Source organism: Rhizobium sp. C104, from assembly GCF_022354505.1.
In the GTDB taxonomy this organism is placed as follows: Bacteria; Pseudomonadota; Alphaproteobacteria; order Rhizobiales; family Rhizobiaceae; genus Rhizobium; species Rhizobium redzepovicii.
The window spans coordinates 57,672-115,342 of the sequence record NZ_CP092350.1 but is presented as its reverse complement, the minus strand read 5'-3'; the positions used below and the strand labels follow the sequence as shown (position 1 = coordinate 115,342).

The 57,671-nt window shown below is 60.7% G+C and carries 52 protein-coding genes and 2 pseudogenes (2 of these 54 cut by a window edge); 28 read left to right on the top strand and 26 right to left on the bottom strand.

The window, feature by feature from the left end; translation table 11 throughout:
• Together MF410_RS24995 and MF410_RS24990 are read right to left on the bottom strand one after the other, a co-directional pair.
• Window positions 1–480: the 5' end (the start) of a PLP-dependent transferase gene (locus tag MF410_RS24995; protein ID WP_097625487.1), read on the bottom strand. It extends 693 nt beyond the left edge of the window; the window shows 480 of its 1,173 coding nt (coding positions 1–480); the start codon lies at window positions 478–480; its stop codon lies beyond the left edge, outside the window.
• Window positions 477–1,199 carry a FadR/GntR family transcriptional regulator gene (locus MF410_RS24990; protein WP_049732927.1) on the bottom strand — a complete coding sequence of 241 codons (723 nt, stop codon included), beginning with the start codon at window positions 1,197–1,199 and terminating at the stop codon, window positions 477–479. The genes MF410_RS24995 and MF410_RS24990 overlap by 4 nt, the downstream gene beginning before the upstream one ends.
• Before the next feature lie 610 nt (window positions 1,200–1,809).
• Here MF410_RS24990 and MF410_RS24985 point away from each other — a divergent pair.
• A complete protein-coding gene (locus tag MF410_RS24985) occupies window positions 1,810–2,148 on the top strand; it encodes a hypothetical protein (RefSeq protein ID WP_239620596.1) in 339 nt (112 codons plus the stop codon).
• Between the two features lie 33 nt (window positions 2,149–2,181).
• Here MF410_RS24985 and MF410_RS24980 read toward each other — a convergent pair whose 3' ends face one another.
• Window positions 2,182–2,997: an endonuclease/exonuclease/phosphatase family protein gene (locus MF410_RS24980; protein WP_097625489.1), complete on the bottom strand. Its 816-nt coding sequence runs from the start codon at window positions 2,995–2,997 to the stop codon at window positions 2,182–2,184.
• 179 nt (window positions 2,998–3,176) lie between these two features.
• The gene (locus MF410_RS24975) at window positions 3,177–4,640 is read right to left on the bottom strand and encodes a phospholipase D-like domain-containing protein (protein WP_097625575.1); all 1,464 of its coding nucleotides are present in this window, start codon (window positions 4,638–4,640) and stop codon (window positions 3,177–3,179) included.
• 161 nt (window positions 4,641–4,801) lie between these two features.
• On the opposite strand from MF410_RS24975, the gene MF410_RS24970 reads away from it, so the two are divergent.
• The 4 genes from MF410_RS24970 (at window position 4,802) to MF410_RS24955 (ending at window position 6,348) form a co-directional block, all read left to right on the top strand.
• Window positions 4,802–5,443, top strand: a complete 642-nt coding sequence (locus MF410_RS24970; protein ID WP_239620595.1) for a UdgX family uracil-DNA binding protein — start codon at window positions 4,802–4,804, stop codon at window positions 5,441–5,443.
• Window positions 5,444–5,586: 143 nt separating this feature from the next.
• Window positions 5,587–5,841, top strand: coding sequence for a DUF2934 domain-containing protein (locus MF410_RS24965; protein ID WP_003574663.1), 255 nt, complete (start codon window positions 5,587–5,589; stop codon window positions 5,839–5,841).
• 139 nt (window positions 5,842–5,980) lie between these two features.
• Entirely contained in the window at window positions 5,981–6,163 is a 183-nt protein-coding gene (locus MF410_RS24960; protein WP_097625491.1) for a hypothetical protein, read from the top strand.
• Between the two features lie 11 nt (window positions 6,164–6,174).
• Window positions 6,175–6,348 carry a hypothetical protein gene (locus tag MF410_RS24955; RefSeq protein WP_165503953.1) on the top strand — a complete coding sequence of 58 codons (174 nt, stop codon included), beginning with the start codon at window positions 6,175–6,177 and terminating at the stop codon, window positions 6,346–6,348.
• Between the two features lie 37 nt (window positions 6,349–6,385).
• Here the strand turns inward: MF410_RS24955 and MF410_RS24950 are convergent, their stop codons facing one another.
• On the bottom strand, window positions 6,386–6,778 hold the full coding sequence (locus MF410_RS24950) for a hypothetical protein (RefSeq protein WP_239620594.1): 393 nt from the start codon (window positions 6,776–6,778) through the stop codon (window positions 6,386–6,388).
• Window positions 6,779–6,934: 156 nt separating this feature from the next.
• On the opposite strand from MF410_RS24950, the gene MF410_RS24945 reads away from it, so the two are divergent.
• From MF410_RS24945 to MF410_RS24935, 3 genes are read left to right on the top strand one after another with little or no spacing between them, the layout of a single operon-like run.
• Window positions 6,935–7,249 carry a plasmid stabilization protein gene (locus MF410_RS24945; protein WP_131711522.1) on the top strand — a complete coding sequence of 105 codons (315 nt, stop codon included), beginning with the start codon at window positions 6,935–6,937 and terminating at the stop codon, window positions 7,247–7,249.
• A gap of 55 nt (window positions 7,250–7,304) precedes the next feature.
• Window positions 7,305–7,595 carry a DUF3175 domain-containing protein gene (locus MF410_RS24940; RefSeq protein WP_097625495.1) on the top strand — a complete coding sequence of 97 codons (291 nt, stop codon included), beginning with the start codon at window positions 7,305–7,307 and terminating at the stop codon, window positions 7,593–7,595.
• A 6-nt stretch (window positions 7,596–7,601) separates the two neighbouring features.
• Entirely contained in the window at window positions 7,602–8,327 is a 726-nt protein-coding gene (locus MF410_RS24935) for a glutathione S-transferase (RefSeq protein WP_131711523.1), read from the top strand.
• 12 nt (window positions 8,328–8,339) lie between these two features.
• Here MF410_RS24935 and ligD read toward each other — a convergent pair whose 3' ends face one another.
• The 9 genes from ligD to MF410_RS24890 form a co-directional block, all read right to left on the bottom strand.
• The gene (ligD, locus tag MF410_RS24930) at window positions 8,340–9,218 is read right to left on the bottom strand and encodes a non-homologous end-joining DNA ligase (RefSeq protein ID WP_222135140.1); all 879 of its coding nucleotides are present in this window, start codon (window positions 9,216–9,218) and stop codon (window positions 8,340–8,342) included.
• Entirely contained in the window at window positions 9,215–10,219 is a 1,005-nt protein-coding gene (locus MF410_RS24925; RefSeq protein ID WP_097625498.1) for a DNA topoisomerase IB, read from the bottom strand. Before MF410_RS24925 ends, ligD begins: the two co-directional genes overlap by 4 nt.
• Window positions 10,220–10,234: 15 nt before the next feature.
• Complete coding sequence (gene glgX, locus MF410_RS24920; protein WP_097625499.1) at window positions 10,235–12,391, bottom strand: glycogen debranching protein GlgX; 2,157 nt, start codon at window positions 12,389–12,391, stop codon at window positions 10,235–10,237.
• A gap of 103 nt (window positions 12,392–12,494) precedes the next feature.
• On the bottom strand, window positions 12,495–13,289 hold the full coding sequence (locus MF410_RS24915; RefSeq protein WP_097625500.1) for an SDR family NAD(P)-dependent oxidoreductase: 795 nt from the start codon (window positions 13,287–13,289) through the stop codon (window positions 12,495–12,497).
• A 181-nt stretch (window positions 13,290–13,470) separates the two neighbouring features.
• Window positions 13,471–14,685, bottom strand: coding sequence for an MFS transporter (locus tag MF410_RS24910; protein WP_097625501.1), 1,215 nt, complete (start codon window positions 14,683–14,685; stop codon window positions 13,471–13,473).
• A 128-nt stretch (window positions 14,686–14,813) separates the two neighbouring features.
• Window positions 14,814–15,296: an N-acetyltransferase gene (locus tag MF410_RS24905; RefSeq protein ID WP_097625502.1), complete on the bottom strand. Its 483-nt coding sequence runs from the start codon at window positions 15,294–15,296 to the stop codon at window positions 14,814–14,816.
• A 40-nt stretch (window positions 15,297–15,336) separates the two neighbouring features.
• A complete protein-coding gene (gene pcaF / locus MF410_RS24900; RefSeq protein ID WP_097625503.1) occupies window positions 15,337–16,542 on the bottom strand; it encodes a 3-oxoadipyl-CoA thiolase in 1,206 nt (401 codons plus the stop codon).
• A 10-nt stretch (window positions 16,543–16,552) separates the two neighbouring features.
• Entirely contained in the window at window positions 16,553–17,242 is a 690-nt protein-coding gene (locus MF410_RS24895) for a CoA transferase subunit B (RefSeq protein WP_239620593.1), read from the bottom strand.
• The gene (locus tag MF410_RS24890; RefSeq protein WP_097625505.1) at window positions 17,239–17,946 is read right to left on the bottom strand and encodes a 3-oxoacid CoA-transferase subunit A; all 708 of its coding nucleotides are present in this window, start codon (window positions 17,944–17,946) and stop codon (window positions 17,239–17,241) included. Before MF410_RS24890 ends, MF410_RS24895 begins: the two co-directional genes overlap by 4 nt.
• A gap of 153 nt (window positions 17,947–18,099) precedes the next feature.
• Between MF410_RS24890 and MF410_RS24885 the strand changes: the two genes are divergently transcribed.
• A complete protein-coding gene (locus tag MF410_RS24885; RefSeq protein WP_131711528.1) occupies window positions 18,100–18,858 on the top strand; it encodes an IclR family transcriptional regulator in 759 nt (252 codons plus the stop codon).
• A 55-nt stretch (window positions 18,859–18,913) separates the two neighbouring features.
• Here the strand turns inward: MF410_RS24885 and MF410_RS24880 are convergent.
• Window positions 18,914–19,256 (bottom strand): annotated as a pseudogene (locus MF410_RS24880) (alkaline phosphatase family protein); the annotation flags it as partial.
• Window positions 19,257–19,395: 139 nt separating this feature from the next.
• Between MF410_RS24880 and MF410_RS24875 the strand changes: the two are divergent.
• From MF410_RS24875 to MF410_RS24845, 7 genes are all read left to right on the top strand, one after another.
• Window positions 19,396–20,319 carry an ArsR family transcriptional regulator gene (locus MF410_RS24875; protein ID WP_097625507.1) on the top strand — a complete coding sequence of 308 codons (924 nt, stop codon included), beginning with the start codon at window positions 19,396–19,398 and terminating at the stop codon, window positions 20,317–20,319.
• Between the two features lie 209 nt (window positions 20,320–20,528).
• Complete coding sequence (locus MF410_RS24870; RefSeq protein WP_131711529.1) at window positions 20,529–22,037, top strand: alpha-N-arabinofuranosidase; 1,509 nt, start codon at window positions 20,529–20,531, stop codon at window positions 22,035–22,037.
• Between the two features lie 194 nt (window positions 22,038–22,231).
• Entirely contained in the window at window positions 22,232–24,136 is a 1,905-nt protein-coding gene (locus MF410_RS24865) for an ABC transporter substrate-binding protein (RefSeq protein ID WP_097625509.1), read from the top strand.
• Window positions 24,137–24,256: 120 nt separating this feature from the next.
• Window positions 24,257–25,261, top strand: a complete 1,005-nt coding sequence (locus MF410_RS24860; RefSeq protein ID WP_097625510.1) for an ABC transporter permease — start codon at window positions 24,257–24,259, stop codon at window positions 25,259–25,261.
• Between the two features lie 3 nt (window positions 25,262–25,264).
• Window positions 25,265–26,122 carry an ABC transporter permease gene (locus MF410_RS24855; protein ID WP_097625511.1) on the top strand — a complete coding sequence of 286 codons (858 nt, stop codon included), beginning with the start codon at window positions 25,265–25,267 and terminating at the stop codon, window positions 26,120–26,122.
• A gap of 1 nt (window position 26,123) precedes the next feature.
• The gene (locus tag MF410_RS24850; RefSeq protein ID WP_239620591.1) at window positions 26,124–27,113 is read left to right on the top strand and encodes an ABC transporter ATP-binding protein; all 990 of its coding nucleotides are present in this window, start codon (window positions 26,124–26,126) and stop codon (window positions 27,111–27,113) included.
• On the top strand, window positions 27,110–27,922 hold the full coding sequence (locus MF410_RS24845; RefSeq protein WP_097625513.1) for an ABC transporter ATP-binding protein: 813 nt from the start codon (window positions 27,110–27,112) through the stop codon (window positions 27,920–27,922). The genes MF410_RS24850 and MF410_RS24845 overlap by 4 nt, the downstream gene beginning before the upstream one ends.
• Before the next feature lie 317 nt (window positions 27,923–28,239).
• On the opposite strand, the gene MF410_RS24840 is transcribed toward MF410_RS24845, so the two are convergent.
• From MF410_RS24840 to MF410_RS24830, 3 genes are all read right to left on the bottom strand, one after another.
• A complete protein-coding gene (locus MF410_RS24840) occupies window positions 28,240–28,737 on the bottom strand; it encodes a hypothetical protein (protein WP_239620589.1) in 498 nt (165 codons plus the stop codon).
• Between the two features lie 152 nt (window positions 28,738–28,889).
• Window positions 28,890–29,117 (bottom strand): DUF1778 domain-containing protein, encoded by a 228-nt coding sequence (locus tag MF410_RS24835; protein WP_239620586.1) that lies wholly within the window; start codon window positions 29,115–29,117, stop codon window positions 28,890–28,892.
• A 68-nt stretch (window positions 29,118–29,185) separates the two neighbouring features.
• Complete coding sequence (locus MF410_RS24830) at window positions 29,186–31,303, bottom strand: carboxy terminal-processing peptidase (protein WP_239620584.1); 2,118 nt, start codon at window positions 31,301–31,303, stop codon at window positions 29,186–29,188.
• Window positions 31,304–32,085: 782 nt separating this feature from the next.
• On the opposite strand from MF410_RS24830, the gene MF410_RS24825 reads away from it, so the two are divergent.
• The 3 genes from MF410_RS24825 to MF410_RS24815 all read left to right on the top strand — a co-directional run bounded on the left by MF410_RS24825 (window position 32,086) and on the right by MF410_RS24815 (window position 33,592).
• On the top strand, window positions 32,086–32,313 hold the full coding sequence (locus MF410_RS24825) for a hypothetical protein (RefSeq protein WP_097625518.1): 228 nt from the start codon (window positions 32,086–32,088) through the stop codon (window positions 32,311–32,313).
• A gap of 308 nt (window positions 32,314–32,621) precedes the next feature.
• Window positions 32,622–32,939 carry a hypothetical protein gene (locus tag MF410_RS24820; protein WP_097625519.1) on the top strand — a complete coding sequence of 106 codons (318 nt, stop codon included), beginning with the start codon at window positions 32,622–32,624 and terminating at the stop codon, window positions 32,937–32,939.
• Window positions 32,940–32,977: 38 nt separating this feature from the next.
• Window positions 32,978–33,592, top strand: coding sequence for a general stress protein (locus MF410_RS24815; RefSeq protein WP_131711534.1), 615 nt, complete (start codon window positions 32,978–32,980; stop codon window positions 33,590–33,592).
• A gap of 259 nt (window positions 33,593–33,851) precedes the next feature.
• On the opposite strand, the gene MF410_RS24810 is transcribed toward MF410_RS24815, so the two are convergent.
• From MF410_RS24810 to MF410_RS24800, 3 genes are all read right to left on the bottom strand, one after another.
• Window positions 33,852–34,205: a hypothetical protein gene (locus MF410_RS24810; protein WP_343298446.1), complete on the bottom strand. Its 354-nt coding sequence runs from the start codon at window positions 34,203–34,205 to the stop codon at window positions 33,852–33,854.
• Window positions 34,206–34,320: 115 nt separating this feature from the next.
• Window positions 34,321–36,282 (bottom strand): elongation factor G, encoded by a 1,962-nt coding sequence (locus MF410_RS24805; RefSeq protein ID WP_097625520.1) that lies wholly within the window; start codon window positions 36,280–36,282, stop codon window positions 34,321–34,323.
• Window positions 36,283–36,727: 445 nt separating this feature from the next.
• Window positions 36,728–37,756 (bottom strand): LacI family DNA-binding transcriptional regulator, encoded by a 1,029-nt coding sequence (locus MF410_RS24800; protein ID WP_239620580.1) that lies wholly within the window; start codon window positions 37,754–37,756, stop codon window positions 36,728–36,730.
• A 181-nt stretch (window positions 37,757–37,937) separates the two neighbouring features.
• Here MF410_RS24800 and MF410_RS24795 point away from each other — a divergent pair, with 181 nt between their 5' ends.
• The 9 genes and pseudogenes from MF410_RS24795 to MF410_RS24755 all read left to right on the top strand — a co-directional run bounded on the left by MF410_RS24795 (window position 37,938) and on the right by MF410_RS24755 (window position 50,485).
• Entirely contained in the window at window positions 37,938–39,863 is a 1,926-nt protein-coding gene (locus tag MF410_RS24795) for an ABC transporter substrate-binding protein (protein WP_097625522.1), read from the top strand.
• A gap of 84 nt (window positions 39,864–39,947) precedes the next feature.
• A complete protein-coding gene (locus MF410_RS24790) occupies window positions 39,948–42,056 on the top strand; it encodes an alpha-amylase family protein (protein WP_222135160.1) in 2,109 nt (702 codons plus the stop codon).
• Window positions 42,057–42,162: 106 nt separating this feature from the next.
• The gene (locus tag MF410_RS24785; protein WP_097625523.1) at window positions 42,163–43,149 is read left to right on the top strand and encodes an ABC transporter permease; all 987 of its coding nucleotides are present in this window, start codon (window positions 42,163–42,165) and stop codon (window positions 43,147–43,149) included.
• A gap of 10 nt (window positions 43,150–43,159) precedes the next feature.
• Window positions 43,160–44,347 (top strand): ABC transporter permease, encoded by a 1,188-nt coding sequence (locus MF410_RS24780; RefSeq protein WP_239620579.1) that lies wholly within the window; start codon window positions 43,160–43,162, stop codon window positions 44,345–44,347.
• Between the two features lie 10 nt (window positions 44,348–44,357).
• Window positions 44,358–46,067, top strand: coding sequence for an ABC transporter ATP-binding protein (locus MF410_RS24775; protein WP_097625525.1), 1,710 nt, complete (start codon window positions 44,358–44,360; stop codon window positions 46,065–46,067).
• 10 nt (window positions 46,068–46,077) lie between these two features.
• Window positions 46,078–46,857: a 2-oxo-tetronate isomerase gene (gene otnI / locus MF410_RS24770; RefSeq protein ID WP_097625526.1), complete on the top strand. Its 780-nt coding sequence runs from the start codon at window positions 46,078–46,080 to the stop codon at window positions 46,855–46,857.
• Window positions 46,858–46,864: 7 nt separating this feature from the next.
• Window positions 46,865–47,740, top strand: a complete 876-nt coding sequence (locus MF410_RS24765) for a 2-hydroxy-3-oxopropionate reductase (RefSeq protein WP_097625527.1) — start codon at window positions 46,865–46,867, stop codon at window positions 47,738–47,740.
• A gap of 108 nt (window positions 47,741–47,848) precedes the next feature.
• Window positions 47,849–49,950 (top strand): annotated as a pseudogene (locus MF410_RS24760) (beta-galactosidase).
• Window positions 49,951–50,281: 331 nt separating this feature from the next.
• On the top strand, window positions 50,282–50,485 hold the full coding sequence (locus tag MF410_RS24755; protein ID WP_097625529.1) for a cold-shock protein: 204 nt from the start codon (window positions 50,282–50,284) through the stop codon (window positions 50,483–50,485).
• A gap of 784 nt (window positions 50,486–51,269) precedes the next feature.
• On the opposite strand, the gene MF410_RS24750 is transcribed toward MF410_RS24755, so the two are convergent.
• From MF410_RS24750 to MF410_RS24730, 5 genes are all read right to left on the bottom strand, one after another.
• Window positions 51,270–52,259, bottom strand: a complete 990-nt coding sequence (locus MF410_RS24750) for an ABC transporter permease (protein WP_097625530.1) — start codon at window positions 52,257–52,259, stop codon at window positions 51,270–51,272.
• The gene (locus MF410_RS24745; protein WP_097625531.1) at window positions 52,256–53,236 is read right to left on the bottom strand and encodes an ABC transporter permease; all 981 of its coding nucleotides are present in this window, start codon (window positions 53,234–53,236) and stop codon (window positions 52,256–52,258) included. The genes MF410_RS24750 and MF410_RS24745 overlap by 4 nt, the downstream gene beginning before the upstream one ends.
• Window positions 53,233–54,786 carry a sugar ABC transporter ATP-binding protein gene (locus MF410_RS24740; protein WP_097625532.1) on the bottom strand — a complete coding sequence of 518 codons (1,554 nt, stop codon included), beginning with the start codon at window positions 54,784–54,786 and terminating at the stop codon, window positions 53,233–53,235. The genes MF410_RS24745 and MF410_RS24740 overlap by 4 nt, the downstream gene beginning before the upstream one ends.
• 82 nt (window positions 54,787–54,868) lie before the next feature.
• Window positions 54,869–55,993, bottom strand: coding sequence for a sugar ABC transporter substrate-binding protein (locus MF410_RS24735; protein ID WP_239620578.1), 1,125 nt, complete (start codon window positions 55,991–55,993; stop codon window positions 54,869–54,871).
• Window positions 55,994–57,434: 1,441 nt separating this feature from the next.
• Window positions 57,435–57,671, bottom strand: the end of a protein-coding gene (locus MF410_RS24730) for an alpha-glucosidase/alpha-galactosidase (protein WP_097625534.1). 1,134 nt of this gene lie beyond the right edge of the window; the window shows 237 of its 1,371 coding nt (coding positions 1,135–1,371); its start codon lies beyond the right edge, outside the window; the stop codon is at window positions 57,435–57,437.

Genomic DNA, 57,671 nt, shown 5'->3' with positions numbered 1-57,671 from the left:
CACCCAGCTCGTCGGGCTTTCCAGGTAGAGGAGCTTGGCGCCGGGCAGCGCTCTGGCGACCGCCTCCTCGTCGCGCCCGTCGACATAGGTCACTTCGATCTTCATCCGTTTCAGGATGGTGCCGAACAGGCGGAAGGCATCGGGATAGAGGTGTTTAACGGCAACGATGCGGTCGCCCGGCTCGACGAAGCTGAGCACGGAAGACGAAATCGCCGCCATGCCGCTGGCAAAACCCAGCGCATCCTCGGCACCTTCGAGCTTGGCCAGCATCTCCTCGAAGGCGCGCACCGTCGGGTTCAGCCCGCGCGTATAGGTCGGCCGTACCTTCTCGCCACGATAGACGGTGATCATCTCGTCATAATCGGAAAAGGTGAAAAGCGAGGTCTGGAAGATCGGCGGCACGACGGCGTCGGCGAAATTGCCGTCGTCGTGGGCGGTGATGATGGAGGCAAGATCGAACGGGTCTTCGCCGCTGCTCATTTGGACATTTCCTTGATGTCTTCCTCGACGATGTCGAGGATCTTCAATGTTTCCGCGCGCGCCGCCTCGGCATCCCCGGCCGCGATCGCGTTGAAAAGGGTGCGGTGGAAGGGAAAGGACCGGCGGGCGAAATCCTGCCGGTCGAACGGATGTTCCCAGAAGCGCTCGAATGTCTCGCGCATCTGCTCGAGAAGCTGGCGAAACAGCGGATTGTGGGTGGCGTCGTAAACGGCGAGATGGAAAGCCAGATCCTCCGGCCCCGAGGTGCCCTTCTCCAGATGCACCCGCTCCATCTCGTTGAGCTTTTCCTCGATGACGACAAGATCCTTCGCAGTCCGCCGCCTAGCTGCGACCATGCCCGCCTCGCACTCGATGCCGCGGCGAACCTCCAGCGTCTGCAGCAGCGCATCGCGAAGATGCACAGCATCAAAGGACAGCGGCATATGGATCGTCGCCCGGGACACCGGCTTCAACAGATAGGTGCCGCTGCCCTTGCGCGTCTCGATCACCCCGAGCGCCTGGAAATGGCGGATTGCCTCGCGAATGGTCGAACGCCCGACGGCAAGGGCCGCCATCAGCTCGCGCTCCGCCGGCAGCCGATCACCGGCCTGCAGCCGTGCATCCTCGACATAATCCGCCAGCGCATCCGTCACCTGACGCGCGCGGTCCATGGCGGGAAGCGGCCGGATCACCGGCCTGTCGCTAAGCTTTGCCTTCATGGTTCCCCATTTTTCTTGTCAGGCAGTCAGTTCGCCAAATTGGTCTGACATCTTAGCATTTATCAAAGAGCGAAATCCGTCAAGCGATGTTTGGGATAAAGTGGTGGTGGCTTGTCAAGTGACGTAACGGCAGGGCTAGCGCCCTTAGCTAATCAGGCGAACATTCCCCACGGTATCTGCGAAGGTGCCCCTTATTTTCGCTCTGCCGCCTACAACGTCATCCGCCTTGCCGAGTTGATGGGACAGACGGGTGAAGTGTATGTTGAGGGAAGAAAAAAGCGCTGATGACGCGGGTAGCATTACGCTAGGGATTGTGCCCCCAAGCTTGCCATGGCCCGCTCCGAAGGGTTGTGGCCAAAGTATAGGCTGTGAAGCATGCGCGACTATGTGAAAAGTGCAGGTTTTCATCGACATATGCGCTTACTCCTGGCTTCCAGATTTCAGGAGCTCGGCTGGGAATTCGCAAACGGGCAAATGCAGCTTTGCCCGCGGAAAAAGGGTTTTCTGGCTTCAGATATCCCAATCTTCGAACAGCCTTACAGGCGGCAAATTTACACTCAATCTTTCCGAAGGTTCCGGCGCCGCTGGCGACACAAGGATATTACGCCACTTGAACGACACTGATCGAGCCATTGGCAAGGCTTTGGAAGAGCACATTATCGCCCGCCGTCCCCGGCCTGATCCCGATCCGGACATCGAGGTTGTCGGAGACGATGGCGGACGTATCCTGATAAAACTCGGTGATCTGGCGAAGGCAAATCCAAGACAGTGGGTTGGTCCCTCCGACGTCTGGCTGCCGTATTTCAGCAAAAACGATCTCGACGACTGGGCGGCATTTCTCCTGCCGCGCCTTGACCGACTGGTCGGGCCTTCACCGCCTGAAACCATCGATCCATCACCGTGGGCCCAGCGGCTTCTTCATTTCGCGGGTTTGTTCCGCTCAAAATGAGCGATGCTCGACAAACTCGCCGCTACGCCGGCCCTACGCAGCCACCGGTCCCAGGTCGACAAGCGCCTTGATCGGCAGATGATCCGAGGCGATGCGGGCAAGCGGCGTATCGTGCGCCTCCACCTCCGAGATGATCCCCTTGCGGTTGGCGATGATGCGGTCGAGGGCGAGGAGCGGCAGGCCGGCGGGGAAGCTGGGGACGGCGGGGGGCAGCGGGCCGAAGGCGGATTGGAAGGTGTTGAGCGAGGAGCGGTCGCCGAGCCGCCATTCGTTGAGATCGCCGAGCAGGATGGTCGGCATCTCCCGTCTGTCGTTGATAAGTTCGACCAGCATGCGGGCCTGCTGGGCTCTGTTGTGGCGCAGCAGGCCGAAATGCGCGGCGATGATGCGCAGCACCCCGCCCTGCTCCAGCTCGATCTCGGCCACCAGCGCGCCGCGCGGCTCCAGCCCCGGCAGCTTGACCTGGTGCACGTCGTGCACCATCCCCTTCTTGAAGAGCACGACATTGCCGTGCCAGCCATGCGCCTTGGCCATGCCGGCGACCGGCACCGGGATCAGCCCCGTCTCGCGCTCCAGCCGGCCGAGATCGAGAATGCCGGTGCGTTCGCCGAAACGCGTATCGGCCTCCTGCAGCGCGATCACATCGGCGCCGATTTCATGGATCACCCGGCTGGTGCGCTCCGGATCGAAGCGGCGATCGGTGCCGACGCATTTGTGCACATTGTAGGAGGCGATCAGCGTTCCCACGCTGCGCGGCCGTGTTTCCGTATAGGCCGGGTCGAGCCGCTTCTTCCTGCTCCGGATCGAGGCGAGAATGCTGGAGGGAAGATTGTCTTTCTTGGCGTGCATCGGAAGGCGCGATCGGTCCGTTGATCAAAAGGCTTCTCTCGGCAGTATAGGAGGGCAAGCGGAACTTGCCATGTCAAACGCCAAAAAAACGCGCGTCGCATCGACATGCAATGCGCCGGATTTTTTGTTTTATGCATGTCGTCCTCCCAAAACCGCTGCACACTTTTGGGCGATATGCATTAGAGATAGGGCGAACCCAGCCACAACACCTTTTCGAGCAGCCGCACCGGGAAGGGCCGCGCCCGCAAACCGTCGAGCGTCACCGGCGTCGCTGATTTCAGGGTTTCCTCGATATGCTCGTCGATCTCGCCGGCAAAACCTTCGTTCAGCACTTCGAGATCGACCTCGAAATTCAGCCTGAGCGAGCGCGGGTCGAGATTGGAAGAGCCGACATAGGCCCATGTGCCGTCAATCGTCAAAAGCTTCGAATGGCTGAAGCTGCCGGTCGAGCGCCAGATGCGACAGTAACCCTTGAGGATCTGGTCGAATTGCGCCGTCATCGCCCGGTCGACCAGCACGAGATTATTGACCGCGGGCACGACGATATCGACTTCGACGCCGCGGCGGGCCGCCGTCACCAGGGCGCTGATCAATTCGCGGTCCGGCAGGAAATAAGGCGACATGATGCGGATCGATTGGCGCGCCACGGAAAAGGCGCCCATCAGCATCTTGTGATTGGTCTCGACGCTGCGGTCCGGCCCGGAGGCGACGATGCGCATCAGGATGGGATCACCGGGGCTGCGCTGCGGCGGTTCGATGCGCCAGGCCTCCCCATTCAACAGCTCCTGCGTTGAGAAGCGCCAATCCTCGGCAGCAAGGTCGAAAAGATCGGCGACGACAGGGCCGGTGACGCTGAAATGCGTGTCGTGAGCAAAGCTCTCGCCGGTCGCCTCCTCGCTGAAACCGGCGCGGATGTTCATGCCACCCGTCAGCGCAATCTTCCCGTCGACGATCAAAATCTTGCGGTGGGTGCGCAGATTGGCATAGGGGAGCCGCAAGCCCATGATGACATTGCCGTTGAAGACGGCGACGGTAACGCCGCCATCCCGGAGATGGCCGAGAATGCTCGGCACCGAATAACGCGCGCCGACCGCGTCGATCAGCACCCGCACAGCCACGCCGCGCTTGGCCGCCGCAATCAGCGCATCGGCGATGCGAAGGCCGATCGCGTCGCGATCGAAAATATAGGTTTCGAGCAGGATGCTGCGCGCCGCTTCGTCGATGCTCGATTTCATCGCCGCATAGGCCTCGTCGCCGGTCTCCAGCACGTCGATCGTATTGCCCGAGGTCAGCGGATTGCGCGTCACCCGGTCGCCGAGCGTCTGCAGCGCCGCAAAGCGGCGGCCGAACTGGCTGATCACCGTCTCGGCCTCGGCGTCAAACGTTTCCAGCTCGTCGATCTCGGCCGCCGGCAGCAGCGCGTCGCGGCGGATGCTCAGCGATTTGCGTCGGATGCGGTTGATGCCGGCAATCGCATAGAGCACCGCACCAATGATCGGAGACAGGATGATGACGCCGACCCAGCCGATCGCCGCACGCACCTCCTCCTTGGTCATGGCGGCATGAATCGCCGCCACGGCCCCCATGGCGATCGATACGACAAAGAGGATATGCGGCCAGTAGGTCGACAGGAGATAGAACATCGCTGGCCAATATAGCCGCGAAACGGCAGCGTTCAATCGCGTCTGCTCTCTCCCATGGCGCGAAATTTCTCGCCGTGATCATTTTGCCGGCTCGCCACCCGTTTCGCCGCGGGAACAATCTCGGCGCCCGACGATTGATCCGCAAAGATGAGGATCGCATCATGAACATCGTTGCAACCCTTGGCCCGGCCCTGGCGCTGGACATCGCGGAGGCGGAAAGCATCGCCGAACTGCGGCATCAGGCCGAAGGCTGCACCCGCTGTGATCTCTATAGGAATGCCACGCAGATCGTCTTTGGCGAAGGCCCCGGGAAAGCCGAGATTGTCCTTGTCGGCGAGCAACCGGGCGATCAGGAAGATGTGGCCGGCCAGCCGTTTGTCGGTCCCGCCGGCCGATTGCTCGATCGCTGCCTTGTGGAGGCCGGCCTCGACCGACGGCGCTGTTATGTCACCAATGCCGTCAAGCACTTCAAGTTCACGCAACGCGGCAAACGGCGGCTGCACGCCAAACCCAATGCCGGCGAGATCAAGCGTTGCGCCTGGTGGCTCGGCGCCGAGATCGACATCCTCAAGCCGAAACTCGTCGTCACCCTCGGCGCAAGCGCGCTTTATGCGGTGCTCGGACCAAAGGCGAAGCTGACGCCGGAGCGCGGTCATATCCTGCAGCCGGCAAACCATCCGCCTGTCCTCGTCACCATCCACCCCTCTTATCTCCTGCGCATCCGCGACGAGGTGGAGCGGCAGCGGCTGCGCCTGGATTTCGTATCAGATCTGCACAAGGCGACCGAGTTTCGGCCCGGATGAATGGCCGATTCTCAACCCTGATATGCTGCATTGCGAAATATTTGCGGTTGCAGCACGATTTCTCTTGAAAGAGGTCCCCTCCTCTGGAACCATCCAAGCAGTATCGCGTTCGAACGACGGCATCATGTGACTGGAGATCAGCGATGGCAGAAACTCGGGACGAGTGGATCAAAAAACGTGCATACGCTCTCTGGGAAGAAGAGGGCTATCCGACAGGGCGAGAATCCATCCATTGGGAACAGGCACGGCACGAGCGCGAAGCGCTCGAGGGCTCCGCTGCCTCTTCCGACGGTAAGGAAGTCAAGCCCAAGGCGAAGCGCAGCGTCGCCGGCAGCAAGACGAACGGCGTCGTCACACCGGCGCCGAAACGGACGGCGAGCCGCAAGACGGCGCTCTGATTACCGAAATACCGAGCAACCGAATTAAAAAAGGGCGTCGTCGCGGCGCCCTTTGATGCTGTTTGTCATAAGCTTGAATTAGTTGTGCGTTATCGATTTCCGGAGGACGGGCTTCCATGCGGGGGTGAACAGAGGCCGGATGACGCTGCAAGCTTTGAGCCTTCCTGAAAAAGTTGAGCCCTCGCCCGACAACCGGGAACAAGAATATACGCTGGGTGTTTATGGCAAAACCGGGGAAGTTGCCATGAACGACGGCCGTTCCACTATCCTTTCCGTCCCGCTTGTCGCAGCCGGCAGCCGCGCTTCGATCGCGATCGTCTAGGGGTGATGGAAATGTCGCTCCTCGTCATCGCCGCACTACTCTATCTCGGGCTCGCGCTGGGTTTCATCCTTGTCGTCGATAATCTCGTCGGGCTGGTTTTCCGCGATCCGCGCGCGTCGGTGCAGCCGCCCTTCTTCAATATCGGCCGCGCCTTCGCCGCATCGCAAAAGCTACATCGGAAATAGCAGCGAGGCACCCTCGAGCGCCGCCTGTCGCCTAACCTTAACCAATACCGGCGCCGTCCAATTCGGGATATTTGCGCATCAGATCGTCTTCGCTGATGCAGCTGTCGTCACGCGCCGTCAGTTCGATCGAAATTGCGGCGGCGGGATCGAGGCGACTTTTGTCGTGATGGTTGACACCATCGTGATGGTTGACACCATCGTGATGGTTGACACCATCGTGATAGACGGGGATGCGCGCGCCGCTCTGGCTGACCAGCACGGCATCTCGTTCGAAACCTCTTTGCAGCAGCCAGTCCCGCGGCGCAATCAGGCGGATATCGACTTCGTAGGACTGCCCTTGCCTGAGGCTCACCGTATAGGTGACCGGCGACACTTGGCCATTGACGTCGATCGCGCCGTTTCCATCAGCTTTGACGCTGTAGTTTTCCATTGCTCTCGGCTCCTTCCGACGTGGCTCATGCAAGGCTGTCTGATCGACAACCGGGCGGAAGCGCTTTTTGTTCCGAAATCCGGGTCGGTGATCCCAAGGCCGGAACTTTCGGCCGCGGCACCAGTTTGACCCCTTTGCACATCAAAGGAGGCGACGATGCCGAAAGGTGACAAATCCGACTATACCGACAAGCAGAAGCGCAAGGCCGAGCATATCGAGGAGGGCTACGAGGATCGCGGCGTTTCCGAGAAGGAGGCGGAACGGCGTGCCTGGGCGACGGTCAACAAGGAAAGCGGCGGCGGCAATAAGTCAGGTTCCGGCCGCGGCAAGAAGGATACGCATGTCTCCTCTGAAAAGGGCGGCCGCATAGGCGGCGCTGCATCCGCCGCACGCTCGAAGGAGGAACGGTCCGCTTCGGCGAAGAAGGCGGCCGCGACGCGCAAGCGCCATGAGCACCACAGCCACCACTAAAAATATGCGACGGCGGCGATCCGCCGGCGGCCGCATCCGGCAAAGGATTTCAGAGATGGCCAAATCGAAGAAGAAATGGTCGCAGGATGTCACCGAACACAGCGACGCGATGGACCTGAAGGAAGGCGTGTTCAAATCGGACGATCCAAAAAAGATCGCCCGCTCGGTTAAGCACTCGGCCGAGGAGAGCCATCGCCGCAAGTCGAGCCCGTTCCGCACCGCCATGTCCATGCTGACCTTCTACATCAACCGTGCCGGCGACCAGCTGACGAAAAAGCGGCGCGGCACTCTTGAAAAGGCCAAGGACGAATTGCGAAAAGACTTCGGTCGTCAACCGAAGGGATGATCAGCCATGGCATACGAGCTTTATTATTGGGACGGCCTTCAAGGCCGCGGAGAATTCGTGCGGTTGGCGCTTGAAGAGGCCGGCGCCGATTATGTCGATATCACTCGCGAGCCCGGTCGCGGTACGGATGCCATGTTCGCCCTGATGAAGAGCGACAGCGAACCGCATATTCCCTTCGCCCCGCCTTTCCTGAAGGACGGCGACCTCATTATCCCGCATGTCGCCAACATCCTGTTTTATCTCGGCCCGAAGCTCGGCCTTGCGCCTGAAGATGAAGGCCTTCGCCATGTCGCCAACGGCCTGCAGCTGACCGTCACCGATTTCGTCGCCGAAGTGCATGATACGCATCACCCGATCGACACATCGCTTTATTACGAGGACCAGAAGCCGGAAGCGAAAGCCCGCTCCGCCGCCTTCATCCGTGATCGCATTCCGAAATTCCTTGGTTATTTCGAGCGTGTGCTGCGGCAGAATCCTGCAGGTCCCAATCATATCGTCGGAAATGCGCTAACCTATGTCGATCTATCGCTTTTTCAGGTGATCGAAGGCCTCACCTACGCTTTTCCGAAAGCCATGGCGAAGCGCAAGGCGGAATATCCGGCGCTGCTTGCGCTGCATGATCGGGTGGCGAAGCGCTCGAACATTGCCCGGTATCTTGCTTCTCCACGCCGCCTCGCCTTCAACGAGGACGGGATTTTCCGGCATTATCCCGAACTCGACAGCGCCGGATGAGCGGAGAGACATTCATTCGAGCGGTGCGGCCGCATCGAAGAAATCGCGCCACGGGTCGCTCGGACGGGTCGCCAACCGCTGCGGTACATTGGCAAGGGTAAAGGCGGCCGGGCCGCTGACCTCGTTCAATTCGGTCCAATCGATCGGCATCGAAACCGGAGCCCCCGGCCGCGCCCGGGTCGAATAGGCGGCGACTGCCGTATTGCCGCGGCCGTTGCGGAGATAATCGATATAGATATGGCCGCCGCGTTTGGCCTTCGTCGCGGTTGAGAGGTATTTTTCCGGGGCGTCGGCCGACATGCTTTCGGCAAGAGAATGGGCGAAATCCTTCACCGCGGCCCAGCCGGCCTTCCGCGCAAGCGGCGCCACCACATGCAGCCCCTTGCCGCCCGAGGTCTTGACGAAAGCGGCAAGGTCGCGGGCTTCCAGCCGCGCCTTGACGTCAAGCGCGGCCGAAATCACCGCGCTCCAGGCCACGTCCTCGCCGGGATCGAGGTCCATGGTGATCATATCCGGTCTTTCCCAATTTTCGGTCGTCGTGCCCCAGGGATGAATTTCGAGCACAGCCGATTGCACCAGCGCTGTCAGACCGTCGAAATCGACAATCCGCAGCAGCTTTTCGCTGTCTATTTCCTCAGGATCGGCGACCTCCTCGATATGAGGATTCATGCCCTTCCACGCATGTTTCTGGAAAAACCGCTGGTGACCCTTGATCCCATCCGGCAACCGCAGCAGCGCCAGAGGCCGATTGACGAGATAAGGCGCCATGAACGGCCAAACCGCCGCGTAATAATCCGCGAGCGCCTGCTTGCTCACGCCCTCGTCCGGCCAGTAGAGCCGGTCGGGATGGGTCAGGACGACGTCCGATGCGGGCGGATTTTTCAGGCTCATTCCTCGGTCTCGCGTGTGAGGAAATCAAGTAGCCTGTTTTCCTCGGCCCGCAAGCCCCGCAGTGGTTCGGCGCTCTCGATCAGCGGATGATCGTTGCCGGCAAGCGCAATGATTGCCGGATGGATATAGCTTGAGCGCGAAATTGCGGGTGTGTTGTGCAGCGCCTCGGCAGCAGCCTCAGACATCTGCTTCACCGTCGGCCGGCCGCCGCCGACAATCGTCTCGCGCGCCGCGCCGAAGGCGGCCAGCGACCCGGCCCAGGTGCGGAAGGTCTTCGCCGAGATGGGAATACCCGATATCTCGGCCAGATAGGCGTTCAACCGGCCGGAATCGATCGGCTTCAGCGCGCCGCTTTCATCCTTCCAGACGAAAAGTTGGCGGCCGGGCAGGTCGGCGATCTCCTCCAGGATTTTCTGCAGCCTCGGATGTTTGAGGCTGCGCTGGACGCGCTTGCCGCCCTTGGCGCGGAATTTCAGCTCGATCTGCCCGTCGACGATCTTCAGATGGCGCTTCAGCAGCGTCGTTGCACCATAGGTGCCGTTCTCCCGGACATAGGCCTGGTTGCCGACGCGCAGGTGGGCCTCGTCGAGCAGCGTCGTCAGCGCCGCAAGCACGCCGTCGATATCCTCCGCGCCGGTGTCGAGATGGCGCAGCACGGTGCGGCGTATCCTCGGCAGCGCCCGGCCGAACTCGATCAGCTGATGGAATTTTCCCGCGCTTCGGAAGGACTGCCAGTCCTTGTGATAACGGTATTGCTTGCGCCCACGCGCATCGATGCCGGTCGCCTGCAGATGGCCGTTGTCGTAGAGGCAGATCCAAACATTCTCGTAGGCCGGCGGCAACCCGAGCGCGCCGATGCGCGCCCGCTGCAATTCATCGGCAAGCGTCGTGCCGTCGGGCATGACGTAGCTGAAGCCCTTGCCCTTCCTTCGCCTGCGGATGCCTGGTTCGGCGTCGCTGACATAAACGAGACCAAGTTCGGTGATGGCTTCGGCATTCATCTTTTCAGCGACCCGCTACTTGCTCCTGCGCCCGAACTGGAACCATCGGCGGCGCTGGGCCTTGGTCGCCCCCTCCGGCGGCTGGGTCTGGCCTGTCGGCGCAAAGACCGCGACGCTCTGGGCATAGACGATGACCGGGTTATCCTGCTCATGCACCGCAAAGGCATCGGTCTCCGCCCCCGTATCGAGAATCCGCGACCAATGCTGCAGCCCGTTCACCTCGGGCAGGTGGATCTGACAGTCGCCACCGGCGTTGAAGACGAGGAAAAGGTCGTCCATCGTCTCGGTATCGGGAGCATGCACGCTTCTTGAGAGATAGACGCCGAGCACCTGCAATCCATCGTCGTTCCAAGCCCCGTCATCCATGAAGCTGCCGTCCGGCTTGTACCAGGCGATCTCGATACGGCCGTCCTCACTTGTCTCCCCGGTCAGGAACCGCTCCTGGCGCAGCACCGGATGCGCCTTCCGGAAGGCGACAGCCTGGCGGCAGAAATCGAGGAAGGGATCGTCGAGCCCATCCCAGCCCGTCCAGCCGATTTCATTGTCCTGGCAATAGGCGTTGTTGTTGCCGCCCTGGCTGTTGCCGAGTTCGTCGCCGGCCAGGATCATCGGCACGCCCTGGGAGAGCATCAGAGTCGCGATCATGTTGCGCCGGCGCCGCGCCCGGGCGGCATTGATGTCGGCATTATCGGTCGCGCCCTCGGCGCCCATATTGTCGGAATGATTGTCCGAATGGCCGTCGCGGTTGTCCTCGCCGTTCGCCTCATTGTGCTTGCCGTCGAAGGAAACCGTATCCATCAGGGTGAAGCCGTCATGGGCCGACAGAAGGTTGACCGAGGAGGTGGCGCCCCGGTCCGAATGGTTGAACTGCGGCGCCGAGCCGGTGACGCGGGCCGCCACCTCCGACACCATGCCGCCATCGCCCTTCCAGAAACGGCGCACATCGTCGCGGAACTTGTCGTTCCATTCGCGGAAGGGATGCGGGAAACCGCCCACCTGATAACCGCCCTCGCCGATATCCCAGGGTTCGGCGATCAGCTTGACGCCGGAGAGGATCGGATCCTGCCGAATGGCGCCGAAGAAGCCGCCCTGGCGGTCGAATTCCAGATCCTGTCGTCCGAGCGTGCTGGCGAGATCGAAGCGGAAGCCGTCGATATGCATGACTCCAACCCAGTAGCGCAGGCTGTCGAGCACCATGCGCATCACCATCGGATGGGCGACATTCAGCGTATTGCCGGTGCCCGTTGTATCGAAGGTGTGGCGGGGATCGTCGGGCGAGAGGATGTAATAGCTGGCATTGTCGAGGCCGCGGAAGGAGAGCGTCGGCCCTTTCTCGCTGCCCTCGGCGGTGTGGTTGTAGACCACATCCATGATCACCTCGATGCCGGCGGCATGGAACTTCCGCACCATGGTCTTAATCTCGGTGATCTTGTCGCCGGACATGTAGCGCGATTGCGGCGCGAAGAAGCCGAGCGTCTGGTAGCCCCAATAATTGCTGAGGTTCTGTTCCAGGAGATAACGATCGTCGAGGAAATACTGGATCGGCAAAAGCTCGATCGCCGAGATGCCGAGCTTGACGAGGTGATCGATGATCGGATCGCTGCACATGCCGAGAAAGGTGCCGCGCAACCGGTCCGGCACCTTCGGATGGGTCATCGTCAGGCCGCGCACATGCGCCTCGTAGATGATGGTGTCGGGCCAGGGGCGGCGGATCGCCTCTTCACCCGCCCAGTCGAAATCCGGATCCTGCACCACGCCCTTGACCATGAAGGGCGCGCTGTCGCGCTCGTCGAAGGACAGGTCGTCTTCGCCGATCTGATAGCCGAACAGGGCGTCGTCCCATTTCAGGTCGCCCGTCACCTGTTTTGCATAGGGGTCCAGCAGAAGCTTGTTCGGATTGAAACGGTGGCCGGCGCCCGGGTCGTAAGGACCATGGGCGCGATAGCCGTAGACGGTGCCCGGCCCGACGCCGGCAATATAGCCAGACCAGATGTCGCCCTCGCGTTTCGGCAGCGGCATCCGCGCGATCTCGTTTTTTCCGTCGGGTGAAAAGAGGCAGAGCTCTATCTGTTCCGCATGCGCCGAGAAGATGGCAAAGTGAGTGCCGGAACCCGTATACTCCGCGCCGAGTTCCGGCTTGAGGAAGTCGAGTTCCGAAAATGAAAAGCTCATGATGCCCCGCTCAATGAAAAGACCAAGCGGGAAACGTCACGGTGGTTCGAAAGTTCCCTCGTCCGAGGGAAAAGGGCAGATGCTGTGCGCCGGAGGAAGCGCCTTACGGCATCAGCTGGCCGCCATTGACCTCGATGATCTGGCCGGTGATGTAGCCGGACAGTGTCGGCGAGGCGAGGAAGAGATAGGCGCCGACGCAATCCTCCGATGTGCCGACGAAACCCATCGGGATCGACTTGCGCTGCAGCTCCATCTGCTCCTCATTGGTATAACGCTCGTGGAAGGGCGTGGCGATGACGCCTGGCGCCACGGCGTTGACACGGATCCTGTCGGCGACGAATTCCTTGGCATGGCCGCGGGTGATCGTCGAGACGAAGCCCTTCGATGCCGCATAAAGGATCGCCCCATTGCCGCCGCCGTTGCGGGCGGCGATCGAAGTGGTGTTGATGATGAAGCCGCCCTGCTTCTTCAGCCAGGGATGGGCCGCACGCGTTGCCGCCAGCACTGAGCGGGCATTGAGATCCATGACCGCGGCATAATGCGCATCGGTATATTCCGACGTCGGCTTGCGCCCCAGCATGCCGCCGGCATTGTTGATGAGCCCGTCGAGGTGGCCGAAGGTCTTCGCCGTCTCCTCGACGACGCGCTCGGTTTCGCCTTCGCGCGACACGTCGCCCTGGATCAGATGCACGATACCGCCGGCAGCCCTGATCTCCTCTGCAAGTGCCTCCGCCGGCTCGCGGCTGGCATTGTAATGCACGCCAACCTTGGCGCCCTGCGCCGCAAAAGCGCGGGCAAGCGCCGCCCCGATGCCGGTCGAGGCGCCGGTGATCAGCACGGCCTTGCCAGCGAGATCCGGCAGTTTGATCGATGCGAGCGATTGGGCAAGTTCTACCATGGCGAAGACAGCCTCCCGAAAAACCAAGGACATAGGTGATGAAACAGATTGGGGAAGTCTATCAACCGAAATCGGCGAAGGGCAATGCACGAAAGCGGGAGATTAACATCGTGGCGCAATGTCCTGTTCGGACCAAGGCCGGCTTCTCACTCCAAATACACGGCGCGGAATGCAACCTTCATCACGACGTGACCCCGACGGCCGGCTGCGGCTTCTGGCGCACGAGTGGCGGGAATGCCAGCGCGATCGCCGCAGCCCCGAGGCCGACCATCGCCGAGCCGATGAACAGCCAGGAATAATTGGCGAAGGTGTCGAATATCCAGCCGCCGATAAGAGGGCCGAAGGCCATGCCGAGGCTGGAGAGCATCGTCGCCGCGCCGAGGACGGTGCCAATGATGCGCTGGCCGAAATACTCCCGCGCCAGTACCGCATAAAGCGGCATTACGCCGCCATAGGCGCTGCCGAAGACGATGGCGAGCGCATAAAATTGGGTCAGCTCGCTGACGAGAAGATAGGTCGCAAGAGCGCCCGCCTGCACCAGCAGGCCGGCGACCAGCACCGGCTTCACGCCGATCCTGTCGGCAAGGGTGCCATAGAGCAGCCGGCCACCGAGGCCCGCCAAGCCTTCGACGCTGTAGATGCTGACAGCCGCCATCGGGGCGACGCCGCAGATCGTCGCATAATTGACCATGTGGAAGATCGGGCCGGAATGGGCCGCGCAGCAGGCAAAGAAGGTCAGGCCGAGCACGATGAACTGCGGCGAGCGGAAGACTTTCGACAGCTGTGGCCGGCCGCCTTCCGCGGCAAACTCGGTGCCGGCATCGGGGGTTTCGGCCGGCGGGCGCCGGACCAAGAGGGCCACCGGCACAAGCAGTACCCAGGTTGCAATGCCGATGATCAACATTGCCGGGCGCCATTCATAGGCCGAGATCAGCCAGCGTGCGAAAGGCGAGATCGTCATCGGCGCGACACCCATGCCGGCGGAAACGAGCGACACCGCAAGACCGCGGTTTTCGTCGAACCACGCCGTGGTCGCCGCGATCATCGGCGCGAAGAAGGCGCTGGCGGCGAGGCCAACGAGGATGCCGTAAGTCAGCTGGAACTGTAACAACGTTTCGGCCCGGCTCGCCAGAACCAGCGCCAGGCCGAGCAGCACCGAGCCGATCATCACCACGATGCGCGGGCCGAAGCGGTCGCTGGCCGCCCCCCAGAGGAAGCCGCCGAAGCCCATGACGATGAAATTCAGCGTCATCGCACTGGCAATACCGACATGCGACCAGCCGGTGGCGGTGGCGATCGGTTCCTGGAAAATCGCCAGCGAGAACATCGCGCCGATGGCCACGCACGACATCAACGCGCCGACGGCAACGATGACCCAACGATAGGAAACACCCATGGCTTCAAACCTCCATGCCGACAGAGTGATTGCGACACACGGCTCCTCCGCCGCACTCCTCGCGATCTAAAGACGTTCGGACTGCTGCGATTTCGACAGCGCGCTCACATCTTTTTTCCCGTGCAGTCCTATAGGGTACGAAACATCACCAGCGCGTCGACATAACCCTCACTCGGATGAAGGAAAACGCCGGGAAGGCGGCCGACGATTTCGAAGCCGAGGGATTGCCAGAGCTCAACGGCGCGGCGGTTGCTGCTGACGACGAAATTGAACTGCATGGCGCGAAAGCCGCGGGCGCGAGCGTGCTGCAGGGAATGATCATGCATGCGGCGGGCAACGCCGCGGCCGGCCGCGGCAGGATCGGTCATGTAGCCGCAATTGCAGACATGACGGCCGCCGCCGGCCTGATTGGCCTTGATGTAATAGCTGCCGAGGATGACGCCATCCTCTTCGGCGACGAAGGTCTCGCGATCCCGCCCCATCCAGTAGGCGAGCGCATCGGCTTCGGAGAGATCGCGATCGAGCGCATAGGTCTCACCGGCGCGGATCGTCGGGCCGATGATCCTCCAGATGGCATCTCGATCGTCGTTTTCTGCGAGTCGGATCAGCATGCCCGATTTCTACAGAAGCCGGTCACCGGGCGCAACGCTCTCAGACCCTTTCGAGTGCGATCGCGATGCCCTGCCCGACGCCGATGCACATGGTCGACAGCGAATATTTTCCGCCGCTCTCGACAAGCTCGAGCGCCGCCGTGCCGGTGATGCGGGCACCCGACATGCCAAGCGGATGGCCGAGCGCGATCGCGCCGCCATTGCGGTTGACCCGTTGATCGTCATCGGCAATGCCTAGCGCCCGCAGCACCGCCAGCCCCTGGCTGGCAAAGGCCTCGTTGAGTTCGATGACGTCGAACTGTTCCAGGGCCATGCCCAGCCGGGCCATCAGCTTGCGCGAGGCCGGGATCGGACCGACGCCCATCACCCGTGGCGGAACGGCGGCGGAGGCGCCGCCGAGGACGCGGGCGATCGGCGTCAGGCCGTATTTTCGCGCCGCCGCTTCCGAAGCGACGATCAGCGCGGCCGCCCCGTCATTCACACCGGAGGCATTGCCGGCCGTCACCGTGCCGCCTTCCTTCTTGAAAGGTGTGGCGAGTTTTGCCAGCGTCTCGATCGTCGTCGCGCGCGGATGCTCATCCTTGTCGACGACGACGGGATCGCCCTTGCGCTGCGGAATGGTCACCGGGGTGATCTCCTTCGCCAGCCGTCCGCTCGCCTGGGCGGCGGCGGCCTTGGCCTGGCTGCGCACCGCAAAGCTATCCTGGTCCTCGCGGCTGACCTTATAGTCCTCGGCGACGTTCTCGCCGGTCTCCGGCATGGAATCGACGCCGTATTGCTTCTTCATCAGCGGGTTGACGAAGCGCCAGCCGATCGTCGTGTCGTGAATCTCGGCCGCCCGCGAAAAGGCCGTCTCGGCCTTCGGCATGACGAAAGGCGCGCGCGACATGCTTTCGACACCGCCTGCGATCATCAGTTCGGCTTCGCCGGAGCGAATGGCGCGCGCCGCCGTGATCACCGCATCCATGCCGGAGCCGCAAAGCCGGTTGATCGTCGTGCCTGGAACAGCAATCGGCAGGCCGGCCAAGAGCGCCGACATGCGCGCGACATTGCGGTTGTCCTCGCCTGCCTGGTTGGCGCAGCCGAAGATCACGTCGTCCACGGCTTCCCAGTCGACACCGCCGTTCCGCTGCATCAGCACCTTCAGCGGAATGGCGCCGAGATCGTCGGCGCGCACCGGGGCGAGCGCGCCGGCGAAGCGGCCGATCGGCGTCCTGATATAGTCGCAGATAAAGGCTTCGGTCATGGCTTTTCCTTCAGAGTTTCGGGACGACGAGGTCGGCAACCCGCCCCACGACGTGCAGCGGCGCACCTGTCATCGCCTGCAATTCCTCCTCGGACATCGCGGCCAACTTCTCCCGCAGGACGAAGCGCCCGTCGACGATGTCGATGACGGCATGGCTGGTATAGACGCGAGTGATGCAGGCCACACCGGTCAGCGGGAAGGTGCATTTCTCCACCAGCTTCGGCTCGCCCGTCTTGGTGACGTGCTCGGTGATGACGCAGACCTGCTTGGCTCCGTGCACCAGATCCATGGCGCCGCCGACCGCCGGCACGCCCTTGCTGCCCACCCGCCAGTTGGCAAGATCGCCGCTCTGGGCGACCTGATAGGCGCCGAGGATCGCGACATCGAGATGACCGCCGCGCACCATGGCGAAGCTGTCGGCATGGTGGAAGAAGGCCGCGCCCGGTTTCAGCGTCACCGCCTTCTTGCCGGCATTGATCAGGTCCCAGTCCTCCTCACCCTCAGGCGGCGGCTCGCCGAAATTCAGGATGCCGTTTTCCGTGTGGAAGATCGCTTCGCGGCCGGGCGGCTGATAGCGGGCGACCATTTCGGGAAAGCCGATGCCGAGGTTCACATAGGCGCCGTCGGCGATATCCTGCGCGGCGCGCCAGGCGATTTGCGCATTGGAGAGCTTGATGTCTTCTCTAATATCGACGGTCATACGTAGGCGACTCCGGCTCGAATGAGCTCTTCTTCCTGCTGCGGACGGGGGACGGTGACGACACGGTCGACGAAGATGCCGGGTGTCACCACATGCTCGGGATCGATGCCGCCGGCCGGCACGATGGATGAAACCTGGGCGATGGTCTTTGCCGCGGCCATGCACATCAGCGGATTGAAGTTGCGGCCGGCCTTGTTGTAGGTGAGATTGCCGTAGTTATCGCCGATCTCGGCTTTGACGATGGCGAAATCGGCTTTCAACCAGCGTTCCTGTACGTAATGGCGGCCGTCGAATTCTGCGATGACCTTGCCGTCGGAGAGTTCCGTGCCATAGGCCGTCGGCGTGTAGAAAGCCGGAATGCCGGCCCCGCCGGCGCGAATGCGCTCGGCAAGCGTTCCCTGCGGTACCAGTTCGAGCTCGATTTCTCCGGCCAGATATTTGTCCGTGAAAGCGCGCGGATCAGACGAGCGGGGAAACGAGCAGATCATCTTTCTGACCATGCCGGCATCGATCATCGCTGCAATGCCGATGCGCCCGTTGCCGGCATTGTTGTTGATCACGGTGAGGTTCTTCGGCCCGCTGTCGATCAAGGCATGAATGAGCTCGATCGGCGCGCCCGAGCCGCCGAAACCACCGATCATGACGATCGCGCCGTCGCCGATCTCGGAGACGGCCTCGGCCGTGCTCCCGACTGTCTTGTCCATGCGGGATTTCTCCTTGGCTGATTGAGAACTGGTTCTTCCCGTCCTCCAGTGTCAGGCATAAAGCGGGACGGCACGCGCGGCAACCAATTTGTGCGTTATTTGACTTTTGTTCGTATATCGCACTTATTCGGTGAATCGATAAGGGGACCGAACATGCGCGAAACGGATTTTGTCAGCGGCTTTGCCCGCGGCCTGAAAGTCATCGAAGCTTTCGGGGAAACGCGGCAGCGGCTGTCGATTGCCGAGGCCTCGAAGCTGACGGAGCTCGACCGCGCCACCGTGCGCCGCTCGCTGCTGACGCTGGCCGAACTCGGCTATGCCGATTATGACGGGAAGTTCTTCACCCTGACGCCGAAGATCCTGCGGCTCGGCCATGCCTATCTCGCGGCGACGCCGCTGCCGGCACTGCTGCAGCCGCATCTCGATCATCTCTCGGAACGCGCCGGCCAGAGCGCCTCGGCCTCGGTGCTCGACGGCACCGAAATCGTCTATATCGCGCGGGCCTCGCAGCGCCGGGTCATGTCGATCAATCTCACCCCCGGCAGCCGGCTGCCGGCCTATTGCGCCTCGATGGGCCGCGTGCTGCTCGCGGTGCTCCCCGAAAACGAGGCGCGTGCCGTCCTTGCCCGCAGCGAGTTGAAGCAAAATACGCCGAAGACCCGAACGGATCCTGAGGATCTCGTCGCCGAATTCCGCCGCGTGCGCGCCGAGGGTTATGCGATCATCGACCAGGAGCTGGAGATCGGCCTCTGCTCGATCGCCGTGCCCGTCGAAAACGACCGCGGCGAAACGGTTGCGGCGATCAATATCGGCGCCCCGGCCGCCCTCGTCCCGGCGGCGGAGATGAAGGAGCGCTATCTGCCATTGCTGAAGGAAACCCAGGCCGCGTTGCGGCCGCTGCTGCGCCGGTAACGGCAAGCACGGAAAAAGGGGCGGCCCCGGTCAGCGCCGGGGCCGCCCGCAATTGTCAATGCGTCAGGTCGAGCGCGGCCGTGAGGTCACCCATCGGCGGCTGGCCGTCGATGCCCGGCAGCACCGGCAGATCGTAATGCGCGGTGATGAAGCGGATGATCGATGACGTGTTATTGGGTGTGATCGACGATGCCGTCCTTGGCGAAGGGCGAGATGATGAAGGCCGGAATTCGGTTGCCCGGCCCCAACGATCGGCCTCGGCGGCGCGACGTGATCCCAGAAGCCGCCGTTTTCGTCATAGGTGACGATGAGTGACGATGACGAGCATGTCGCCCCGGGCTCCTCTCGAGATGGGAGACGATATCGGCAAGATGCTGGTCGCCGCTCGATTGCAGATCATCAATCAGTGGGAGACCCGTTAAAACCCGCCTCCTAGAATTCCCAATCGCACACATTATCACAGTCGGCGCAGGCGTCCCTACTTGATGTATCACAATTCTCGATATACATCATTCTATCGGGAACGATGGGGATATAATGGAACGTTCGTTTTTAACGATTGCGGCCGGGGAGAATACTGAGGCAATCCGGGCGCTTTCGGCGCCGGCGCGGGTCGAGATGCTCAAGCTGCTCTGCGCCAAAGGGCCGATGAATATCAATGATATCGCGCAGGCGCTTTCCCTGCCGCAATCGACTGTCGCCACCGGGATTCAGATTTTGGAGGAGGCCGGCCTAGTCGAATCCCGGCTGGCGAAGGCGCGCAAGGGGAACCAGAAGATCTGCTCGGCGGTCTATAGCGAAATCCTGATCAGCTTCGAGGAAAGTGCGGCGCAACGGGCCAACAATATCATCGAAGTCGAGATGCCGGTGGGGCTCTACACCAGCTGCGATGTGCATGCGCCCTGCGGTCTTTGCTCCAGCGAAAGCGTCATCGGCCCTCTCGACGTTCCCGATTATTTCCTTGATCCCCAGCGTATGCAGGCCGGGCTCGTGTGGTTCGGAAGGGGTTATGTCGAGTATAAATTCCCCAACAATGCCAAGGTCTTGAACAAGGATATCCGGGCTATCGAATTCTCTTTGGAGCTGTCGTCGGAGGTGCCCGGCACCAATGCGGACTGGCCCTCCGACATCACGCTCTGGGTCAACGGCATGGCGATCGGCACATGGACGTCTCCAGGCGATTACGGCGACAAGCGCGGCGCCTTCACGCCGGCCTGGTGGAAGCTCGAAGGCTCGCAATATGGGATGATGAAGACCTGGCGCATCTCGACGCGCGGGACCTTCATCGACGGCGTCGCCGCATCGAATGTCACGCTCGCCGATCTGGCGCTCGGCCAGCACTCTTCCATCCGGCTGCGCGTTGGCATCGCCGAAAATGCCGGGCATACCGGCGGCGTCAATATTTTCGGCCGCGGCTTCGGAAATCACGGCCGCGACATCATCATGCGGCTGCATGTGTGATCAATCGATATCGGAAATGCTGATTTAAAAATCACGCGATTTTCCGAATTCTACGAAAGGAAAATCGATTAACGTTCTGAAATTACGTGATATTTTCCGAAAATCAGATTAGTATGATAAAATCCGCAAGCTGGTTGACAGAACGACATTCCTGATATCAAGTTGGAGGCAAGAAAACAAAATTTCTGATACATAAACGGGAGGATCCGTTGAAGACCAATGTCGTTGCCCACCGCGATTTCCGCATCGCGACCATTGACGCCAGGCTCTACAGTTCATTTCTAGAGCATCTCGGCAGAGCGATCTACGGGGGCATCTATGAGCCCGGACATCCGACGGCCGACGAGGACGGATTCCGCCGCGACGTGCTCGATCTGGTGCGAGATCTCGACACGCCCTACTGCCGTTATCCCGGCGGCAATTTCGTCTCCGCCTATAATTGGGAAGACGGCGTCGGCCCGCGTTCGGAGCGCCCGGTTCGCCTCGACCTGGCCTGGCGCACCCGCGAAGCCAATCAGATCGGCGTCAACGAATTCGTCGACTGGTGCAAGAAGGCCAATACCAAGCCGATGCTCGCCGTCAATCTCGGCTCGCGCGGCCTGGATGCGGCCCGTAATTTCCTCGAATATTGCAATCATCCGGGCGGCACCTATTATTCCGATCTGCGTCGCAAGCACGGCTGGGCCAATCCGCACGATGTCAAATTGTGGTGCCTCGGCAATGAGATGGACGGCCCCTGGCAGGTCGGCCACAAATCCGCCTATGAATATGGCCGGCTGGCGGACGAGACGGCGAAAGCCATGCGCGGCTTCGACAAGTCGCTGGAACTCGTGGTCTGCGGCTCCTCCAATTCCGATATGAAGACCTATCCGGATTGGGAGGCTCAGGTCCTCGAGCAGTGCTACGACAGCGCCGACCATATCTCGCTGCATATGTATTTCGCCAACCGCGAGAAGAATACTCTGAATTATCTCTCCCGCGCGACCAAGCTCGATCGTTATATCACCACGATCGGCGGCGTAATCGACTACATCAAGGCGAAAAAGCGCTCGAAGAAGACGATCGGCATTTCCTTCGATGAATGGAACGTCTGGTACCATTCCAACCAGCAGGACAAGGAGATCCTGGCGCGCGACGAATGGCCGGATGCGCCGCATTTGCTCGAAGACGTCTATAATTTCGAGGACGTGCTGCAGGTCGGCGGCATCCTGAACACCTTCATCCGCCGCTCCGACCGGGTGCGCATCGCCTGCATCGCCCAGCTCGTCAACGTCATCGCTCCGATCATGACCGACGACGGCGGGGCGGCCTGGCGCCAGACGATTTATTACCCCTTCTATTACGCCTCCCGATATGGCCGCGGCGCAGCGCTGCAGCTGGTCGTCGATGGCCCGACCTATGACAGCGACGAGGAGAACGACGTTCCCTATCTCGACGTCTCGGCGGTCCATTCCGAGGATGGCAAGACGCTGACCTTCTTTGCCGTCAACCGCCATCCGAACACGGCGCTCGATCTCGATGTGCGGCTGGAAGGTTTTGGGGCCGCGAGCGTCGTCGAGCAGGTGGAAATGACCCATAGCGATCTCGAAGCCGTCAACACGGCGGGGCGGCAAGATACGGTCGCGCCTGTCAAAGCCGACAGCGCCAAGATCGAGGACGGACGGTTGCGGGCGGCGCTGAAACCGCTGTCCTACAACGTCATTCGGCTGTCGGTCTGACAGCCGCCGCCGGCTAAGGCCCATTGGCCCCGGCTGAAGAGGTTCGGTTCGACTGCGAGGAGGCAGACGGCCGGAGGGATGGTTCGCTAGAGGCGGCCTGGACTTGGGGTCCCGACGTCTCTGCAAACCGACAACCGCGACGTGCCCATGCTGCCATTACGGCCGCCGTATCGTCGCTTTCTAGGGAGGAGTTCATGCAACAGTTGAAGAGGCTCGCATTTGGCGTCGCGCTGGCCGCACTCGGCCTGACGGCGGCGGCCAAAGCCGATGACTATACCTCCTTGCCGCGCAAGGAGACGCTCATCGTCGAAAATCCGGAAGGGACGATCAAAAATCCCGGCTGGTTCAACATCTGGGTCAATGCCGGCGCCGGTGTCTCCACCGGTCTGCAGCAGCTGACCATGGATACGCTCTGGTATATCGACCCCGAACAAGGGCTCGGCGGCGCGACCTGGGACAATTCGCTGGCCGCCGACAAGCCGCAATATAATGCCGACTTCACCGAAATGACCGTGAAACTGCGCAAGGGGCTCTTCTGGAGCGATGGCGTCGAGTTCACGGCAGACGACGTGGTCTATACCGTCAAGACGCAGATGGATCATCCCGGCATGGTCTGGAGTGCTGCCTTCTCGGTGCAGGTGGCAAGCGTCGAGGCGACCGATCCTCAGACTGTGGTGTTCAAGCTGAAGAAGCCCAATTCGCGCTTCCACGCCCTTTTCACCGTTCGCTGGAACGGGGCATGGATCATGCCCAAGCATGTGTTCGAGAAAGTCGCCGATCCGCTTCGCTACGATTTCGCCAATCCGGTTTCGCTCGGTGCCTACAAGCTGAAGGCCTACGACCCTCAGGGCAAGTGGTATACCTGGGAGAAACGCGACGACTGGCAGAAGACATCGCTTGCCCGCTTCGGCGAGCCGGCCCCGAAATATGTGACTTACGTCGATCCCGGCCCGCCGGATAAACGCACCATCGCCCAGCTCGAGCACAATCTCGATATCATCCACGACAACACGCCGGAGGGCATGTTCACGCTGAAGGAAAAATCCAAGTCGATCGAGACCTGGTTCCCGGGCTTCCCCTTCGCCCATCCGGATCCGACACTGCCGGCTGTCATTTTCAATACACAGGATCCGACCTTCAACAATCCCGATGTGCGCTGGGCGCTTGCCCTGCTGATCGACATCAAGGCCGTCGACATGGCGAGCTATCGCGGCACCGCGACGCTCTCGGCACTCGGTGTGCCACCGACGGCGATCGCCATGAAAGACTATCAGGCACCGATGCAGGATTGGCTGAAGGATTTCGAGATCGACACCGGCAAGCAGAAGATCAAGCCCTACGACCCGACGATCGGCCAGCAGGTCGCCGATCTCCTGCGCAAGCAGCCGAAGTTCAAGGACCAGATCCCGACCGATCCTGAGGCTATCAGCACGGCTTTCGGCTATGGCTGGTGGAAGCCCAACCCGCAGGCAGCCGCCGAGCTGCTTCAAAAGGCAGGCTTCAAGAAGAGCGGCGGCAAATGGATGACCCCTGATGGTCAGCCGTTCAGGATCCGGATGACCGTCGAGGGCGACACGCGCTCCGTCTTCACCCGGGCAGGCACGCTGATCGCCCAGCAATGGGCTGCCTTCGGCATCGATGCCAAGGCCGTGCCGACGACCAACTTGTGGCAGGTTGCACTGCAGCCTGGCGATTTCCAGGTGGCGATTGCCTGGAGCGTCGAGACCTGGGGCGGCGATCCCGACCTGTCGTTCTTCCTCGACAGCTGGCACTCGCAGTTCGTGGCCAAGAAGGGTGAGAACCAGCCGCCGCGCAACTGGCAGCGCTGGAGCAATCCGGAGCTCGACAAGATCATCGAGACCATCCGCGGCATCAGCGCCGACGATCCCAAGGGCATCGAGCTCGGCAAGGATTATCTGAAGCTGGTTGCCCGCGAAATGCCGACGATCCCGCTGATGTCCTATAACGTCTTCACCTCGATGGATACGACCTATTGGACCGGTTATCCGACGATTAAGGACCCCTACACCGACCCGGTGCCGAACTGGGCCAACTCCAGGCTGATGATGGTCAAGCTGAAGCCGGCCCAACCGAAATAATCCTCCCAACGCCGGCGCGTTAGCCATCGCGCCGGCTCCTTGTCGGCGGGCCCTGCCCGCCGATCCTTTCCTTCGATCCTTTCCCGGCGATGAAGGGAACCAGAGAGGAACCACTGCCTTATGACGCCCTATCTGATCTTTGTGCTGAAGCGGTTCGGTCAGTTTCTGCTCGTCGTCTTTCTTGGCGTCAGCATCACCTTCTTCGTCACCCACTTGACCCCGATCGATCCGGTCGAAGAAAGCATAGGCGCCATCACCCAGATGGGGCAGTCCGATCCGAATGCGATCGAACTGATGCGCCAGTCGCTGCGCGAGCTTTACGGCATGGAGGGCTCGATCTGGCAGCAATATCTGCACTTCTGGCTGCGGCTTGCGACCGGCGATCTCGGCCCCTCGCTGTCGGCCTTTCCGACCCCGGTTTCGACGATCATTCTGCGGTCCCTGCCCTGGACGATCGGGCTGATGACCGTCTCGACGCTGATCACCTTCGTGCTCGGCAATGCGCTCGGCGCGCTCGCCGGCTATTACCGGAAAAACATGGTGCTGAAGGCCGTCAGCCTCGTCTGCATCGCCCTGCTTCCCATTCCCTATTATATCCTGGCCTTCGTGCTGCTCATCCTGTTCGGCTATCTCTGGCCGGTGCTGCCGATCAATGGCGGCTACGAGATGAACGCCAATCTGGATCTCTCCTTCGCGCTGGTGCTCGATATCCTCGAACACTCGATCCTGCCGGCCCTGTCGCTGATCCTGGTGGGAGCCGGCAGCTGGCTGATCGGCATGCGGGCGCTGGTGTCCAACATCATCACCGATGATTACGTCGTCTTCGCCGAGCTCGGCGGCGTTCCGAGGCGGAAAATTCTCCGCTCCTACATCGCCCGCAACGCCATGGTGCCGCAATTCACCGGGCTTGCCATGTCGCTCGGGGCGATCTTCAACGGCACCGTCATCACCGAAATCGTCTTCGGCTATCCCGGCATCGGTAACCTGCTGATTTCGGCGGTGCATGCCGGCGATTACAGCCTGGTGCTCGGCCTCAGCGCCTTGTCGATCGTCGGCGTCGCCGCCGCCGTCTTCATCATCGACATTCTGAGCCCGCTGATCGACCCGCGCATCAAGGTGGAATAGGCCATGTTTACCATCATCCGCGACCTCGCACGTCAGAACCTGGAATTTCTCTGCGGCCTGCTGCTCTTTGCCGTCATCGTCGGGTTCATCATCCTGTCCTATTTCTCGCCCTACGCGCCGACGGACATCTATCTTCTGCCGCCCGACATGCCGCCCGACGGCGACTATTGGCTCGGCACGACATCGCGCGGCCAGGATGTTTTCTGGCAGCTGACGACCGCCCTTCGCAACACCTTGTATTTCGGCATCGGCGTCGCCTTTCTCTCGCGCATCATCTCGCTGGTCGTCGGCCTCGTCGCCGGTTATGCCGGCGGCACGGTCGACCGGGTGCTGATGGCGATCAACGACAGCATCATGGTCATCCCGCAATTTCCGCTGCTGATCCTGTTCTATTTCGTGCTGAAGGACAGCATGACCTGGACGGTGCTGATCGTCATCATGGCTTCGCTCGGCTGGTCCTACGATGCGCGCCTCATCCGCTCGGTGGCGATCGGCCTGAAAACCAGGCCGTTCACCACCCAGAGCGTCTATTCCGGCATGAGCATGCGCAAGATCCTCGTCGAGGAGCACCTGCCCTATGTGCTGCCGATCGTCTTCGCCACCACGATGAACAACATGATCTGGTCGATCGGCATGGAGATCACCCTTTCGGTGCTCGGTTTCACCGATATCGAGACGCCGACCATGGGCATGATGATCTACTGGGCCAATGCGCATTCGGCGCTGATCGCCGGAATATGGTGGTGGGTGGCCGCCCCCGTCGCCGTTATCGTCATTCTGTTCCTGGCGCTCTTCCTGCTGTCGATGTCGATGAACGAATACAATGATCCGCGCAGCCGGCTGAACCGGATGGGAAGTTAGCATGGACCCTTTGGTCGAAATCGAGAACCTGAAAGCCTATTACCGCGCCTTCCTTTTCGGCGTCGACCGCGAAGTGCGCGCCGTCGACGATATCAGCCTGACGATCGGCCGCGGCGAGGTCTATGGCGTGGCGGGTGAATTGAGCAGTGGCAAGACGACGCTGATCAAAACCATCGCCGGCGCCATCCGGCCGCCGCTCAGGGTCGTCTCGGGCAGCGTCAAATTCCATTTCGCCGGCGGCACGCAGGATATTTACGCGATGAAGCCGGAGGAGCGCATGGCGCTGCGCTGGAAGCATCTGTCCTATATCATGCAGGGCTCGATGAACGTGCTCAATCCGGTGCGCCGGATCCGCCATTCCTTCACCGATTTCGCCTTTCGCCACATGGCTGTCAGCAAGCCGGTCTTCTTTGAGAAGGTCGCAACCCATCTGCAGCGGCTGAAGCTCGATCCGCATCTGCTCGACGCCTATCCCCACGAACTCTCCGGCGGCATGCGCCAGCGCATGACCATTGCGCTCGCCACCATCCTGACGCCTGAATTCATCATCGCCGACGAACCGACCACCGCGCTCGACGTCATCGTTCAGCGTGACGTGTTGTCGATGATCCGCGAAATCCAGCGCGAGATGGGTTCGTCCTTTCTGTTCGTCACCCATGATATGGGCGTTCACGCGACGGTTTCCGACCGCATCGGCATCGTCTATGCCGGGCGTCTGGTCGAGGAAGCGCCGACCGCCAAACTCTTCAGCAAGCCGCTGCATCCCTATACGCAGCATCTGGTCGGCAGCCTGCCGCGCATCGGCGATGCAACGACGCGGCCGTCGCTGGAGGGGCGCCCGCCGAACCTCGCCATGCCGCCGGAGGGCTGCCGCTTTCACCCGCGCTGTCCGAAGCGGATGGACATCTGCTCGCAAAAGGTGCCACCGCTCGTCACCGTCGAGCCGGGGCGTCGCGTCGCCTGTTTTGCAGTTACGGGAGATCAGGTTTGACCGCTCTGCTTCACCTCTCGCATGTCACCAAAGTCTATCGCCAGGGCGGCATGCTCGGCCGGCGCCTGATCACCGCGGTCAAGGATGTCAGCTTCGAAGTTGGGGAGGAGCCGGAGATCCTGTCGATCGTCGGCGAATCCGGCTCGGGCAAATCGACGATCGCCGCAATGATCCTCGGGCAGACCGCACCGACGGAAGGGCGGCTGGAATTCTCCGGCAAAACCGTCTCCATCCATAGCCGCTCCGAACGCAAGGCTTTCATGAAGGAGGTCCAGCCGGTTCTGCAAAACCCATTCGAAGCCTTCAATCCGCTGAAGCGGGTCGACCGTTACCTGTTCGAAACGGCCCGCAATCTGTCGGGCCCGGGAAAACGGATAGACCGGAAAGAAGCCGAGCGCATGGCCGATGCGGCGCTTATGCATGTCGGCCTCACCCTCGAAGAAGTGAAAGGCCGTTTCCCCCACGAACTCTCCGGCGGCCAGCTCCAGCGCGTCGCCATCGCCCGCGCGCTGATCCCGCAGCCCCGCCTGTTGGTCGCCGACGAACCGGTCTCGATGGTCGATGCATCCCTGCGCATGGCGATCGTCAATCTGTTCGGCCGGCTGAAGAACGAACTCGGGCTGTCGATCATCTACATCACCCACGATCTGGCCACCGCCTACTACATCAGCGACAACATCATCATCATGCGCAAGGGCGAAATCGTAGAGCGCGGCCAGGCCCGCCCCGTGCTGGACAATCCGCAGCATCCCTATTCGCGGGCGCTCAAGGAGGCGGTGCTGGCGGCGGATTTCAGCCCGGCGATGTAGGCTCATCCCACGGCGCCTTGGTGTAGGCATGACCTGTTCGGGGCGTTTTCTATAATTCCATGGCAACCGCTAACGATTAAGCTCGTCGAAAAAAGCAACGATTGGCTCACAATCAGCGCGAAGAAGAGCGAGTCCGCTTATCGCACGCTCGGAAACGGGGACGAAGCTCTGGGCAAAGTAGGACCAGTTGTAGAATTGGTCCCCACCACCCTGCCTGACCACGAGCACTGCGTGAAACGCGAACTGGTAGTCGGTGGAACCGCCGCCGTTTGTAAACGGTGTCTGCATCCTCAAACCCGCCAATTCAGTCCATCGGCTTACTGCCTTGTACCGCCCGAGATAATCCTTGGGCACCTGCACGCAATAGGATGTGAACCGGCGACCGCGAGTGCACGCCATTCCACAATCTTGATGTTGAGGACCGACCAAAGAAATAGGCCGGCAATAGGCCCAGCACCCGACGATATCACCACCATATGCGGCAGTTTGACCGCCCGCGCGCTATCGATCCTGCCTGGCGCGAGCGCAAGGATCGGCAGATCGACCAGGCCCGCCAGCAATACAAACAACCAGATGGCGGGACTAAACTGATCCGTCACCCATACCATTAGAGCAACAACCAGGCTCATCCCGAAGTGCACAGCGACGGCTCGCCTCATTAAGCGAGAAGCCGGTTGATCCAGAATAAGGGCACCGACCGAAATGGCAAAAGCCACAAGCGGACCCGAAAACCACAACAGACACATAAGGACAGTGGTGAGGTCCCAATCGTAGTAGGCGATCGGGTGGACTGACCAGAGAAAAATCCCTGCCATCAAGGAGCACCAGCCGCAGAGCAGGATTAGGCGGAATACCGGCAATGGTCTCGAAGGTGCCGACACGGAGGACACGGTCATGTTTCTTTGACCAGATTTTTCATTAGCGATTTCGAACGTCAGAAGGGACGCCGCGGTGCTGGCGGCGGATTTCAGCCCGGCGGTGTAGGCTCATCCCACGGCGCTTTGGTCGACATGGTCCGTTTCAGGCGGTCATTGGGCTTTGCTGGCGCGTCGAGGCGGGCAAGGTATTCAGCATAGATCTCGGGGCTGACCGTGAATATGGCCCGCTCAAGCAGCACTTCCGCACTTTTGTTCCTGGGCGAGGAGGGCATGGGAAACTCCTGTCTGGAGCAGACACATAGCGCAACGATGCTCATCTCTACAAGCGCTGTAAAGATGGCGTCGCTACGCGCTTTGTCGGCTATCTCTCACCCAGCCGGTGTGCCTATTTCCCGTCCGCCTGTCCCGATGGTTTCGTGGCTGCGTTCAGGACGCCGTCCTGCAAACCCACCTCGTCGGCAAGAATGGCGGCGGCCTCGTCGAGCAGGACGTCTTTTGCGTTCTTGCGGGCGTTTTCGAGGGCGATATCGGCGCTCAGGCTGCGCTCGCCCGCCTCCAGGCCATCATCCCCGGCGGGGTTGTCGCCATCGCTCGCCTGCGCCCGCTCCTTGAAGCGCTTCTCGCGCGCCGCTGCTTCCTTGCGGCGTTCGGCTTCATTCAGGGAGACGATGCCTTTCTCGCGCTGCGCCTTCAGGTCGGCAATGTCTTTCACCAGGCGCTGGAAATCCGGATCGCCCTTCACCCGCGCATCATGGCGGCTTTGCAAGGCCGGCAGCAAGGCCGTGACATTGCCCTCGGGCGCGTATTTCGCCGGCTTGATCTCCGCCCATGGCAGGGCATTGTCATAGCTGGTCTCGCCGAAGCTTGTCGGATCAGACAGTCCCGGCAGGCTGATATCGGGGGTGACGCCGCGCAGCTGCGTCGTGCCGCCATTGACCCGGAAGAACTGGGCGATCGTCACTTTCAGCTCGCCATATTCCGGCTTGCTGTTGTGAACCATCTGGTCGAGATCGACGACCGTCTGCACCGTGCCCTTACCGAAGCTCGGCTCCCCGACGATCACGCCGCGGCCGTAATCCTGGATGGCCGCGGCAAAAATCTCCGAGGCCGAGGCAGAGCCGCGATTGATCAAGACACCCATCGGGCCTGACCAGACAGGCTCGGCAAGATCCGAGCTTTTGACCTCGATCTTGCCGTCGCTGCGGCGCTGCTGAACGACCGGACCCTTGCCGATGAAGAGGCCGGTCAAATCGATCGCCTCTTCCAATGAACCGCCGCCATTGTTGCGCAGGTCCACGAGAACGCTGTCGACCTTTTCATCCTTCAACTCGCCGAGTAGCTTGGCAACATCGCGGCTGGCGCTTTTGTAATCCTTGTCGCCTTTGGCCTTGGCTTCAAAATCCTCATAGAAGACCGGCAGGGTGATGATGCCGATCTTGCGCTCGGTATCGCCGACTTTCACGGTCTGCACGGTCTTCCTGGCGGCCTGCTTTTCCAGGCTGATCTTGTCGCGCACCAGGCTGACGACGCGATGCGTGGCATCGGCGCCGGCATCGGCCGGCAGGATGTCGAGGCGCACGACGGAGCCCTTTTTCCCGCGGATCATCTGCACGACTTCATCCAGCCGCGCGCCCACCACTTCCTTGATCGGCCCATTCTTGCCCTGACCGACGCCGGTGATGCGGTCGCCGACCGCAAGCTTGCCGGAAAGCTCAGCCGGCCCGCCGGGCACCAGCTCACGGATCGTCGTATAGTCGTCGCGCTCCTGCAGCACCGCCCCGATGCCGAACAGCGAAAGCTTCATCGATACATCGAAATCGGCCGAAGCGGCCGCGCCGAAATAATCCGTGTGCGGATCGATCGCATTCGAATAGGCGTCCATGAACGACTGGAAAACGTCGTCGCTCTTGAATTTGTAAGCGCGCTCGAGCGTGTTTTCATAGCGTTTGTCGAGCGTTTCGCGAATGGCCGCATCGGCCTTGCCGCCAAGCTTCAGCCGCAGCCAGTCGCTCTTGACACGCTTGCGCCAGAGATCATCGCTTTCTGCTTGCGACTGCGGCCAGGGGGCTTTCTCGCGCAGCACCGAATAATTGTCCTGCCCGCTGAAATCGAAATCCTGCTTCAGCAGGCTACGCGCATAGGTCATGCGGTCGACGACGCGCTGCTCATAGGCGTTGAAGATCGCAAACGGGATCTTCAGGTCCTTCCGCTCGATCGCATCGTCGATCTCGCTGCGCTCAGCCATGAACTTGTCGATATCGGCCTGCAGGAAAAGCATGCGGTCCGGATCCAACGACTTGATGAACCCATCCATGACCCTCGCCGACAAGGCATCGTCGAGCGGAACCGGCTTATAGCTATAGCGCGAGAGAAATTGCGCGCTCAACTGAGCGGCTTCCGCCTGTCGCTCCAGCGGCGCCAAAACCGGCGGCGATGCGACTTCAGCAGAGGCGGACTGTGCGATTGCAAGAAATGCACCGAGAAAAACGTAAGCTATGCGCATGCAGCGTTGATCCAATTCTTCATGCCTGTGGTCGACCTGTGATCTATGTGAGGCAATCATGGTTTTTTGGCAACCAGCTGGCAAATGACATTGTCGCGAAGCGTTTGGAAATGGCCGGGCGCCATCGATCGGGAGAAATTGACTTCTATCACCTCGCTGGAGCGGACCTGTTGGAAGGAGAAAGGGCAATCGGGAATTCTCGCCACGCTGAGGGCGGAGTAAGGGCAGCCGCAGGAGGCTCAGCATAGCGGCCAACTGGGAGGCGGAACCGACTGCCCCCGCCGTTGCGTTCGGCATGATGCTGCGGCAGAACGGAACAAGCCACATAAGCGCATATTTATGTCGATCGGGATTAGACTGAATCTCCGTTTCCTTGCCGTAGCTCCTCGAAGTAATCGAAGGTCTTAACCAATGTCCTCGGTCGACGAGCACAGCGGCCGCGTCAGATCTTCAAGTGCGCAGCCGCACCCGTTAAAAGGGTTATACATCTGCGTGGCCAAGACCTGCCCAGCGCCGGCAAGGCCGCCGCTCGGAAATCAACCTCAGCGCGCTGACGGCTCTTCAACAGTCCGGGGCGGGATATTGTCAGACCGAGGGGCGAGCGACGAGCCAGCTGGAGGAGGATAGGTGGCGACGCCGTTGCGGACAAACCCGCAATGAGAAAAAGCGCATCAGAACGGGATCGGACGTTCGAGTACTAGTGGAAAGCAGGCTGAGGCTGTTGCCTTTCGGTTCCGCACTTCTATCTTTTTCGTTCTTCGACCTCAGTCTGGAGTTTCTTTGTGGCTATTGCGGGTTTGGTGCCGGGCCAGCTTTATTGGGCCAGTTCTTGGAAACACTTCGACGGCAAGATCACCGTTGTGGAGGTGTCGTCCGTTTTCGGTGAGGATCCGGATTATTGGACCGTCGCGGTCATTGGTTCGGATCAGCACTACATGCCGGGCGACTTCGAATTCATCGCCATCGCCGAACCGCCACACGGAATTCCGATGCGGTATGCCGCCGAGTAAGTCGGCTGTTCGGCTCTTTTAAAAGCTAGGCAAGTCCCAGGATGTTTTGGGAGAGACCAGCTGTAGGTCACTGCGAAGGGTCTCCTTATAGGCGCTGCGAAAGGTGACGTCCTCACTTTTGGCTAAGGGATGGGTCTTACCCTCCGATGCCTCCTCCGCGATCAACATACCATGCGCCGAGGAAATGGTAACTTCTTGAAACTTCTCGTACTCAGACCAAAGTCCGGGACCTCCTTAGCCGGTGGAACCTAGAGAGCTGCACTGAGTTCCCTCCCCGTCATCACCTCAAGAAATCAGGAGGAACCTCAATGAACAAATTAATTTTCGCAGCCTTCGCCGCCGCGCTTGCTGCCTCATCCGCACTTGCGCAGACCGCGCCCAAGCCAACGGCGGATCCGAAAACACCGGCCGTTGCGACGCCGGCGGAGAAAAACCCAACTGCTCCGGTCGAGGGGGCTAACAGCTTTACCGAAAGTCAGGCCAAGTCGCGGATCGAAGACGCCGGCTATACCGACGTAACGGGGCTTAAGCTCGATGACAAGGGCATCTGGCAGGCCAGCGCCAAGAAGGGTGCGAAGTCCGTCATGGTCGGTTTGGACTACCAGGGCAACGTCGTCGCGAAGTAGCCAGCGCACCGCTTAGAGAAACTTGAAGGAGATCTGCCATGAGAACCGTAACAGGACTTTTCGACTCTTACACCGATGCCGAGAGCGCCGTCTCCCAGCTTCGATCCCTCGGCATTGATCACGACGAGATCAGTGTCGTTTCCAACAACAGCGACAGCCGCCACAAAATCGATGCCGACGACAATGATGTCGCAGAAGATGCGGGTAAAGGCGCAGGAATCGGCGCCGTGCTCGGCGGCACCGGCGGCCTCCTCACCGGCCTTGGCATCATGGCCATTCCGGGCGTCGGCCCGGTGGTCGCCGCAGGCTGGCTGGCAGCGACCTTAGCGGGTGCTGCAACCGGTGCGGTTGTCGGGGGTGCTGCTGGCGGTCTGATCGGTGCCCTGACGGACGCCGGCGTCGATGAGAGAGACGCTCATGTTTACGCTGAAGGCGTTCGTCGCGGCGGCACTTTGGTGACGGCTCGCGTTCCCGACACGCTAATCAGTGCGGCGGAGGACATTCTGGCAAAGTCGCCCCGTGTCGATGTTGCCGCTCGCCGCAACGCTTATTTAGAAGGCGGCTGGAAATCGTTCGATCCTACGCTTGATCCCTATACGCCGGCGGAGGTCGAGCAAGAACGTCGTCGTTATGACCGCAGCACGGGTATCTGAGGAACACCTTGAGCGTCTCCACGCTCCAGGCACTAAACAACCCGCCGATACGTCGGCGGGTTTCCGGCTCGATCGCCTTTTCACGTTACGACAGGACGCTTTTGTTGAGCTGGGGCGACGCGAACCCCGCCTTCAAGGTAAACCTAACGCGATCTCAATCTAGACTTTCTTTTTAACGGGGTTGTCAGGAACCCCGGAATAGCCTCGCCGTTCCATCGGCTCCATCACCGCCTCAGGACCTTCCGGGTCGAGGATCTCGTTATCCGCCAGCCATTCCTCCAGGTCTGATATCGCCGGGGTGCCATAGGGGACCAGGGTTGGCCCGTTTCCGGGTGGATCCCCGTTGGGCGTATGTCTTACTCGACGGCTGCAATAACCGACTTCGAGCGTCGAATCGTCTGAGCCACTTCATCCGGATCAACGCCGAGGTGTTCCGCCAAGAGAATATTGCGTAGGTCGACCAGTCGGCTCGATAGTTGCTCGGTTTGCCCAGCCTCAAATGCAACGTCACATTCGTATCAAACAGCATCGATCGGTTGTTGAAGTTTGATGATCCGACGCGTAGCGCTTTATCATCTACGATCATCAACTTTGAATGGACGTAAACCGGCACACCATCGGACCACAGGCCTGACGACCGCCGCGCGCGCCTACAACTGCAAACGCTTCAGACTTAAGGGCGGGCGTGAGCCCGGCTCTGTAATCGGGCATGAAGTGGCGCGCACGTTTCAGCGTGCGGTGCCCGGTTTCTCCTTTGCCCTCACAATTGCATCCGCTTCCTTGCCGTATAGCTCCTCGAAGTGATCGAAGGACTTGGAAAAATAACCAATGCCCTGCGTCGCCGAACGCAGCGCCCGCGCCAGATCTTCAAGTGCGCTGCCCGGGACAAGCGCCCGGAAGATGTCCCATCCCTTGGCCGTTTCATCACGGTCGAAGCCGAGAACCTGACCGTTGAGAGCGGCGACGATCTGGATAAGGCTGCCCGAATAGACCGACGGGATGTGGAACTCCGCGCGGAAGACCGGCTGCATCAAGACGGTGGATCCTTCCGAAAGCGCCTGTCGCACCCCCATTTTCGACGCAGTCCGGAAGGCGTGTTCCGAGCTGTCGACGGTATGGTGCTGACCATCTAACAGCGTTACGCCGACATCGATGACTTCGAAGCCCAGCGGTCCTTTCTCCATCGCTTCGCGCGCGCCCGCTTCAACAGCGGGGATGTAATTGCGCGGAACAGCACCGCCCTTGATGGTTTCCCCGAAGGTGAAGCCCTGGCCGCGCTCGTTGGGGTGAATGCTCAACTTCACATCCGCGAATTGCCCGGCACCGCCGGTCTGTTTGCGATGGCGGTAATGAACCTCCGAGTGTTTTGCGATCGTCTCGCGGTAGATCGGGCTGGGCGTTCGGTCGGTCACGGAGATGTGAAAGATATCGGACAGCGTTCGGCAGAGATCACGCAGATGCACCGGCCCTTGGGCGCGGACGAGTTGAGCGCCGGTGCCTTCCTCCTGCAAGACTTTCAGACCGCGATCCGCCTCGGAAAGTTTCGCCAGCGTTTCGGAAAGCTTGTTTTCATCGCGCTCGCTGCCTGGAACCAGGATCCTTTCAAGCATCGGCGTGGGTGGTTCCGTCCACACAGGCGGGGCGACCACCGCGCCGGAGGTCAACAGCGAAGGGACAGGCAGGTGGTCGGACTTGACCGTCGCAAAGACATCCCCGGGTGCCGGCAGAACCGCCGAATTGGACCGCCCGTTTGCGAGATTTTGTACCGCGCCGAGGCTGGAGCCGCCCAGTGATGCGCCTTGCCGCAGTCCCTCGCCGAGCGCGCGAACGAGTACGGTCTTGCCGACATTCTGGCGATGATAGGCATGAAAGCTGACGGCCACCAGCTTGGCTTCATCGACAGTTCCCGTGTGAGCGAGACGCTGCCGAAGAACCCCTACAGGCGGCGCCTCGTGGCGCAGCGCCTTCATCAGCCTCGTCATGCCGTTGCCGTGACTTGCAGCACCGATCAGGACCGGGATAATCCTGTTTTCCCTGAGAACCCGTGATGAAATGGCATAAAGCGCGTCGCTGGATGGCTCGCGGTCCTCGATCAGTTCCTCGAGAAGCCAGTCATCAAATTCGGACAGGTGTTCCAGGAGCTCGGTGCGCGCTTCGTGCTCGCGTTCCGCGGTGCTTTCGGGGATTGCGATCAGCGCCGAAGTATGGCCCTCCCGGTAGCGCCATGCCCGTTCCGAAATCAGATCGCAACTGCCTACGATCCTGTCCCCCTCGCGGATCGGGATCTGGCGAAGCAAAAGAGTGTGGTTAGCGTAGTCTTGAAGCGCGGCGATCACGTCCCTCAACCGCCCTCTCGGTTCGTCCATCCGATTGACGAAGAGGATGCAAGGCGTCCCCGAGGCTTCGATTATCCGAAGATAGGGCGCGGCGAGCACAGCCTCCTCGGGTGCCGATGAAACGCACAGGATGCAGGCGTCGCTGGCAAGAAGCGCGTGCTGCGCATGCGCCAACGCTTCGTTGGGTCCTGGCGCATCCAGTGCACACCACGCCTCGTTTCCGAAGGTGAACTCTGTGAGGTTCAATCCATAAGGGGAGCTGGATTTTCTCGGCGTCCCCTCCAGCGAGCCGAGCTTTTCCACGACTGTCGATTTTCCGGTCTGCGAAGGTCCAAGCACGGTAAAGCAGCGCATCGGCATTCCTCCAACTGCCATGACACAATTTTCAGCCACCACAGGATGCCCTGAACCGCTGCAAGGCGCCAGAGGTGTTCAGTTTCATAACGCTTTGACCTAGACTGACATTTGAGGGCTGATCCACTCAGTGGCTGAGAACGCAGTGACGAATTTGAATTTCCTTCTCCAACCTCTTCTGCGCGGGCTCCCGGCGTGAGACATGACGGATTCGAAGCCGACCGCGTGACCTATGCGGAACGCCGAGAATAAATATTACCACCAGCTGATGCGGAATAACGGAGGGCGAGGAAGCAAAGATTATGGCTGAACTGGTCATTACCGTCCTTTGTCGGCGGCGGGAAAGTGACGGCCGCCCAACGAAGGTGAGTCATAGACGCCCGCGAGGATCCTCCCGTCGGAGCAGTACGAAGCCATTATCTGGGCGTATCGAGCGCGCGCTCGGCTAGGGCCTTCTTAGCGTCGCCCCGGAAGGTTCGGTGCAGCCTGTGCAAGGACCAGCAGAACGGCGTTCGACGATCCGTGAGGCAATCATCACCCGCCGGGCAGGCATACCGGAGAGCCGCGGATTTTCGATGCGTTCGATAAGCAGGCGCAGGCCGACGGCGCCGGCCTCCTGGCCTTCCATCTTCACCGTCGTAAGTGGCGGCGAAATTCGGGTCGCCGGCGAAAAGTCGCCGAAGCCGACGACCGAAACATCGTCGGGGATCCGGTATCCCTGCCCCAGCAATTCGGAAACGACTGTCAACGCAAGACCGTCATGAGCGCAGAAAAAGGCCGTCGGAGGAATACCCCTCTTCTTCAGGTCCCGGAAGGCCGCGCCGAAGCCGTTTTGCTCGTCGAACTCCAACACCCGCAAGGAGACGTCCTCGTGGCGCTCGGCGATCTCACGCGCCCCATAAAACCGCTCACGCCGCCCGCGGAAGCCAGGTGTGCCGCTGACATAGACGATTGATCGATGGCCCAGGCCAACCAGATATTGCAGCACCGCCTGCCCCGCCTCATGGTCGGTCCCAGTGATCTGATCAGCCTCTTCCAGCGGATCGACCCATCCGAAACGCACGATCGGTATGCCGGTTGCCGTTGCCGCCGCCACTGCTTCGCGATCATGCGGACCGACAAGCATCAGGCCCGCGCATGCGTGCGCCAATTCCTCAAGTTGCCCGGCGCTATGCGTCCAGCGGATGCGCAGCGCCATCCCCAGCCTGTGCGCCTCGCGCTGGACGCCGTTCTGGATCTGCATGTAAAGCTCGCTGTTAACGGCATCGAGATCGTGGAACACGACGGCAATGTCGTTTGACTGCGATTGGCCGGCAGGACGCGTGTATCCCAGCCGCTCGGCCGTTGCGAGAATGAGCGCGCGCGTTTCCTCGCTGACGCCGCTCTTGCCTGCCAGCGAGCGGGAGACGGCAAATTTGGAGAGGCCGACCTCTTGCGCGATCGTTTGTAAGGTAACCCGCCCCCGTGTTCCCACTCTCCACCTCGTCCATAGCCGCTACAGCCCATTCGCTACCACATTTCACGCGGCAAACGCAACTTTCGTACTAACGAAACATAACACTTTACCTAACGATATCCACCTGTATTCTTCTTTTCGGTCCGCTTTGATAAGCAAAAATCACCTGAGAGTGGACGATTTTTGGAGGAGCACCCCTATGATCAAGCTGAAACGCCGTGCGTTTCTGGCCGGCACTTCGGCCGTTCTGATCCTGCCCGCACTGCCTGCGCTGGCGGCGGATTACAAAGAAGCCACTATCCTGAAGGAAAAGGTTTCGGATGGCGCATTGCCGCCACTGAAAGATCGACTGCCCGAAAATCCCCTGGTCATCAAGCCGGTGGATAGTATCGGCAAGTACGGCGGCGACTGGAACATGGCCCTTGTCGGTGGCGGCTCGCTCTCCATGTTGTTCCGTTATCAGGCCTACGAGCCACTCCTGCGCTATACGCCCGATTGGTCGGGCGTGACGCTCAACGTTGCCGAGGCCTTCGACGGCAATGCGGATTCCACCGAATATACCATCCGCCTGCGCAAGGGCATGAAGTGGTCGGACGGACAACCTTACACCACAGCCGACGTGAAATTCTGGTACGACACCATCCTCACGGACAAGCGCGTTGCCGTTAACGGCCAGGGCCATTGGAAGACATCAGGCAAGCCGGCAGAGCTCGAAATCGTCGACGAGCAGACGTTTAAAGTTATCTTCCCGAAGCCTAACGGTATGTTCCCACTTCAGGTCGCCTGGGCTAATAGCGATCACACGACCCGCTGTCCCAAGCATTATCTCGAGCAGTTCCATATTGACTATAATCCGAAGGCTGACGAGCTTGCCAAGCAGCGCGGCTTCGAGAGCTGGATCGCCGCCTTCCAGTCCGCCTCCGGCTTTCAGGACGACAACGCTTTCTTCCTGAACTCCTCGAAAAAGCCCTGCCTGCATGCCTGGATGTTCACCGTCGCCCCAGGCGAGAATACGGAACGCGCCATTGCCGAGCGCAATCCCTTCTACTGGAAGGTTGATACGGAGGGGAACCAGCTCCCTTATATGGACCGCATCGTCTACCAGATGGTCGCAGATCCTCAAGTGCTGCTCTTGAAGGCCATGCAGGGAGAGATCGACCTGATGGACCAGTACATCGCAACACCGAACAACAAGTCGGTGCTCTATGACGCACGCGTGCAGGGCAAGTATGATTTTTACACGCTGACTTCGACCGAAGCCAATGTGATGAACTTCATCTTCAACCTGAACCACAATGACGAGGCCAAGCGAAAGCTCTTCCGCAACAAGGACTTCCGTGCGGCACTCTCCCTGGCGCTCGATCGCCAGTCGCTGATCGATGCCGTGCTCGTCGGACAAGGGGCTCCCGCCCAGCCGTCGATCAAGCAGGGCGATCCGCTCTACAACGAGCAGCTCGCCACGCAGTTCACGAGCTACGATGTCGACAAGGCGAATGCCATGCTCGACACGCTCATTCCAAAGCGTGACGACCAGAGCTTCCGTCTGGATGAGAAGGGCCGCCGCCTGACGGTGATCTTCGAGATCGATCAGGCGCGCGCCGTCTTCCTCGATTTGTTCCAGCTCGTCATCCCGATGTTCCAGGCCGTCGGCATTGACGCGCAGATGCGCACCATGGATCGGTCGCTGTGGGAAACCCGCGTCCGGCAGGGCCGCGATTTCGACGCGACGGCGCACCAGTTTGGCGCCAATGGCGGCGTCGCCGCTATGCTCGACCCGCGCTATTACGTGCCGACGGATTCGAACGCTATGTATGCACCGGCATGGCAGCTTTGGTATCTCGACCGCAACAACGCAAATGCGGAAGAGCCGCCGGAAGAGACCAAGAAGCAGCTTGAGCTCTATGACAAGCTGAAATCGACCTCCGATCCGGCCGCCCAGCAAGAGGTCATGAAGCAGATCCTGCAGGGTGCGGCTGACAACTTCTATGTTTTTGGCATTTCACTGCCCCCGGATGGCTACGGCATTGTCAAGAACAACATGAAGAACATAACGAAGACGATGCCGAACTCATTCGGATGGCCGACGCCTGCTCCCACCATGCCGGAGCAATTCTTCAAGGTCTGATGGCCTTTGACAGCCGTGAATGCGAGGCGCCGGTCTGCCAGCCGGCGCCAAGGTCCCACATTGCCCAGAGGTTGGATGAAGACGATGCTCGACGCCAGAAGACAGAATAGCGACACCCTGCGCACCCCGAACTGGTTCAAGACCGCAACACGGTGGACCCAGCTCACCTTCGTGGAGGACGATCCGGAAAAATATGATCCGGCCTTCTGGGTCGACGTTTTCAAACGCACGAAATCCAACGCCGTATGCCTCAGCGCCGGCGGCTACATCGCCTATTATCCGAGTGAGGTCCCCTATCACTATGTGAGCAAATATCTGGGCGATAAGGACATCTTCGGCGCGCTCGTCGATGCCGCCCGAAAGCTCGATATGCACGTCATGGCCCGAGTTGACCCACACGCAATCCACGACGATGCCGCAAAGGCACATCCCGAATGGGTGATGATTAATGCCGATGGCACGCCGCGCCGCCACTGGGCTTACCCTGATGTCTGGGTGACCAATGCCTATGGCGATTACAATACCGCCTTCATGCCTGAGGTCGTCAAGGAGATCGTTCGCAAATACGATATTGACGCCGTCTTCGCAAATCGCTGGCAGGGCCATGGCGTCGATTACAGCGAAGACAGCGCGCGCCGCTTCAAGGATAAGTTCGGCCACGACCTGCCGACAAAGCCGGATGCCGAAGACCCGGCCTGGCAGGCCTGGGTGCAGTGGCGCCGCCGCGTACTGACCGACATGATTGCCCAGTGGGACGATGCGGTCAAAGCGATCCGCCCGCATGCGAGCTTCATCCCGAACATGGGCGGCGCCTCGCTGATGGAATTCGACCTCTCGGTCATCGCCAAACATTGCCCCTTCCTCGTTGTCGACCATCAAGGCCGCAAAGGCCTCGAACTCGGCTGGTCGGCCGGCCGCAACGGCAAGCGCATCCGCGCCACCTTCCCCGATCGCCCCGTCGTGCTCATCACGTCGATCGGCCCGGAGGAGGAATACCGCTGGAAGGATGCCGTCACCTCGGGAGAGGAAATGCAGCTCTGGATCAATGACGGCACGGCCCATGGCCTCTATGCCTGGTTCACCAAGTTCAACGGCGTCGTGCCGGACAAGCGCTGGGTAGAACCGGTCGCCGACGCCTTTGCACTACAGGCAGCCGTCGAGCCGGTCCTAGAAAGCATGCAGCCGACCGCCGAAATCGCCGTCGTTGATCCTTCGACCACCCTTCGCCACTGGGCGCCGGAAGAGCGGCACAATGCCGAGAAGCACGATCTCGGCTTCTATCACGCGCTCGTCGAAGCCCGCCTGCCCTTCGAGCTTCTCTCGGATCAGGTTCTGACCAATGAAAATCTCGACCGTTTCAAAGTGATCATCCTCGCCAACGCTTCCTGCCTTTCCGATGCGCAGAACGAGGCGATCCGCGCCTATGTCGAACGTGGCGGCAGCGTCGTCGCTTCCTACGAAACCTCACTCCGCGATGAATTCGGCAAGAAGCGCAACGAATTCGGCCTTTCGGATGTGCTAGGTGCGAAGCTCGTTTCCGGCCCGCGCGGAGTCGTCAAGAACACCTATGTGGCACTGTCAGGCAATCATCCTGTTAATCAGGGCTATGAGGGTGCCGAGCGCATCATGGGCGGCACGCGCCTCATTCATGCCGACCCGACCGGCAATGCGACAACGCCCTTCCTCTATGTGCCCGATTTCCCGGACCTGCCGATGGAAGAGGTCTATCCTCGCAAAGCGCCGGAAGGTGCTGCCGTCATCGCCCGCGAAACCGGAAAGGGCGGTCGTACGGTCTATATCCCCTGGAATATCGGGGAGATCTTCTGGGAAGTCTTCGCGGTCGACCATGGCAAGCTAATCAGCAATGCCGTCAGCTGGGCGCTCGGCAAGGCCCCGCGCGTCACGGTCGAAGGTCCCGGCGTCATCGATATGGCACTGCGCGACAGTGCCGAAGGTATCGCGGTCAGTCTCTTCAACCTCACCAACCCGATGATGATGAAGGGTCCGATCCGCCAAAATTTTCCGCTGGCGGCACAGACGGTTTCAGTGGAAATTCCTCGGGGCAAGTCGCTAGCCAAGGCATGGCTCACCGTTACCGACCGCGCCGCAAACTTCAGTGTCAAGGATGGCCGCGCACAGGTGGAAGTGCCTGATATCGAGCGGCTGGAGGTGCTGCACCTCACCTGGAAATGAGGTGTCGAGACAAGGAGGAGCGTTTCGGCCTGAAGGGGCCGAAAGCGGATGGAGATCCGAAGGAAGCGCCTGACCGGGCGCTCTCAACGGGAGGAGAAACATTCCGATGCATGGCTATATCTTCAAGCGCGTGCTCTACATGATCCCGACCTTGTTCGGCATGTCGCTGATCTCGTTCCTGATCATCCAGCTGCCGCCGGGTGATTACCTGACCTCAATGATAGCGACGATGAGCGACAGCGGCCAGGCCGTCGATCCTGCGCAGATCGAGCGACTGAAAGAGATCTACGGCTTCGACGACCCCTTCTATATCCAGTATCTCAAATGGATCTGGGGCATTGTCAGTCGCGGTGATTTCGGCTGGTCCTTCGAGTGGAACCAGCCCGTCTCCGGCCTCATCTGGGCGCGCATGGGCTCGACGCTTGTCATCTCGTTTCTGAGCCTGCTCTTCGTCTGGATCGTCGCCCTGCCGATCGGCATCTATTCGGCCGTGCGCCGCCACTCGATCAGCGACCACGTCTTCACCTTTTTCGGTTTCATCGGCCTTGCGGTACCGAACTTCATCCTGGCGCTGACCTTGATGTATGTCGCCTACCGCTACCTCGGCCAGAGCGTAGGCGGCCTCAACTCCCCCGAATTTGCCGAAGCACCCTGGAGCCTCGCCAAGGCAGGCGATTTCCTCGCCCATCTCTGGATCCCCATTATCATCATCGGCGCGTCGGGCACCGCCGCCATGATCCGCATCCTGCGCGCCAACCTCACGGACGAGCTGCACAAGCCCTATGTCATCACCGCTCGCGCCAAGGGCCTGCCGGAATATAAGGTGATCCTGAAATATCCAGTGCGCATAGCGCTAAACCCCTTCGTCTCGGCGATCGGCTGGGTACTACCCCATCTCGTCTCCGGCGTGACAATTACCGCCATCGTCCTGAATTTGCCGACCGCAGGTCCCCTGCTTTTTCGCGCCCTGGTCTCGCAGGACATGTACCTCGCCGGCAGCTTCATCCTGCTGCTCTCGGCTTTGACCCTCGTCGGCATGCTCCTGTCGGACTTGCTGCTTGGGCTGCTCGATCCGCGCATCCGGTTCAATTGAGGAGGCGCCGATGACCCACGAAACATTCGCGCCCCATAGCGATCCCCTCAACATCGTTGCCGAAGGTCCCTCGATCAGCCCGCTGAAACAGGGCAAAAACGTTTCGACCGCAGCCATCGGTCCCTGGCGGCTGGTCGCCGGCAAGCTGATCCGCCAGAAGGTGGCGATGGTCGCCGGCGTGATCATCCTGCTGCTCTATCTCATCGGTCTCTTTGCCGAATTCCTGGCGCCTTCCCTGCCCGCGACCTCCAAGCCGCAATATACCTACGCGCCGCCGCAAGGCCTCAGCTTCTTTGTCAACAAACCGGATGGCAGCTCGGAATTCAATTTCCATGTCAAAGGTTACAAGGTGGAGATCGAAAAGGTTGCGTTGAGGCGCACCTTCGTCGTCGATGATACCAAGGTCGTGCCGATCGGCTTCTTCGTCAAAGGCGCGGCCTATGATCTCTGGGGTCTGGTCCCGATGAACCGGCATTTCATTGGCCCGATCAACCCTAATGATCCCATGTACCTGCTCGGCGCCGATCGCCTCGGCCGCGACGTTCTCACGCGGCTGATCTACGGCACCCGCATTTCGATGTCGATCGGCCTCGTCGGCGTCGCCATGTCGCTCGTCCTCGGCGTCGTGCTTGGCTCTATCTCCGGCTTCTACGGCGGCTGGGTGGATACGCTGATCCAGCGCGTCATCGAAGTCGTCAGCGCCATGCCGACCATCCCGCTGTGGCTCGGCCTTGCCGCGGCCATCCCGCTCACATGGTCGCCGGTCAACGTCTATTTCGTCATCACCATCATCGTCTCTCTGCTTGGCTGGACTAGTCTTGCCCGCGAAGTGCGCGGCCGCTTTCTGGCGCTGCGTGGAGAGGATTTCGTTACTGCCGCAAAGCTTGACGGCTCAAGCGAGGCGCGGCTGATCTTCCGCCATATCCTGCCGTCCCTGACGAGCCATATCCTGGCTGTCGTCACGCTCGCCGTGCCGACGATGATCGTGGCGGAAACCTCGCTCTCCTTCCTCGGCATCGGCCTCAAGCCGCCTGTTGTCAGCTGGGGCGTGCTGCTGCAGGACGCCCAGAATATCCGCACGGTCGCAACCGCGTCCTGGCTGCTGATCTGGCCGTCTCTGGCGGTAGTCGTTGCCGTCCTGTCCTTCAACTTCTTCGGCGACGGCCTGCGCGACGCGGCCGATCCCTATGACAATTGAGGAGGAAGCCATGACCGATCTTCCAGAAGATGTCGTCCTCTCGGTTGAAAATCTCTCCGTCAATTTCCGGCTGCGCACGCATATCCTGCATGCCGTCGAGAATGTTAGTTTCGAGCTGAAGCGTGGGCAGACGCTCTGCCTCGTCGGCGAAAGCGGCTCGGGCAAGAGTGTGACCGCCCGCTCGTTGCTGCAGATCGTCGACAGACCCGGCACCATCGTCGGTGGCCGCATCCTCCTGCACAACGGCAGCGAGATCACCGACATCGCCACCCTCGGACCCGGCAGCCGAGCCATGAGGGAGATCCGCGGCCGGCGCATCGGCCTCATCTTCCAGGAGCCGATGAGTTCGCTCTCGCCGGTCCATACGATCGGCTCGCAGATCGTCGAGGCTATCCGCCTGCACAGCAGTCTCGACGGGAGGGCGGCACGTGCCCGCATGGTCGAGCTGTTGCGCCAGGTCGAAATCCCGAACCCCGACAAGATGGCCGACCGCTACACCTTCGAATTCTCGGGCGGCATGCGCCAGCGCGCCATGATCGCCATGGCTCTTGCCGGCAGTCCCGATATCCTGATCGCCGACGAGCCGACCACCGCACTCGACGTAACGACACAGGCCGAAATCCTCGACCTCATCAAGCGCCTGCAGGTCGATCGCGGCATGGCGATGCTGCTCATCACCCATGATATGGGCGTGGTCGCCGAAGTGGCAGATGATGTCGCCGTCATGCGCTTCGGCCACATCGTCGAGCGCGGTCCGGTCGATGCCATCTATCATGCCGCGACCCATCCCTACACACGCCAGCTGCTGGCCTCGACCGTGAAGCTGACACATCATGTCGAAGGCAGACTCCCGGCAATCGCCTTGTCTTCGCAGGCACCGCAACCGATCCTGTCTGTGCGCAATCTCAGCAAGACCTTCGGCTGGCACGGCAATGCCAACACGCTACGCGCCGTCGACGACGCCAATTTCGACCTCTATCCCGGCGAGAACCTCGGCATTGTCGGAGAGAGCGGTTCCGGCAAGACGACACTCGGCCGCCTGATCCTGCGCACCGTCGAGCCGACGACCGGCACGATCCTCTACCGCGGGAAGGATGGCGGCGAGACCGATGTTACCAAGCTCGGCAAGAAGGAGCTGCGCAACTTCCACCGCGAAGTCCGTCTCGTCTTCCAGGACCCCTTCGCATCGCTCAACCCGCGCATGACCGTCAAGGAAGTGATCGGCGATCCACTGCTCGTCAACGGCCTCGCCAAGGGCAAGGCGCTGGAGGACCGTGTCGTCGAGCTGATGCGCCTCGTCGGCCTCGATCCGATGGGCATGGAGCGCTATCCGCACGCATTCTCGGGCGGCCAGCGCCAGCGCATCGGCATTGCTCGCGCCCTTGCACTCGACCCGCGCATCATCATCGCCGATGAAGCGACTTCGGCCCTTGACGTTTCGATCCGCAGCCAGATCCTCGACCTGCTGCTCGATATCCGCCAGCGGCTGAACCTCAGCTTCATCTTCATTTCTCACGACATTTCGGTGGTACGCTACTTCTGCGATCGCGTGGCCGTGATGCATCGCGGCAAGATCGTCGAACTCGGCGAGGCCGAGCAGATCTGCACTGCACCGCAGGAAGCCTATACGAAGAGCCTCATTTCAGCCGTTCCCAATCCCGACCCACGCGACAAACGCATGCTTCACCGGCATCGCTTCATCGCTCCCGCCAATGCCTGAGGACGTTCCAGTGCCGAAATTTTCCGCCAACCTTTCCCTCCTCTACCAGGACATAGCCTTCCTCGATCGTTTCGCCGCCGCGGCAAAGGACGGCTTCGGCGCGCTCGAATATCTCGGCCCCTATACCGAGCCAAAAGAAAAGGTCGCCGATGCGCTGAAGGCAAACCGCTTGAAGCAGGCGCTCTTCAACGTGCCCTCCGGTGACTGGGCCGGCGGCGAACGTGGCATTGCGTGCCTGCCGGATCGTATCGAGGAGTTCCGCGCCGGCATCTCGCTAGCCCTCGATTACGCCAAGGCGCTCGCCTGCCCGCAGGTCAACGTCATCTCCGGCCTCGTTCCGAAAGGTGCCGATCTCGAAACGCTGGAAACGGTTCTCGTCGAAAACCTGAAATATGCCGTTCAGCGCACCGCCGATGCCGGCGTGAAGCTCTTGATCGAGCCGATCAACCTGCGCGACATCCCGGGCTTCTTCTTGTCGACGACCAATCACGCTGAGCGCATCCTCGAAAAGGTCGCATCCGACAATTTGTACATCCAGTATGATTTCTACCACATGCAGATCATGCAGGGCGACCTGATCCCGACCTTCATCCGGCTGAAGGATAGGATTGCCCATGTGCAGATTGCCGACAATCCCGGCCGCAACGAACCTGGCACGGGTGAGATCAATTACGGCTTCGTCCTCTCCGAACTCGACCGCCTCGGCTACGACGGCTGGGTCGGCTGCGAATACAAGCCGAAGGCTGGCACCAGCGAAGGCCTTGGCTGGATGAAACCCTATCGGAAGTGAGCGACACATGAATATCGGTTTTATCGGACTGGGCGTCATGGGCCGCCCGATGGCGGAGCACCTGATCGATGCCGGCCACACGCTGCATCTGAGCCGTGTGAAGGCCCCCTCCCAGCACCTCGTCACCAAGGGCGGCAGGGCTGTCCACACTGCCAAGGCTGTTGCCGAGGCCTCCGACATCACCATTCTGATGCTGCCGGATACGCCTGACGTCGAAGCCGTGCTCTTCGGTGAGAATGGAATGACCTCTGGCCTTTCCTCGGGCAAGCTCGTCATCGACATGAGTTCGATCTCGCCCGTCGCCACCAAGGACTTTGCCAGGCGCATCGAAGCGCTCGGCTGCGACTATATCGATGCTCCGGTCTCCGGCGGCGAAGTCGGCGCCAAGGCCGCTTCGCTGACGATCATGGCCGGCGGCAAGGATGAGGCTTTCGAGCAAGCCAGGCCACTCTTCGAAAAGATGGGCAAGAATATCACGCTGGTCGGCGGCGTCGGCGATGGCCAGACCGCCAAGCTCGCCAACCAGATCATCGTCGGGCTGACGATCGAAGCCGTCTCCGAAGCGCTGCTCTTTGCCAAACGCGCCGGCGCCGATCCGGCCAAGGTGCGCGCAGCCTTGATGGGCGGATTTGCCGCCTCGCGCATTCTCGAAGTGCACGGCGAGCGCATGGTCAAGGAGACCTTCGACCCCGGCTTCCGTATCCGATTGCATCGCAAGGACATGACGCTGGCCGTCGATGCTGCCCGCGCTCTTGATCTGTCCTTGCCGAACACGGCTGCCACACAGCAACTCATGAATGCCGCTGTTGCCAATGGCGACGGCGAACGCGACCATTCCGCCCTTATCCGCACGCTCGAGCTCCTCGCCGGAGGGCCGCGCTAGATCAAGACCACCTAGAACCCCCGGACGACATCTTCGATTGCCTTCCACCGGAGCCTTTTTTCCGGATGGCGAAGCCATGTCCGGACATCGATAGAGAAGGACAGGACAATGCTCAGAAACGATATCCAATTCCCTTATGGCGCCGTCTATTTCCGCAAGTCCAATCCGCCGCGCGACGACTGGGAACGCGACTACACCACCGCTGGCGAAGACGGCCTGAACATCTTCCGCCACTGGTTCATGTGGAGCGCCATCGAAGTCGCCCCCGGCGTCTACGACTGGGAAGAATATGACCGCCAGCTCGATCTTGCCGCCCAAAACGGCATCAAGACGATAATCGCTGAGCTCATTCATGCGGTGCCGGATTGGGCCATCCGCAAATATGCCGATGCGCTGCAGGTCAATTCCGACGGCACCAAGCTCGGCTCCTCCATGGGTGTATCGGCGGCAACTGGCGGCTTTTCCAACAATGGCGGCGGCGCCGGTGCGCTGACGCTGAATTGCCCGGAAGTGAAGGAAGCGGCCGGCAATTTTTTGACCGCGCTTGCCACCCGTTACAAGGACCATCCGGCGATCTATGGCTACGACGTCTGGAATGAGTGCAACTATTCCGCCGACGTCGATTACAGCAGCTATGCCAAAGCCGCCTTCCGCAGATGGCTGGAGAAGAAATACGGCAGCTTGAAAGTTCTCGCCAAAGCCTGGCACCGCTACAGCTATGCCGAATGGGAGGATGTCGAGCCGCCGGTCCACATGGCGCCCTATCCGGAATGCATCGACTGGCTGCAGTTCAAGCGTGACAATTTCTATAATCAGATGCAATGGCGCATCGATACGATCCGCGCGGTCGACCAGAAGAACGTGATTGCCGCCCACGGCATTTCCGGCTCGATCCCGAACATGGTCGCCAATGGCTGCGACGACTGGCTCGCCGCTTCCAAGGTCGAAATCTACGGTTTCACCTGGATCCAGGCCCGCAAGGGTACCGAGCCGTGGAAGACTTGGTACGGGGTCGACATCAACCGAGCCGCCGCCCGCGGCAAACCGTTCTGGCATGCGGAGCGTCAGGGCGGTCCGCTCTGGCTGCAGCCGCAGGTGATCGGCCGGGACAAGGAGGACGGCCGCGTCGCCGAGCCCGAGGACATCCGCATCTGGAGTATGACTTCCTTTGCCGGCGGCGCGCGCGGCGTGCTGAACTTGCGCTGGCGTCCGCTGCTCGACGGACCGCTCTTCGGCGCCTTCGGCGCCTATGGCATGGACGGTAGCCGCACGCCACGTTCGGACATGCAGAGTGTAATGGCGAAATGGGCGAACGATCCGGCGCAGGCAGTGCTTTGGGAAGCCAAGCCGGTGCGTGGCGAGGTGGGCATCCTCGTCGTCCGCGAAACGCAGGAATGGGATTACCTGTTGAACTATGACCGCAAGGAAAAGCCCTATCCCGAAGCCATGTGGGGCGCTTACCGCGCCTTCCTCGAACAGGGTCTGCAACCGGATTGGGTCCACATCGACGATATTGACTCCTATGACCTTCTCTATTTCCCTTACCCGATCATGTTCACCGCCGAACAGGCGGCACGCCTGAAAACCTGGGTGGAGAAAGGCGGCACGCTCATTTCCGAAGCCTGCCCCGGCTACTTCGGCGACCGTGGTCATGTCGGCCAGGTGCAGCCTAACCTGGGGCTCGATGAGGTCTTCGGAGTGCGCGAGGAAGACGTTGAATTCATGCCCGACATCGGCGACCGTATCCGTTTCAAGGTCGGCGACATAGCCGTCGATGGCGGAGGTCTGCTGCAATCTTACCGCCTCACAAGCGGCACGGGGCGCGGCTATTTCGACGATGGGCGCCTTGCAGTCGTCGAAAGTCGCTTTGGCAAGGGCCGCACCTTGCTTATCGGAACCAATCCCTCTGTCGCCTTCTATCGCACGGACGGTAGGTCCAATGCCGCTTTTTTTGCCGGGCTTGTGGCCTGGAGCGCCAGGACGCGGCACGTAACCTTATCGAATGAAGCGATCTTTGCTCGCATCCACAGGGGGAGAGCGCAAGCTTCCTATGGCTGGTCAACCCGACACGCAAGAACCAGACAACATCAGTCAGCCTCGCTGAAGGAAAGCTCTTGGGCGCGAAGGCCGCCTGGCCGCCTGAATTTGCTTATGATGCAGACCGGCTCGAAGTGCCGGCGCGAGACGTGCTGATCCTGCCGCTATCGTAGTCAGCAGTGAACGATATTGAACTGGGCCGGACGGATGCAGGCAGTGATCCAGCACTCGTCGGGTCCCTCTCAACGCCGCCGTTCCGGTAGTTTGACGCATTGCAAATGGCTCTTTCTCGCAGTTGAAGGGACTCGAACCGTCGACGCCGCTATTTCACAATCGTATGCAGTTGAAAGGACACGAACCGCAGGCCCTCCCGTCTCACATCGATTTGACTAAAGTCGGCTCGGTGAGGTTTATCTCAGTGACACGGGGAGCGTTTGAGCGTTGATCGAAAGCCGTGAGGGCTATAGATTTGCCCCAACCAGTTGAAGCGAAAGAGGAGGTGTCATGCCTACCGGTACAGTCAAATTTTTCAACGATAACAAGGGATTTGGCTTCATCACGCCTGAGAATGGCGGAACGGACGTCTTCGTTCACCTGTCAGCATTGCAGCGCGGCGGCTCGCTCAGAGAAGGTGACAAGGTAAGCTACGAGTTGGGCCAGGATCGAAAGACCGGAAAGTCGAAGGCAGAAAACGTATCCGTACTCTGATCACCAGACAGCTAATTAGCTCTATTTCAGAGCAAAACACCAGGACCGCTGATCCGGGCGTGGCAAGCTCAAGGAAGCGCTGCTTGGAAGGCTGGGTATCACCTTTCAAGCTCAGGAAGTTGCCGCCCTAGGCGGGGTGGCTGAGTTCGAAGCATTGCTGCGAGGTGCAGTCGGTGCGACTGTCTCGGAACGGCTCGAATGCTCCGGACCTTTCGTGGAACTCCAATGTTCACAGGGTTCTTCCGATCAGCATGATCCTGCGCGAACTCGGTACGAACGCGTTGAAGCACGGGGCGGCTCCGGTACCGGGCGGGAAGATAGGGGTGACCGTGGGAATTCGAGGCCGCGCAGCGGGATCGGATGCTGCACGTATGCCGGTGGCGCGAGGGAGCAGGGCCGCGCATCTCTGAGCCTGAACGCAAGGGCTCGCGGCGCCAGCTCTGTGCGAACAACGACCGTGCGCTTTACCGCAAGCCGAAATGCTGTTCCTTGACGAAGGCACTCGCAGTTGGACGTCGCCAACGAGGCTCGCGTCAACGCCTCTGTGAAGTCTCTCGGCATTACCCGTATCGTCTCCCACCGCGACAATATCCTCGCCGAGCCTTGGTGCAGTCTTTCGGAATGCCAGCGTTTTTAGTGCCTCGCCGGCCGTGATCTTCACGACCGCCAAATCATTGGTCTAAGTTTGTTTCAGGAGAGACGCTCCTTCTGCCGGGCAGGTACTGGACTGACGGGCGGCGCAGTGGTCCTGCGATGTTGATCCGGCGTTGCAGTAGCAGGCGCGCTATTGCCGGTTGGCTGGGCTGCGGCCGTAAAGCAAAAGCATGGCGATGATGACGACGCCATAGATGATCTGCCGCCCTGCCTCCGGCATCTGCATGACGGAGAGGATCGATTGCAGCAGCGTAATCAGGATCACGCCGGCAACGGTGCCGAGATAGGAGCCCTTGCCGCCGAGAATGGAGGTCCCGCCGAGGACGACGGCGGCGATCGAGGGCAGGAGATAAGCATCGCCCATGGACTGCGCCGCTTTGGATGCATAGCCAGCAAGCAGGGCACCGCCGAAGGCGCTCAGCGCCCCTGAGGCAATGAAGGCGATCATGACGATCCGGCGGGTATTGATACCGGAAAGATAGGCGGCACCCTCCCGATTGCCGATACCATAGACGGACCGGCCGAATGTCGTGCGGTTAAGGACGAAGACCGTTGCGGCGCCGACGACCGCCCAGATGAGAACGGCATTGGGTAGCCCGGGCAGAAGGAAGCCGGTTGCCAGATAGCGCATCGCAAATGTTGCCGAATCCTGCGGCGAGAAGCCGCCAGTATAGACGACCATCAATCCTTGCGCGACGGCGTTGGTCGCCAGCGTGATGATCATCGAAGGGATGCGCAAATAGGCGACGCCGATCCCGTTGGCGAGCCCGATCGCCATGCCGCAGGCAATGCCGAAGGGAATGGCCAGAGCCTCGCCGAGTGGACCGTAAGCGGCAGCCGCGCACGCCATCATTCCGCCGACGGCGACAGACCACGGTACGGAAAGATCGATCTGGCCGAGCAGCACGACGATCATCATGCCTGTGGCGATGACGCCAAGAAAGGATGCGACCTTCAACTGCTGTAGGAGGTATTCCGGCGACAGGAAACTCGCCGAATAGAAACTGCCGATGATGAGCAGCAGGAAAATGCAGGCGAAGGCGGTGGCAATGGCCGGGTCCAGCCGATGCATGAACTTGGAATGCCGGGTCACTGGGTGTTCTCGCATTAGGTCGTTCATCCGAACCATTCCAGGCGATTGCGCACACGGAACAATGCGAACGCGCCAAGGCTCACCGCGACGAGCAGCACCACACCCTGGAACAGCGGCTGCCACAGCGGATCGAAATCGAAGACGAAGAGGAGGTCGCCGATGGTCCGGAAGGCGAGGGCTCCGAAGATTGCGCCGATCGCGCTGCCTTTGCCGCCGAACAGGGATACGCCGCCGAGCACCACCGAAGCGATTGAGAACAGTGTATAGGCATTGCCACTCGCAAAGGCTGCCTCGCCGGTGAAGGTGAAGAAGGTGAGGAAGAGCCCGCCAATCGACGCAAGAAGACCGGCGAGCGCATAGGCGGCAAATTTCGCGCGGCGGATGGGCAGGCCGGACATATAAGCCGCGATCTCCGATGAACCGGAGGCATAGGCTGCCCGCCCGATCAGGGAGCGGCTGAACGGTACCCATATGACAAGAACGACGGCGATGAGAGCGACAATGCTGGCCGGGAAAAAGTCGAAGACCTTGCCGGTCATGACGTCTGCCAGTTCCTCGTTGACCGATCCGCCGGGAAAGGGTCGCAGCAGGAGGGCGATGCCGAAGAACACAGCGCCGGTGGCGATCGTGGCAACGATCGGCTGCAACCGTCCATAGATGACGATCAGGCCGTTGAGCGCGCCGCAGGCAAGACCGGTTGCCAGGACAGCCATCACGCCAAGAGCAGTTTCAAGCGGCGAGCCGAGCACGAGCCAGGAAGCCAGTGCATTGGTCAGGATGAAGATCATGCCGACCGACAGGTCGATGCCGGCGGTGATCACCACCAACGTCTGAGCCATCGCGACGAAGGCAAGCAGCACGCCCTTGTTCGCCGCGGTCTGGGCGACATTGGCCGTCAGTCCGGCGGGATGATTGGAGACGTAGATTGCAAACATGACGACAAATATGCCGGCTGCCATCACCGTGCCGCGCCGTTCGCCCAACCGGTAACGCCACTCCTTCATGCCGCGCTCCCCACATTCTCGCTACCGACATTTAATGCGCTCGCCACCAGCGCATGCTCGGTGATGCCGTCGCCCTTCAATTCGCGTCTGATGCTGCCGTTGTAGAAGACCAGAACGCGATCGCAGCAGCCGATCAACTCGCCGTAATCCGTCGAATAAAAGAGAATGGCTGCTCCCGCTTCGGCCAAGCGCCGCAGCAACTGATAGATCTCCTGCTTGGTGCCGACATCGATGCCGCGTGTCGGATCGTTAAGCAGAATGATCCGCGGCTTGCGCATCAGCCACTTGGCGATGACGACCTTCTGTTGGTTGCCACCGGAGAGCGCTCCGACCGGGATGTCAAGACCTGCCGTCTTGATCGCGAGTAGCTGTACCATTTCCTCGATCAGCCGTTCTTCCTTTTCCTGATCTATCACCCACGCTCTGGACACCCGGTCCAATACAGCAAAGGATAGATTTTCCCGGACCGTCATCGGCAGCATCAAGCCTTCCGTCTTGCGGTCCTCTGGGATGAGCGCCATGCCTATTTGTCCGGATTTTGCCGCTGCCGGGCTTGCGAGCGTAACCGCCTTGCCGTCGACTAGGACGGAACCTGTCGTCCCGCGCAGGACGCCGAAGAGCGCAAGCAGCAGCTCGCGCTGCCCTTGCCCATCCAGGCCTCCAAGCCCGACGACTTCACCACGACCGACGGTAAGCGAAATGTCGTGCAGCGTATCCGCCCAGCCGAGCTTGCGGCATTCCAGGACCGGACGGACTTCATCCTTCGCAACTCGTTCCGGTTTCGGCGGAAAGGCGCGGCTGTATTCCCGACCGATCATCATCTCGACGATCTCGCCATCGCTGTGCGTGGCTGCCGGGAAACTCGCCACATTGCGGCCGTTGCGCAAGACCGTGCATTGATCCGCCAATTCGGCGATCTCCTGCATCCGATGAGAAATGTAAAGGATTGCCAGCCCTTCGGACCTCAGCCGCCGCAAAACGGAGAAGACCTTGGCGACGTCGGCTGCCGTCAGTGCCGACGTTCCTTCGTCAAGAATGAGAATGCGCGGCTTCCAGGCGAGCGCCTTGGCGATCTCCACCAGTTGTCGGCGCGAGAGCGGCAGGTCCTTGACCAGCTCGCGCGGATGAATGTCGCTGGCGCCTGCCCGCGCGAGCATCTCCTCGGCGATGACGCGTTGCGCCTTGCGGTCAATCAGGCCGAAACGGCGCGGCGGAGCGGCGATAGAGATGTTGTCGGCAACGCTGAGGTCCGGGATCAGCGAGAGTTCCTGAAATACGCAGGTGACGCCGGCGGCTGAAGCCTCGGCCGGGGAGCGGAAGGTTACCGGATGCCCGTCGAGCAGCATGCGGCCTTCATCCGGCGCGACGACGCCGGCCATGATCTTGATCAGCGTGGATTTGCCCGCACCGTTCTCGCCTAGAATAGCGTGGATTTTCCCGGCATCCACGGTGAGTTCGGCGTTTTCCAACGCATGTACGCCGCCGTAACGCTTCGATACACCGCTCAACATAAAGAGCGGGGTTGCCGCCGGTTTTTCTGGTGCCGTCATGAATGTCCTCGGGGCAGGTGTTTCTCGCGCGCCGCGGGCAGAGCCGCGGCACGCCGCTCAAGCGATCCGGTTGGCCCCCCGCCTATTGGTTTTCCTTCGACTGCCCCATGATCTCCTGTGCGGTGAAATCGATTCCGCAGGTCGGAAAAGCGTTGCCGACGAAGAAATTGTCCGACTGATCCGGATAGAAGTCCTGGCCCTCCTTGAAGTTCGGGTCCTCGACGATTGCCAGCGGCAGCTTGATGGACTGCGGCACGACCTGTCCTTCAAGTGCTGCGATCGCCGTCTTGATGGCAACCGCCACCTGGGCAGGCCCGGTGCCGGCCGAGGAGCATTTCAGGCCTTCGCCAGCATATTTGGCGCAGAACTTGCGGAAGCCGTTTTCCGTTTCGCCACCGAAAGGCACGAACGGATGTTTGGCATCGATCATTGCCTGCACGACGCCGGTATCGCCGCCCTGCGCGGTGATGCCGTCGAACTTCTTGTGCACGGCTATCGCGTCGGCGGTGGCCTTCTGTGCCGTCGGGTCGTCCCACTTGCCGAGCACTTCGACGACATCCCACTTCTTGCCGGTGGCATCCAAGGTTTCGTGTATGCCGTTGTGGCGGTCGGTATCGACTGATGTTCCGGCAACCCCGCGCACCTCGAGAACCTTGCCGCCGTCAGGCAGGTGCTTTGCTAGCCAGTTCGCCCACAACACACCAAGGCCCTTCTGGTCGACGTTGACGTTGATTGCGTCTTGCGTATCCAGAATATTGTCGAAGGCGACCAGGACGACGCCTGCCTGCTTTGCGCGCTTGATGACCGGTCCAAATGCCGTCGGATTCTGGGCATTGACGACGATGGCGTCGTAACCGGAATCGATGAAGTTGTTGATCGCCGAAATCTGCGCCGGCACGTCCTCACCGGTGGAAACGACCTTGAACTCCTTGAGTTTGGCGGCGACATCCGGCTGAGCAGCATAGGCTTTCGCCGTCTGGATCATCTGAATGCGCCAGGTGTTGGCGATATAACCATTGGCGAGCGCGATGCGATAAGGCCCGTCTTTTTTCGGAAATTTGAAGAACTTGGTATCCGCCGCCCACGGCGCGAAGCAGTCAGCCTCGGCCGCAGGCCCGCTGACAATTTCCGGTTGGGCAAGAGCCGTGGAGTGGGAAAGCGTAAATGCAGCCGCGGCGAGAAGGCCGCCGACCAATGTCTTGTACATCAAATCCTCCCATTTTTTGCCATGTTCGGATCGGCATCGAATGGGTGTCGGAATCATCGACTGTCCGCTGCAGTTTGTTCTGCAGTCGGTTGCCGGTCCGGCAGTGCATGTCGATACGCTATCCAAATGACGCCGGATGGGCTCCTCCCGAGGGCGTCACGCAGCCGATGTTAGCGCTGCCAATTATGATTGTAAAGAAGCACGCAATGACCTGATTAACGCGGATTCTCAATCTCATCCGGAGAAGATAGGGTCGCCGGGGCCTGTCCTGCGGCTACTCTTTTGCCGCCACGAATTGACTTCACACGATGCCGTGGTGCACTGGAGCTTGTCGTAGCAACAAAATTGCCCGCGATCGCGACGTCCTGCGACCAGCCGGTTGCATCGTGATGCCGAACAACAATTTTCGCCAGCGGTTGCCACAGCACCCGGCCCTTCTGAGTCGCCCATGCTGCGAAAGCTTGCGCACACAGGCACATCGTTTAGCAAACTGCTGCGTTACGAACGGATGCAGTTGGTGAGGCTGTTGGTCGGCCCTTCAGTTCGAGCAGTCGAAATGGAGACTGGTGCATTACGACGCGCTGTTGTTGCTCATTTTCTCGCTGCTCAGTTCGATCCCGTGAAGGTGAGCGTGCGGGCACCTCGGCGCTCGACTGTCATTCCGCGACAACAAGAACGGCAATCTCCCTGTGTTTACCGTCCCTATGGCCCCGGGCAGTCGAAAAACTCACCAGGGAAGCATCTCAATGACGCGCCCGGACTTCCACGACACTGTGGTATGTGCGCCTTCTGACCCGTTGGGCACGATGGCCGTAACTGCAGCGATAAGAGATCATATGCTCTCAGCAGGAAAAGCTGCAACCATCGTCCCGCGACAATGAGATGCGTAGATCGCTCTGGCTCAAGTGCGGTGCTAACCAGTGCGACAAGGCGGCAACACTACGTGCGATCGCATAGTTCGGGATTCGGACATCATTGCGGGAGCTCCATGCCATTATTGCCAGCAGTGCCGAAATCGCTACGCCGAATAGTCATCATCAGCGACTTCCAGGGCGGCAATCGCGGAAACGCAAAGCCCGGACCAGGCGTGGTCTCGCGAACGGTGGCTCGCGGGCAATCGGGGACCTCGTCCACAACCCGCCGATCGGAGCTCAAACTTTCAGGTGATCGGCGGCCATATCGAACGGCTGCCGATTGCCGTTCTCAAAGCCGGCCTTGTGGACTCCGCCGCGGTCTGCACACATTGGCACGGCGCGACCGCCGAACGGCTTGGCGTCAGCCCTTTCCTGATGCGCCGCGCATTTCAGCCAAACAGGTCCGAAGCTCCGGTTTCTTCCAACGACATACCCCGTAATTGATGCCGACCTTCATCTCAAAATAAAAGCCCCGCGGTCGTTGCCACACCGCGGGGCTCTTTGACGCCAGACCCGGGAGAAAGAGGTCAGGCGGCTTGAACTTTTCTAGATGTGCGGGCCCATTCGGGCAGCCAGTTGCCGTGGCTGGCGAGCAGGTCGTCGACCAGCGACCAGATCTGGTCGAGGTCGAGTTCGGCGGCCGTGTGCGGATCCATCATCGCGGCGTGGTAGATGTGCTCGCGATTTTCCGTCATCAGCGCCTGCACCGTCAGCTCCTGCACGTTGATGTTGGTGCGGATCAGCGCGGTCAGCTGCGGCGGCAG

Bases quoted from the DNA above. Each gene is read 5' to 3' on its own strand.
- MF410_RS24990 (WP_049732927.1), bottom strand. From the start codon at position 1,199: ATGAAGGCAAAGCTTAGCGACAGGCCGGTGATCCGGCCGCTTCCCGCC.
- MF410_RS24980 (WP_097625489.1), bottom strand. From the start codon at position 2,997: ATGCACGCCAAGAAAGACAATCTTCCCTCCAGCATTCTCGCCTCGATC.
- MF410_RS24975 (WP_097625575.1), bottom strand. From the start codon at position 4,640: ATGTTCTATCTCCTGTCGACCTACTGGCCGCATATCCTCTTTGTCGTA.
- MF410_RS24970 (WP_239620595.1), top strand. From the start codon at position 4,802: ATGAACATCGTTGCAACCCTTGGCCCGGCCCTGGCGCTGGACATCGCG.
- MF410_RS24965 (WP_003574663.1), top strand. From the start codon at position 5,587: ATGGCAGAAACTCGGGACGAGTGGATCAAAAAACGTGCATACGCTCTC.
- MF410_RS24960 (WP_097625491.1), top strand. From the start codon at position 5,981: ATGACGCTGCAAGCTTTGAGCCTTCCTGAAAAAGTTGAGCCCTCGCCC.
- MF410_RS24955 (WP_165503953.1), top strand. From the start codon at position 6,175: ATGTCGCTCCTCGTCATCGCCGCACTACTCTATCTCGGGCTCGCGCTG.
- MF410_RS24950 (WP_239620594.1), bottom strand. From the start codon at position 6,778: ATGGAAAACTACAGCGTCAAAGCTGATGGAAACGGCGCGATCGACGTC.
- MF410_RS24945 (WP_131711522.1), top strand. From the start codon at position 6,935: ATGCCGAAAGGTGACAAATCCGACTATACCGACAAGCAGAAGCGCAAG.
- MF410_RS24940 (WP_097625495.1), top strand. From the start codon at position 7,305: ATGGCCAAATCGAAGAAGAAATGGTCGCAGGATGTCACCGAACACAGC.
- MF410_RS24935 (WP_131711523.1), top strand. From the start codon at position 7,602: ATGGCATACGAGCTTTATTATTGGGACGGCCTTCAAGGCCGCGGAGAA.
- ligD (WP_222135140.1), bottom strand. From the start codon at position 9,218: ATGAGCCTGAAAAATCCGCCCGCATCGGACGTCGTCCTGACCCATCCC.
- MF410_RS24925 (WP_097625498.1), bottom strand. From the start codon at position 10,219: ATGAATGCCGAAGCCATCACCGAACTTGGTCTCGTTTATGTCAGCGAC.
- glgX (WP_097625499.1), bottom strand. From the start codon at position 12,391: ATGAGCTTTTCATTTTCGGAACTCGACTTCCTCAAGCCGGAACTCGGC.
- MF410_RS24915 (WP_097625500.1), bottom strand. From the start codon at position 13,289: ATGGTAGAACTTGCCCAATCGCTCGCATCGATCAAACTGCCGGATCTC.
- MF410_RS24910 (WP_097625501.1), bottom strand. From the start codon at position 14,685: ATGGGTGTTTCCTATCGTTGGGTCATCGTTGCCGTCGGCGCGTTGATG.
- MF410_RS24905 (WP_097625502.1), bottom strand. From the start codon at position 15,296: ATGCTGATCCGACTCGCAGAAAACGACGATCGAGATGCCATCTGGAGG.
- pcaF (WP_097625503.1), bottom strand. From the start codon at position 16,542: ATGACCGAAGCCTTTATCTGCGACTATATCAGGACGCCGATCGGCCGC.
- MF410_RS24895 (WP_239620593.1), bottom strand. From the start codon at position 17,242: ATGACCGTCGATATTAGAGAAGACATCAAGCTCTCCAATGCGCAAATC.
- MF410_RS24890 (WP_097625505.1), bottom strand. From the start codon at position 17,946: ATGGACAAGACAGTCGGGAGCACGGCCGAGGCCGTCTCCGAGATCGGC.
- MF410_RS24885 (WP_131711528.1), top strand. From the start codon at position 18,100: ATGCGCGAAACGGATTTTGTCAGCGGCTTTGCCCGCGGCCTGAAAGTC.
- MF410_RS24875 (WP_097625507.1), top strand. From the start codon at position 19,396: ATGGAACGTTCGTTTTTAACGATTGCGGCCGGGGAGAATACTGAGGCA.
- MF410_RS24865 (WP_097625509.1), top strand. From the start codon at position 22,232: ATGCAACAGTTGAAGAGGCTCGCATTTGGCGTCGCGCTGGCCGCACTC.
- MF410_RS24860 (WP_097625510.1), top strand. From the start codon at position 24,257: ATGACGCCCTATCTGATCTTTGTGCTGAAGCGGTTCGGTCAGTTTCTG.
- MF410_RS24855 (WP_097625511.1), top strand. From the start codon at position 25,265: ATGTTTACCATCATCCGCGACCTCGCACGTCAGAACCTGGAATTTCTC.
- MF410_RS24850 (WP_239620591.1), top strand. From the start codon at position 26,124: ATGGACCCTTTGGTCGAAATCGAGAACCTGAAAGCCTATTACCGCGCC.
- MF410_RS24840 (WP_239620589.1), bottom strand. From the start codon at position 28,737: ATGGCAGGGATTTTTCTCTGGTCAGTCCACCCGATCGCCTACTACGAT.
- MF410_RS24835 (WP_239620586.1), bottom strand. From the start codon at position 29,117: ATGAGCATCGTTGCGCTATGTGTCTGCTCCAGACAGGAGTTTCCCATG.
- MF410_RS24830 (WP_239620584.1), bottom strand. From the start codon at position 31,303: ATGCGCATAGCTTACGTTTTTCTCGGTGCATTTCTTGCAATCGCACAG.
- MF410_RS24820 (WP_097625519.1), top strand. From the start codon at position 32,622: ATGAACAAATTAATTTTCGCAGCCTTCGCCGCCGCGCTTGCTGCCTCA.
- MF410_RS24815 (WP_131711534.1), top strand. From the start codon at position 32,978: ATGAGAACCGTAACAGGACTTTTCGACTCTTACACCGATGCCGAGAGC.
- MF410_RS24805 (WP_097625520.1), bottom strand. From the start codon at position 36,282: ATGCGCTGCTTTACCGTGCTTGGACCTTCGCAGACCGGAAAATCGACA.
- MF410_RS24795 (WP_097625522.1), top strand. From the start codon at position 37,938: ATGATCAAGCTGAAACGCCGTGCGTTTCTGGCCGGCACTTCGGCCGTT.
- MF410_RS24790 (WP_222135160.1), top strand. From the start codon at position 39,948: ATGCTCGACGCCAGAAGACAGAATAGCGACACCCTGCGCACCCCGAAC.
- MF410_RS24785 (WP_097625523.1), top strand. From the start codon at position 42,163: ATGCATGGCTATATCTTCAAGCGCGTGCTCTACATGATCCCGACCTTG.
- MF410_RS24780 (WP_239620579.1), top strand. From the start codon at position 43,160: ATGACCCACGAAACATTCGCGCCCCATAGCGATCCCCTCAACATCGTT.
- MF410_RS24775 (WP_097625525.1), top strand. From the start codon at position 44,358: ATGACCGATCTTCCAGAAGATGTCGTCCTCTCGGTTGAAAATCTCTCC.
- MF410_RS24765 (WP_097625527.1), top strand. From the start codon at position 46,865: ATGAATATCGGTTTTATCGGACTGGGCGTCATGGGCCGCCCGATGGCG.
- MF410_RS24755 (WP_097625529.1), top strand. From the start codon at position 50,282: ATGCCTACCGGTACAGTCAAATTTTTCAACGATAACAAGGGATTTGGC.
- MF410_RS24750 (WP_097625530.1), bottom strand. From the start codon at position 52,259: ATGAACGACCTAATGCGAGAACACCCAGTGACCCGGCATTCCAAGTTC.
- MF410_RS24745 (WP_097625531.1), bottom strand. From the start codon at position 53,236: ATGAAGGAGTGGCGTTACCGGTTGGGCGAACGGCGCGGCACGGTGATG.
- MF410_RS24740 (WP_097625532.1), bottom strand. From the start codon at position 54,786: ATGACGGCACCAGAAAAACCGGCGGCAACCCCGCTCTTTATGTTGAGC.
- MF410_RS24735 (WP_239620578.1), bottom strand. From the start codon at position 55,993: ATGTACAAGACATTGGTCGGCGGCCTTCTCGCCGCGGCTGCATTTACG.